Genomic DNA, 54,850 nt, shown 5'->3' with positions numbered 1-54,850 from the left:
ACCTCGAACTCGCGGGCTGTGACACCGATCACCCGCAGCGGCTCGGGAATCAGCCCGACACCGGACCGGCGCTGCATGACCGTGACACCGGCGTCGCGCAGCAGCCGCCGGCACGCGCCGGCCGGCGCCGCCACACCCTGATCGTGGAAGTACCTCTCCGCGGTACGCAGCCAGGACACCGGATCACCCCACCCGTCGGCGAGCGCGGCCTCGGCGGTCAGCCGGATCCCGAGATGCCAGGCCATCGGGAAGTCCGCGCCCACGACACGGGCCTCGGCCACGGCGGCCGCCGCCTCGCCGGCGTGCCCGGCCCGGCCGTCCAGGACCGCCCCGGCCAGCAGCAGGAACTGCCGGTTCCAGCGCAGCCGGCCACCGACCCCGGCCAGCACCGGACGCAGGTGAGCCCAGCCGATCCGGCCGTCCAGGGCGCCGAGGAGCAGGCCCAGCCCGGTACTGCCGGAGAGGTGGAACAGCGTGCTCGGGTTCTCCACCTCGGTCGCGATCGCCTGGGCCAGATCCTGTTCGGCCTGGGCCCGGTCCTCCTCGAGCAGCGCGCAGAAGGTCCGGGCCAGCCCGTACGTCATGGTCCGGGTATAGGGGGCGCTCAGGTTGCGGCGGCGCAGCTCGGCCACGGCGCTGTCGAGACCGTCCCGGTCACCCCGGTGCCCGGCCAGGATGACCCGGGTGACGAGCAGATAGGGCACCGCCCGGCCGAATCCCAGCCGATCGGCGATCCGCAGGCCCTCGGTGATCGCGGGCCCGGCCGTCGCGAACTCGCCCCGCAGCACGCTCTGCTGGACGAGGATCGCGTCCACCTCGTGCGCGACCGGCAGCATGCCCATGTCACGTGCCTGATCACGGAGCCGCTCGAACTCGCCGACCGTACCGTCTCGAAGGCATGTCAGGCCGGCCTGCAGCACCTGGGAGTAGATCTGCAGGATCGGCAGCCGATGCCGGTCGGCGTGCAGGCGGGCCTTCTCGAAGTACCCGTCGGCCTCGCTGAAGTCCCGGGAGCGGGCCAGCACACCGAGCAGTTGCCAGGCGTCACAGGCGATCGCCGGCAGCCCGGCCCGCTCGGCCGCCGCGGCGGCGGTGACGGCCAGCGCGGTGGCGTCGCCGAGCCGGTCCGGCCCCGGCTGCTGCAGGCAGAGGTGCGCGGCGATCGCATCGACCGGCGCGATGTCCCGGTCGTCCGGATGCTCGCCGAGCAGGTCCCGGGCCGTGGCGATCTGCCCGTACGCACGTTCCCACTCGCCGGCCAGGCAGGCGATCTCGGCGAACTGGGTGTGCAGGGCGGCCCGGCGGCGGCGGGACAGGCCCGCGCTGAAGAGGTGGCCGGGCAGATCGGTCAGCTCGGCGGTCCGCTCGAACGACCCGCTCTCGCCGAGGGCGGTCAGCAGGGTGCTCAGCGCCTCGGCCCGGACGTCGGCCGGGGCCGAGGCCAGCAGCCCGTGCGCCTGCTCGCAGAGTTCCACCGCGGACCGGACCGCCCCGTCACCGAGCGCACGACGCCCGGCCTCGGCGAACAACTGCCCTGATCGATGGTCGTCACCGGCGACGCGGTGCAGGGCGGCGGCTGTCGCACACCACTCACCGGGCAGGTCCGGGTATCGGTCCTCGACCGCGGCGGCGGCCTGCCCGGCCAGCTCGGACCGTTCGGTCGCGCTGAGGCTGTCCAGCAGCACTTCGACGGTGAGCGGGTGCCGGAACGCGTACCAGTCCGGGGCCGGCTCGTCCGGGCCGACCAGGTGATCGGCGACCGCGGTCTGCAGCAGCGACAGCACGGTCAGCTCGTCCAGGCCGGCGGCCTGCCGGACGACCTGCAGCGGGAACCGTCGCCCGGCCACCGCGGCCAGCGACAGCAGCCGCCTGGCCTGCGGGCCGAGCCGGTCGATCCGGGCGACGACGTGATGGCTGATCGCGGCCGGAACACCGGTCCGCAGGTCGGCGACGATCAGCCGGCCGTCACCGGATCGGGTCAGCCGTCCGCTGTGGACGAGATCGTGCAGCAGTTCCTCGACGACGAACGGGTGCCCGGCGCTGTCCGCCCACAACCTGTCGGTGACCAGGTCCGGCAGCTCCGGCTCGGGTACGCCGAGCCCGGCGGCGGCCAGCGCGGCCACCTCGGACCGGGTGAGCCGGGGCAGGTCCAGCAGCGCCGCCACGCCCCGCTGGGCGGCCGCACGGGCGAGATCGAGCGCCATCGACGGCGTGTCACGCAGCGCCACCACGATCACGATCGGCAGGCCGGCGACGTTGTCCAGCAGGTAGTCGGTGATCGCCAGGGTCTCCGCGTCGGTGTCCTGCAGGTCGTCCAGGATCAGCACGCAGCCGCCGTCCCGGCCGGCCAGCGCGAGGAACCGTACCAGCGCCTCGGCCAGCACCACCGGTGACGCCGCGGCCGTCCCGGTGTCCCAGTCCGGGACCAGCCGCCCGAGGATGTCCCGATAGGGACCCAGGTCGGCCAAGCCGGCCGGTACGGTACGCCGTAGAAAGGCCAGCAGCGCCTGGCTCAAGGGCCGGTACGGCACCAGCGGCCCGATCGTGCTGCCACGCCCCTGCAGCACCGCCATGCCGCGGTCCAGGGCCGTCCCGGCGATCTCGGCGGCCAGCCGGGTCTTACCGATACCCGCTTCACCGAGCAGGATCACGCCGGTCCCCCGGCCGTCGGCGGCGGCGGACACGGCGGCGGCGAGCACATCCCGGTGCCGGTCACGACCGACCAGAGGGCCAGAGTGCGTCCACATGGACGCCAGGGTGACAGATCAGCCCAAGGGGTGCGCTTCCCGCTCGGGCGGAAGTTCCTGGAATCGCGGTGTGACACCGGCGATCAGAGCGGCGACCAGGCAGGCGCCGGCCAGCAGCAGCAGCGTGAGCGTCGGCCCCAGCCGCTGATGGAGCAGCCCACCGAGCACCGGGCCGATCGGCTGTGCCGCCATCGAGACGACCGTCGCCGCCGCTTGGACACGGCCGACGAGCTGCTCCGGGGCGTCCCGCAGCAGCAGCGTGGCGAAGGCGACGTTGCCCAGCGCGGCGACCGCCAGGCAGCCTCCGAGCAGCACACCCGTCAACGCCGGCGGGGTGATCGCGAGCGCCGCCACCGTGCCGGTCGTGACCCAGCAGGTGAGGATGATCAGCGTCCGCAGATGCCGCTGCACCGGAAGCCGGGTGGCCAGCAACCCACCGAGCAGGGTGCCACCCGCGGTCGTGGCGGACACCAGCCCGGCCAGGCGACCGGTCGGGTCGGCGTGCGCAGCCGTCGTGAGGGTCACCAGGGTCACCGCTCCGAAGGCCACGTTCAGAAGGCATCCGAAGACCAGGAGCGGCGTACGCAACTCGGGCCGCCGCCAGACGAGGGCGAACCCGGCGAAGAGAGCACGCCACGGACCGGCCCCGGTGTGCCCGGTCTCGGGCGGGGTGGATCGGGTACGCAACGCGATGACGCACAGCAACGCGACGAGGTGTCCGGCCGCCTGCACGAGAAACGGCCAGAGTGGATCCACGGCGTAGAGAAGCCCGCCCAGCAGCGGACCGGCCAGCCGGGCAGCGGACGTCCGGGTCTGCAACTGTGCGATGGCACGTCCCAGCCGACCGGCGGGCACCACCGCGCGCACCAGCGCCGCGGCGGCTGGAGCGTGGACACTCGCCGCCGCGGCGCTGACGGCGGCGAGCACCAGCACGAGGGGCAGGATCACCGCCCCCCGGGCGATCAGCCAGCTCAGGAGCAGACTGCCGACCAGCCCGGCGGTGTCGCAGGCGAGCATGAGCGAACGCCGTTCCCGGCGGTCGGCCAGTGCCCCACCGGGAACAGCGGCCAGCACCATGGCCGCCACCGTCACCGAGGCGACGAGTCCGGCGCTGGTGGCCGATCCGGTCGTGGCCAGCACGGCCAGCGGCAGCGCGAGGCCGGCGAACTGCCCGCCGAGTCCGGTCGCGAGTCCCGCCGTCCACAGCAGGCGGAAGTCGTTCATCTGTGGTCCCCCTTCGATGCGGTGCTCACGGAACACGAGGGAATCCCGTGAGCACCGCGCCCGAATTCATGACTGGGTCATGGATCTGATCAGGCCCGCGTCACCACGGGACCATGGAGCTGATCAGGCTGATGCAAACGCAGCTACCGGGTTCCATCTGCTCCTCGGAGCTGATGGTCTGCAGGGCAAGGACGTTCGTCATGTGTCTCACCCCCTCTCGTTCGTCGACGTGGCCGGGAAGAGCCCGGGCAGCAGGGGGCTTCCGCCGCCGTGGGCACAGTGGAGGGCCATCAGCACGCCGGCCGAGCCGGTGGCCAGGTCGGCGCTGAGACGCCGGGACAGCCGCCCGGCCATCAGCAGATGGCCACGATGGGTCACCGCCTGCGCCGACAGGCCCCGGATGTGGGCGGCGATGTCGGCGGCCGGGGCCCGGCACCCGTACAGCACGGTCAGCAGCCCGGCCCGGCCCTCGAACAGGCCGGCCTCCAGCACGTAGTCGGCGGTGAGCCCGTGGAGGATGCGGTCCAGGAGGGCTGACCGGGCCGGGTCCGGACGATGCCGCAGCAGGGCGTGCAGGACCAGGCCCACACCACCGCTGCCGGCCGCGAGGTGGGCGATGTTCTTGGTGCCGACCGGCGCGTAGACGGCGCCGTTGGCGTGCGGCACCAGCCGGTCCACGTCGTGCCGGAGTGCGCGCTCGGCCCGGTCGAGCCACCGGACGTCACCGGTCCGCTCGTACAGCCGCAGGTGCATCAGCGCGATGCCGCTCATGCCGTGCAGCAGGCCGATCCGGCCGACCGGCTCCGCCGCCGCCGACTCCTCGGCGAGGCGGAGGGCGGTGTCCAGACATCGGTCACTGTCGGCGCGCCCGGTCGCGGCCAGGGCGGCGAGTACGGCCCCGGCGACTCCGGTGGCCACTCCCGGCCCCGCCGGGACGGTGTCGAGCGCGGTGGTTCGCAACTCCACCGCCTCGTCGTGCCGGCCGAGTTGGTCGAGCACCGCGGCCACCCCCAGTGGACCGTGGAACAGCCCGCCGATCGGGCCGGCGGGCGCCGTGAGCGCGGCCCGGACCAGCCAGTCCACCAGTTCGGGCGGAACCTCGGTGACGGCGTTCAGCGCGTGCAGGACCCCGGCCGCGCCGTACGCGAGAGCCGCCCCGCCGTCCCGGAACTGCTCCGGATCGCCGGGGAAGAGCCGGTCGCTGCGGTCCGGGGTGGCCGTGCTGAGGATGCCGGCAACCAGCGCGTCCCGCAGCCGCGGCCAGTCCGGCTCGGCGAACAGGTCCTCGGCGGGATCCGGCGGCACGTCTGCCGGGCGGCACCGGCGCAGACGTTCGCGAACCGACGCGGCCAGCGGCAGGTCCGCCTCGGCCCGGTGCACCACGCCGGCCACCTTGGCCGGGGCCAGCACCGACATGTTGACCGCGTGCGGCGCCACCGCGAACAGGGCGATCCGGTCCAGGGCGTGCAGGTCGCGGGCCGTACCCGAGATGTGCGGCGGAGCGCCGAACCCGGGCGCGCCCAGCGCTCCCGCGCCACCGCCGTCGTCGGGCGATCCGGCTGCCTCGAAGTCGATCAATGCGACCGAGCCGTCCGTGTCGACGAGGACGTTGCCGGGGTGCGCGTCATCCCAGACCAGGCCGCGATCGTGGACCTCGGCCAGCGCGGCGGCGACCCGGTCGAGCACGGCGGCCAGCCAGTCCGCGTACCGGGCCCGGTCCGCGGCGCTCGCCCGCGGATGGGACAGCGGGTGCCGTTCCAGGATCTCGACGGCCAGCGGACGGCCCGGCAGGTACTCCTCGACCAGGAACTCGTGCTCCCAGACCCGGAACCGGTCCAGCACCTTCGGCACACAGCTCAGCCCGGCCAGCTGCCGTTGGGCCCGTTCCGCAGCCGACAGACGCTCGACGGCGTCGCGCCCGAGCCGGTCCAGCCCGGCGTGCGGGCGGGCCTCGCGCAGGACGACCCGCTCCGGTTCGGCGCCGGGCGGCTCGGCCAGGTAGACGCCGCCGCTGTTGGAGTAGCCGAGCACCGACAGCACCCGGTACGGAAGCTCGTCGCCGCCGGCCGCCGGCTGCACGGCACGGACGGGCTCGGGCACGGTGACCCAGGGCGGCGGGGTGAACGCCGGCCGGCGGGGATCCGGCACCAGCGTGCCGTCGGGGGCACGCAGGGCCGGGGTGGCCCGCCCGTCCGGTCCGGCACACAGCCGGGCTTCGAAGGCGCCGTACCGGACGTACAGCGGGCCGGTGTAGCGCAGGTCGCTGAGCACGTACGGGCCGTCCACCCCGGGCAGCGCCGCGGCCAGTCCGGCCAGGGTCCGGGTCAGTTCGTCGGCATCGGCCGGATAGACGGCGAGCACCTTGCCGCTGGCCGCCCGCGGAGCCGCCTTGCCGTTCAGCAGGGTGACGGCCGACCGGCTCCGCAGGAACTTGAACGCCACCCCCTGCCGGAAGCAGTAGCCGGCGACGATCCCGATCACCTTCTCGGCGTCGACTGCGGTCGCCGACACGTGGATCTTCCAACCCTGTTCGGGCAGCTCAAGGGCGGGTCGCATGATCACCCACAGCCCGGCGTCCGCACACCGCCACCCGGCCGGCAGTGGCTCGCCGGCGATCGGGAAACGGTCCTGCTCGTCGTCGAGCCGATCGAGGCGGTCGAAGAAGACCCGGTCGGCCACGGCGTGCAACTCCAGTTCCGGACGGTTCACCCGCTGCCTCCCCCATCAGTCGCCGACGGCCGTTCCGCCGGGCTGGGAACAGCAAACGGCGCGCGGCCGCCGTACACATCGGTCAGTGGCACGACCGTTCGGCGCCGCCGCGGCGGCGCACAGCGCGGAGCGAATATGGGGGATCAGTACCCATGTCCGGCTTGAGATCCATTGACACAATCGCTGCGTGTCCGCCGTCACAGCGTTTCCGCCCGGGTGGTGGGCTCCCGCGGTGCTTCCCGGTGAGCCCGCCGGTCGGCCCCCGGCGTGGGCGGTGTTCGTCGCCGACGCGCTGCGCCGGCCGACCGGCCCGCGCACCCCGGCCGCGACCTGGCACGCGGCCTTCACCGGTGTGCTGCGACCGCTGCTCGCCGAGGTCGACTCGCGTCTTCTGGTGCCCGCCGGGTTGCCCGTCGACCGGGCTGCGGTGTCCGCCGACGTTCTCGGGCAGCTCGCCGAGAACCTGGTCCGCCAGGTGGCCCGGACCTTCGTCGCCGAGATGCACCGCGCCGCCGACCGGCTCGGCGGGGCCACCCCCGGCGAGCGTTTCGACGACTTCGTCCGAGGCCTCGACCTGACCCGGACACTCACCGCGTATCCGGTTCTCGCCCGGATCCTGGGTGACGCCTGCCGACACCGGGTCGACGCGGTGAACGAGACGCTCGTACACCTGGCCCGGGACCGTCCGGCGATCACCGCGAAACTGCTCGGGACGGACCCGGGGCTCCTGACCGGTCTCCGGTTCGGCGGCGACCTGCACCATCGCGGCCGCGGGGTGAGCCTGCTGCGGTTCGGTGACGGCTCCCGGATCGTCCACCGGCCCCGGCCGGTGGACCTCTACCGCCGGTTCGCCGACACCGTGGCCTGGCTGAACCAGCGGATGCCCGGCCCGGCCCTGCGGACCGTGCAGGTGCTGGAACGCGACGGCTACGGCTGGATCGAGTACGTGACCCACCAGCCATGCGCCGACGACGAGGCGGTCCGCCGGTTCTACCTGCGCCAGGGCGCCCTGCTCGCGCTGCTGTACGCGCTCGACGGCACCGACGTGCACTGCGAGAACCTGATCGCCGCCGCCGACCAGCCGGTGCTGTGCGATGTGGAGACGCTGCTGCATCCGCGGGTGAGCGGCCCGGATCCGGCCCACGCCGACCCGGCGGCCGAGGTGATCGCCCGATCGGTGTGCCGGACGGCGCTGTTGCCGATGCGGATGTGGGGTGACGACAGTTCGGTCGATCTGTCCGGGCTGGGCGGCGAGGCCGGCGCTCCGATGGCTCTACAGATCGCCGACTGGTCGGACCCGGGCACCGACCGGATGCGGCTGATCCGCCGGCCGGCCACTGCCCCCGGCGGCCGTAACCGCCCCTACCTGCACGGGCGGGCGGCCGAGCCGCGGGATCACGCCTCCGCCCTGCGTGCCGGGTTCGCCGCGGCCTACGACACGATCGTCGCGTACCGGGACCAGTGGTGCGCCCCGGACGGGCCGCTGCATGGACTGGCCACCGCCCGGACCCGGGTGGTGGTCCGGGCGACCGCCCAGTACGGCGTGCTGCTCGACGAGTCGACCCACCCCGAACTGCTCCGGCGGGCCGTCGATCGCGACGCGTACCTGGGTGGCCTGTGTGACGACACCGTCGACGGCCTGCGGCCCCTGCTCCGCCACGAGGTCGACGACCTGTGGCGGGGTGACGTACCGATCTTCACCGCCCGGGCCGGTGACCGCGCGCTCTGGACCGCGGACGGCGTCCGGGTCCCGGAGGTCCTCCCGGTCACCCCCTGGGAGTCGGTGGCCGCGAAGGCGGCGGCTCTCGGCGGCCCGGACCGGCGCACCCAGGACTGGCTGATCACCGCCGCCCTGGCGAGCCGTGCGCCGGGCGGCCCACACCGGCCGTCCCGCCCGCACCCCAGTCCGGCCGCGTCGATGACCCCGGATCCGGAACTGCTGCTCGCCGCCGCCTGCGGCCTCGCCGACGACATCGTCAGCCGGGCCGCCACCGGTTTCGGGCGGAACAACTGGATCGCCCTGGAACTCGTCGACGACGCGCGCTGGGCCGTGCTGCCGATGGGGGCCGGGCTGCCGTACGGATACTGCGGGGTGGCTCTGGCGCTGGCCCAGCTGGGCCGGCTGACCGGGACCGCCCGCTACACCGAGACCGCGGTCGGGGCACTGGCGGGCCTGCCCGCGCTGCTCGACTCGATCGCCGCTGAGCCGGAACACGTGGCCGCCGTCGGCGTCGGCCTGGCCGGTCTGGGCGGGATCTGCTACGCCCTGGCCCGGCTCGACGCCCTCGCCGGGCCGGTCCCGGAGTGGCGGACCAGCCTGGACATCGCGCTGCACGCGATGGCCGGGGCCGCCGATCGGGGCGGGCTGCCGTGGTCGTACCACGACGGGCTGGCCGGCGGGCTGACCGCGGTGCTGGCGGTCGAGCAGGAGACCGGGCACCCGGTCGCCGCCGGCCTGGCCGACGGTTTCGCGGCGCACCTGCGGGACGCGGCCCGGCGAGACGCGCCCGGGATCACCGGACCGGGGTTCGCCCACGGTGCGCACGGTGCCGGGTTCGCCCTTCTCCGGTACGGCGTACGACGGTCCGACCCACTCGCCACCGAGACCGGGCGCCGTCTGGTCGCGCCGGCGGGCTCCGGCACGGATCAGGACCAGGGCTGGTGCCGCGGTACCGCCGGGTGGGAACTCGCCGGCCAGGCGGCCGGGCTCACCCCGCCCGCCGACACGCGGGTCCGCCGCCGGCCGCTGGCCGATCTCAGCCTCTGTCACGGTGAGCTGGGCGCCGTCGAGCCGGCCCTGCAGGCCCGTGCCGCCGGGGAGCCCGGCGCCGCCGCGGAGGTCGAACGATGTGCCCGGCAGGTGCTGGGCGGCCTGGATCGCTACGGGCCGCGCGGCGCGTCCCCGGGCGAGGTGACGACCACCGGCCTGTTCGACGGGCTGGCGGGTATCTCATACGGCCTGGTGCGGCTGGCGTTTCCGGACGAGGTTCCGGCGGTGCTCCGGCTCGAACCCGGCCATTCGATGTCGACGAAAAGGAGGCAGAAGTGAAGAACCAGGAAGTGAAGAACCAGAACGACGACGACGCGCGGCAGCCGGACCCGATCGGCCCGGTGGCGACTCCCGGCCGGCCGCAGTCCGGCCTGCGTACTCTCGTGCTGGCCGGGGTGCTGCTGAGCGGAACCGCGGCCGGTGGGCTGCAGAAGCTGGGGCACGGCGTGATGGACACCGGAACATTTCCGTCGATTTCCCTCTGACCCGCACCGCGCGGAGTGGGTGCTTCCGCCGACGAACGATTCGTTTACACGGAAAATGTTGCTGTTGGCGATCGTGAACGGCATGCTGCGCTGACGGGTCTGTGATCGGGACCACGTGCTGCTGACAGCGAATTGAGGCATCGATGGACGACGAGAGCGCGGGCGGCATGTCGGCCGGCGCGCGGGCCCGGCTGATCGGCGCCGGGTACGCCGCGCAGGGCCTCGGCTATGCCGCTGTGGTGACCGCGTTGCCGACGTTCAAGGACCGGCAGCACATCGATGACACGTTCGTGTCCGCGGTGCTGCTCCTGGTGGTGGTCGCGGCGGCCGGCGGGTCGATCCTGGCCGACCAGGTGGCCGCCCGCTGGGGTAGCCGGTACGCCCTCGCCTCGGGCCTGCTGCTGGCCGGCGCGGGCCTCGCCGGGACGACCGTCTGGTCCCCGAACCCGGTCTTCGCCGGCATCTTCTTCGTGTACGGGATCGGCCTCGGCGCAGTCGACGCGTCACTCAGCATGCAGGGGGTGCTGGTGCAGGCCCGGCTGGGTCGCAGTGTGATGAGCCGCCTGTTCGCGGCGTACACGGCCGCTGCCATCGCCGCCGCCCTGATCATGTCGGGTTCGCTGGAGTCGGGCGCCGGTGCGGCCGTGGCGGTCGGTGTGGCCGCGGTGTATGCGGTGCTGGTCGGTCTGGTCGGCTGGCGGTTGTTCGAGCCGGGCCGGACACTGCGATCGAGCGTGGCGCACGCGGAGAGCGGGCGGAGCGTACGCCCGATCGTGATGGTCTGCGGGATGTTGATCTTCACGGCTTTCCTGGTGGACTCGGCGGTCAGCACGTGGAGTTCGGTCTACCTCCAGGACTCGCTGGCGGCCGCCGCGTCGGTGGCCCCGCTGGGTTACGCCGCCTATCAGGCCGCAGTCCTGGTCAGCCGCCTGGTGGCCGATCATCTGGTGCCGCGGGCCGGGCGGACGCCGATCGCGATCGGCTCGCTCATCGTGTGCGGGATCGGGTGCGGCCTGGTGGTGGTGCTGCCGGCGATCGGCGCCGCGGTGGCCGGGTTCGCGATCGCCGGCATCGGTGTCGGTGTGCTGGTGCCGCTGGCGTTCAGCGCGGCCGGCGAGGCGGCGATGGAGAGCAGCGACGAGGTCATCGCCAAGGTGAACCTGTTCAACTACGGTGGCGCACTGCTCGGCGCGGTGCTGCTGGGTGCCCTGTCCGAGCCGATCGGCCTCCAGTGGGCGTTCCTGATCCCGGTGGTCGCCGTGGTGGCGACCCTCCCGCTGGCCCGCCGCGTGGGCCACCTGACCGCCCGCGAGCCCGCCGTCAGCTGAAAGCCCCGGCCGGACGGGCCGGCGACGGTGGCTAAGCTGTGCGCGTGCCGAAGCTGGTGGACCACGATCTCCGACGCGCGGAGTTGCTGGCCGCCGCCTGGCGCGTGGTCAGGGCGCGGGGTGTCGAGGGCACCACGACCCGGGCGATCGCCGACGAGGCGGGCTGTTCGCTGAGCGTGCTGGCGCATTTCCTGGGCGGCAAGGACGACATCCTGGTGGCCGCGCAGAAGGCGATCTACGACCGGATCGTGGAGCGCGCCTTCGAGATAGGCGGTGACCTGTTCGGGCTGGACGGTCTGCGCGCGGCCCTGGAGGCGGTGCTGCCGCTGGACGAGGAGCGGGCCGCGGACGCGCATGTGAACGTGGCGTTCGCCGGGGCGGCCCTGTCGCATCCGAGGCTGGCCGAGTCGCGGCGTGATTCACACCGGGCGATCCGCGTGCACCTGATCAACTGCCTGCGTGAGGCGCGGGAGCTGGGCGAGCTACGGGCCGGGGTGGACGACGAGGCGGTGATCGACGACTTCATCATCCTGGTCGAGGGCAGCACCCTGCTCAGCCTGGTGGACGGCTGGGCCGAGGAGGGACGCGCCGACCGGCTGTCCCGCCTCGCCAACCAGTTCGTGGATCAGCTGCGCGCCTAAGACGGCAAACGCGGCTGGGCGGCGATCAGATCCCGGTACCAGTAGTAGGAGTCCTTCGGCGTCCGCGACAGGTCGTCGAAGTCGACGTAGATCAGACCGAAACGCTCGTCGTACCCGGCTGCCCACTCGAAGTTGTCGAGAGCCGACCAGCAGTAGTAGCCGTCCACCCGTACCCCCGCGGAAATGGCGTCGGCCACCGCGGAGAGGTGAGCGTCGAGATAAGCGATGCGCCGCTCGTCGTGGACCCGGCCGTCCGGCCCGGGCGCGGCGTCGTGGAACGACGCCCCGTTCTCGGTGATGATCACCGGCGGCAACGCCGGGTAGCGCTCATGCAGGGTGACCAGGATCTCGGTGAGTCCGGACGGCACGATCGCCCACCCGAAATCAGTGCGTTCGTCGCTCTTGACCGGCACCGGCGAGAACGGCATCCCTTCCGGAATGTCCACTTCGAGGACCCCGCTGTAGTCCTTCCCGGCCCGCGGCGCCTCGATCATCGTCGGCTCGTAGTAGTTGACCCCGTAGAAGTCGAGCCGCGCCTTGATCAGTTCGAGGTCCCGGTCGAGCTGCGCGTCGGGCACACCGACCCCGGCCCGGATCAGCTCGCTCGGGTAGTCGCCGAGCAGGATCGGGTCAGAGAAGGTCCAGTTGGTGAGGTCGGAGAAGAGCGTCGCTGCCGCGACATCCTCCGGCGAGTCGGTGGCCGGCGTCACCGGGAAGTGCTGGTTGGCGATCCCCACACTGCCGGCTCCATGGGTACGCAGAACCTGCACCGCCAGCCCATGCGCGAGCAGCTGGTGATGCCCGGCCGGAAGTGCCCCGAGTCCGAGCCCGCGCGCCGGAGCGTGATCGCCGAGCGCGTACCCGTAAAGGGTGTGCACGTTCATCTCGTTCATGGTGATCCAGTCCCGGACCCGGTCGCCGAACCGCAGCACGAGGGTGCTGGCGTAGTCGGCGAGCCGGTGTGCGGTGTCCCGGTTCATCCAGCCGCCGGCGTCCTCGAACTCCTGCGGCAGGTCCCAGTGGTAGAGCGTCGGGACCGGGCGCACCCCGGCGGCGAGCAGCGTGTCCACGAGCCGGTCGTAGAAGTCGAGGTCACCGGCGAGCACCCGGGGCCAGGAGAAGGAGAACCGGTAGTCCTGCACTCCGGCCGCCGCGATCAGCGCGACGTCGTCGGCGTACCGGTGGTAGTGATCGATCGCCACCCGGCCGTCCTGGCCGTTCCGGACGGTTCCGCCCTGTGCCGTGAAGGTGTCCCAGATGCTCGGGCCCTTGCCGCCCGCGTCGGCCGCGCCCTCGATCTGGTAGGCCGAGGTGGACATGCCGAACCGGAATCCGGGTGGGAACTGGGGGTACAAGGTGGTTCCTTTCAGTGGATCGCCCGGAGGCGGGGTAGCAGGGCCAGCGCCAGCAGTGCGAAACCGGCCGTGACCAGGTAGAGCGTGCGGTAGCCGCCGAGCGCGGTGACGATCGGCGCGGCCAGCACCGGGGCGAGCATCTGTGGCAGGGTTCCGGCCACGTTGGCGACGCCGAGCATGGTGGCCCGGGTGTCCGGGTCGGGCAGCACATGGGTGAGCACGGCCATGTCGACCGCGATGTAGGCGCCCCAGCCGACGCCGACCAGCACCGATGCGGCCAGCACCACGGGCACGACCGGGACGAGGGCCATCAGCGCGGTGCCGGCCGCGAGGATGACCGCCCCGGCCGCGACGAAGACCTTCCGTTTCTCCCAGCGGTCGGAGAGCACTCCCCCGGCGAAGCCGAAGACGCCGGCGAACAGCACGTTCACCACGGTCACGATGAGCACCCAGGTGGCCGCGTCGTCGACGCCGACCTCGTCCGACAGGTAGTAGAGCAGGTAGACCAGGACGAGGGCGTTGACCAGGTTGAGCAGGAAGCGGATCACCCAGGCCCAGGCGAACTGGCCACCCGGCCAGTGCCACTTCCGCTTCTCCGGGGCGCGGAGCGGCTGCTCGCGGTTGATGATCAGCAGACTGGCGCCGAGGGCGGGGACCGCGACGGCCACCGCGAGGTAGCCGAGCGCCGTGGATCCGGCGACGACCGCCACCGCGGTGCCGAGGATGACACCGATGATCTGGGCGACGCCGAAGAGTGCGCCGACCGTGCCGCGCTGGCCCTCCGGCACCCGGTCGCCGATCATGGCGGCCAGTGCGGCCATCGGCCCGTTGAGGCCGACCTGCACCAGGATCCAGCCGGTGACCATGAGCGCCGTGGTGTCGGCCGCGGAGAGCACCACGAGGCCGACGACGCCGATCGCGGTGCCGGCCACGAAGATCGGCCGGCGTCGGCCGAGCCGGTCGGAGACGATTCCCCACAGTGGATTGGCCACCATGGACGCTGCCGCGCCCCAGGCCGTGACCAGGGCGAGCAGCGCCTCCTTGCCGCTGTCGCCGGCGAGGTGGGCCGCCTGCTCGGGGAGCAGGATCTGGATCGGCCCGAACCAGCCGGCGGCCACGCCGATCATGGCGAGCGCGTAAGCGACCATCCATGACCGGCGGACCGGTGTTTCAACAAGCGTCACGCACGGGACCTTTCCCACATCACCGTGTACGCCTCGGCGCCGCTGAGCAGCTGGGACTTGAGCAGCGGGCCGTCGGATCCGGCCTGGTTGATCAGGTCGGTGACCCAGTCGGCGTAGAGCCCGTACTGGGCGACGCCGTCGGTGTTGATGTTGAAGGTGCGGGTGCCCATCACCTGCTTGTTCACCGTGGTGCCGTTGGTCGCGGTGAACGGGTAGTTGAGCGGGCTGGACGCCGCGTCCAGGCGGGGCGCCGCCTGCGGGCCCAGGCCGTTCACGTCGGTGCCGACGCCGTATCCGGTGATCTTCGAGCCGTTGGCGAGCGCCCGGTGGGTGCGCCATTCGTCGAGGAAGGTCGGGGTGCCCTGGCCGTCGTCGTGGGCCGCGAAGGCGTAGCTGGCGACGAAGCCGCCGACCCCGAGCGTCCGGTTGATCAGGGCCGGGTCGGCCCAGGTGTGCACGGAGGCGACACCGGGGTAGTTCGCCGCCTCGGCCAGGTCGAGGACCGCTGACGCGGTCTTCACTCCCATGTGGTCGATGTGGATGATCATGCCGCGGTCCATCATCTGATTGATGAGGTACGTGCCGAGCGTGGTCAGTCCGCGCGTGTTGCAGATCTTCCCGCTCGGGTAGACCGGGAGAACCGTGCCGGCCGGCAGGCCGACGCCGAGTTCGAGCAGTTTGGCGATGTCGTCGCTGACCAGCGGCTGCTCGTTGTCGGACGGGCCGGTGCAGCTGGTCGCCTGCCACCAGTGGCCGGTGGAGATGAGGTTGCCGACGTTGATCGCGGCGCCGGTGACGCCCTCGTCGAACCGGGTGCCGCCGAACGCGTTGTCGAACTTGTGCACCGGGTACAGGCCGCTGACGCCCAGGCTCTGCAGCTCGTTCAGCCCGGCGTCGATGTCGGCGGTCGTGCACTGCGGGACGTCCTTGATCTCCCGGCAGTTGAAGATCTCGGAGTTCTCCACGCCGATCGTGACGGCGAGTTTGCCCTGGGCGGCGATGCTCCGTACCTCAGCCGGGGTCTTCGCCAACCGGAACCAGCCCTTGCCCGGACCGCCGCTTCGGGCGTCCACATAGTCCTGCATCTTCTGGAGATAGAGCGCTTGCGCTCGGATCTGGTCCATCTCGTTGCAGGAGGTGTGCTCGGGGGTGAGCTCGCAGATCACCCGGTTGGCCACCAGCAGCACGTTGAGCACGCGCTGCCCGGACTTCCAGGTCCGTTCCAGGCTGCGGAAGTAGGAGGCCTCGTGCAGCAGCGTGTCGTACTGCGGCCAGTCGCCGAAGGTGGGCCAGCCGTCCTCGGCCGAGTTGATCGGGTCGGTGCCGGCGATGATCGCCTCGAGCAGGGCGCCCCAGCCGAGGGTGCCGTGCGAGGCGCAGCCCTTGAGGGCGACCGTGACACCGCCCGGCGCGTACGCGTCCCCGCAGTGCAGCGCACCGCCGAACGCCTCACCGGCGGTGATGTGCGCGTGCGCGTCGATCCAGCCGACGAGCTTGCCGTTGGCGTCGACTCCGGCCGCCGGGGTGCCGCTGACTCCGGTGGTGATGTCCGGGGTGGCGGCGCAGCCGCTGGCCGGGGCGAGTTTGAAGGTCAGGCTGCCGGAGCCGAGCCCGCCCCAGTAGGAGCCCATCTGCTGGCCGGTGTCGGTGTTCACGAACTTGTAGGTGCTGCCGTCGGTGGTGACGGTCCAGTCGGCGCGGGAGCCGTAGTCGCCGCCGGCCCACACCCAGTTGGTCACGGCCATGTAGGGCGGAGCGCCGTCCTGGTCCCGCAGGACGTAGCGCCCCAGCTGGGTGGCTTCGAACCGGAACGGCTCGGCACTGGCGACCGCGCTCTTGAAGCCGTACCCGACCGAGTCCTTCCAGACGTAGCCGGCCGAGGTCGAACCGTTGAAGGCCTGGAGGGTGACGCAAGCGCCCTCCAGGTCATAGGCGGGCGTCCAGCTCGCGGCGCTGGCAGGCGTGGGCAGCCCACCGACGAGGCCGAGCACCAAGACGCCCGCGACCAGCTTACGAGTCACGCAGCACCCCCTTGGTCGATCACTTGATCCAACAAAGCGGAGTGTAGGAAGGATCACACCTTCAGGGCCAGAGGGAGACGTGAATATTTTCCCTGAGAGACGGACTAGCGTGAGAGCGTGGCGCTTTCTCTCGCTGTCTCGCCGTGCCCCAACGACACCTTCGTCTTCCACGCGCTAGTGCACGGTCTCGTCCCCGGCGCCCCGCCGATCGACCTGACCTTCGCCGACGTCGACGTCACCAACATGGCCGCCCTCGACGGAGCGTTCGACCTGGTCAAGGTCAGTTATGCGGCGCTGCCCTGGCTGCTCGGCGACTACGAGTTGCTGCACTGCGGCGGGGCGCTCGGCCGGGGCTGCGGCCCGCTCGTGCTGACCAACGGCCGCTCCGACCTCGACGGCGCGACAGTCGCCGTCCCCGGTGACCGCACCACGGCGTACCTTCTGTTCCGCCTGTGGGCCGCCGACCAGCGCCCGGCCCGTATCGAGGTGGTCCCGTTCCACCAGATCATGCCCGGGGTCGCCGACGGCCGCTTCGACGCCGGCCTGGTCATCCACGAGGCCCGGTTCACCTACCAGCGATACGGTTTGACCGCCCTGGTCGACCTCGGCGAGTGGTGGGAGAGCGACACCGGCCTGCCGATCCCGCTCGGCGCCATCCTGGCCAAGCGCGGCGCCGTCGACCCGGCCGAGGCGACCGGCTGGATCCGCGAATCCCTGCGGTACGGCTGGCGCGATCCGTCCGCCAGCCACGACTTCATCCTCGCCAACGCGCAGGAGATGGAGCCGGCCGTGGTCCGGCAGCACATCGAGCTCTACGTCAACGAATTCACCCTGGACCTGGGCAAAGACGGACTCGCCGCCGCCGACGCCCTGCTCGGGCGCGCGGCGGCGGCGGGTCTCACGCCTGCTGTGCCGTCGTTTCTCTGATACCTAGAACTCTGATCCCTAGATCTCGAACTCGCGGGCGACCGCGTGCACCAGCTGCGCGATCTTCAGCGAGGTCTTCTTGTCCGGGTAGCGACCCCGCTGCAACGACGGCTGCACCGAGCTCTCCAGGACCTTGATCATGTCTTCGATCATGCTGGCCAGCTCGTCCGCCGGGCGGCGGCGCAACTCGGCCAGGGACGGCGGGGCGTCCAGGAGCTTCACACCCATGGCCTGCGAGCCCTTCCGGCTGTCGACGACGCCGAACTCGATCCGCTGACCGGTTTTCAGTTCCGTGACCCCCGCCGGCAGCGCACCCTTGGGAAGGAACACGTCTCCGCCCTCATCACTGGTGACGAAACCGAACCCCTTCGTAGCGTCGTACCACTTCACTCGACCCGTGGGCACCGCTGACCTCAACTTCACTCAATGGACACAACCGCTCACGCCAAGGCTATCTAGCGTAGGGCTCCGGCCCAACTGCAATCTCACTGAGTAACGTCGGGAACACGGTCAGATCGGACAAGACGTACGAGGCGCCGGCCGCCCGCAACTCGGACTCCGAGCACGGACCGGTGGTCACGCCGACACCCGGGACACCCGCGGTCCGGGCTGCCACCATGTCCGCGACGTGATCACCCACATACCACCGCACACCGTGCTCCACCAGCGCGGACGCCTTGCCCTCGGCGAACAGGCCACCGGCCAGTTCGTCGGCCCGCAGGCCCAGGTGATCGAGGTGCAGACCGGCCAGCCGGCCGAGTTTCGAGGTCACCACCACGACCCGCAGACCTGCTGCCCGGACCGCGTCGAGAGCCTCGGCAGCACCGGGCGTGGGCAGGCTGGGCGCGATCGCGAACTCCGGATAGAGCCCCCGATAGGTGGTGACCGCCGCCTCGACCTCGTCCTCCGGGAACCAGTGCCGCAACTCGGTCCGCAACGGCGGGCCGAGCCGCGACACCGCGAGATCCGCGTCGACGAAGACCCCGGTCCGGGCGGTGAGCTCCTGATATGCCGCCCGGATCCCCGGACGGGAATCGATCAGCGTCATGTCCAGGTCGAAACCGACCGCGGGCGTCACTGAGAGCGGCGCGCCTTGTAGGTGATGCTCTCCACCGGAAGGGGGAATGTCTGGTCGTCACCGAAAGGGGACGGAGCAGCGGCGCGGTCCGAGATGAGCTCGGAGACGTGCATCTGGCCCTTCATGTCCACACCACGCGGCCCGGAGTGCTCGGTAGCCGGCACCGCGCCGGTCGCCGTCTTGGGCTTCGCCACTTTCGGTCCTCCTCAGATAGAGGTCCGGCCACGCCCGGACCCACCACCATCGTCCCATGAACGTTAGCGTTGAAGACGATGGCCACCACATTCGCCGATCAACTCCGGTCGCTGCCCGACGAGGCTCTGGGCGCGCTCATACAACTGCGCCCTGATCTCGTCATCCCGGTGCCGGCTGACATCTCGGCCCTCGCCGTACGCGCACAGTCCCGCAACTCGGTCGCCCGCTGTCTGGACGGCCTCGACGAGTTCACCCTCGCCGTACTCGACGCGGCCCGCCTCACCCGGGCCGCCGACACCGCTCTGACCTCGGTCGCCGCCATTCTCGAACTGACCACCGGCGTTCCGGAGGACGAGGCCCGGCTGGCGATCGACAGGCTCCGGGTCCGGTTCCTGCTGCACGGGCCGGAGGACGGGCTGCAGATCGTCGGCGCCGTCGACGAGGTCACCTCGCCGTACCCGGCCGGGCTCGGCCGCCCCGCCGACTTCCTCGACCCGCAGGCCGCCGCCCTGGTCACCGACCGCGCCAAGCTGCGCCGCACGGTGCTCGCCGCGCCACCCGGCGCCCGCGCGGTGCTCGACCGCCTCGCCGCCGGCCCGCCGATCGGGGCGCTCACCCGCGACGCCGTCGCCGAACCGGTCCGCTGGCTCGTCGACCAGCACGTGCTGGTCCCGGTCTCGGAGTCCGGCCGGGCCCCGCGCCCGGACGGCGAGCTCGTCGAGTTGCCCCGCGAGATCGGCATGCTGCTGCGCCGCGACACCGGCCCGCTCGGCGTGCTGCGCCCGGCCGCGCCCACGCCCGACGGCCCGGCCCGCAACCCGCAGGCCGCCGACTCGGCCGGCGCCGGGCAGACCATGGAGGCGGTCCGGGCCACCGAGGCGATCCTGGAATCGCTCGCCACCGAGCCGGCGCCCGTGCTGCGCGCCGGCGGGCTCGGCGTCCGCGACCTCAAACGCGTCGCCAAGGCGGCCGGCGTCGACGAGGCCGGGGCCGCGCTGCTCGTCGAGATCAGCTACGCGGCCGGCCTGCTCGGCGAGTCCGAGAACGGGCAGAACCAAGACAACTTCCTTCCCACCGGGGCGTACGACCTGTGGCGCGCCACCGGAATCGCACACCGCTGGGCCGCCCTGGCCCGGGCCTGGCTCACCATGACCAGGCAGCCCGGACTCGTCGGCCGCCGCGACGAACGGGACCGGCCGATCAACGCCCTCGCCCCCGACGCCGAACGGGCCGGAGCGCCCCAGGCCCGCCGGGAGGCGCTCGTCGCCCTGGCCGAGCTCGACCCGGGCGCCGCGCCGGTGCCCGACGACCTGCTCGCGCTGCTCACCTGGCAGGCGCCACGACGGGCCCGGGGCCGGGAGACGGCACACCGGGACGCGTTCGCCGGGGCGGCCCTGCTCGGCATCACCGGGTTGGGGGCGCTCACGTCGTACGCCCGCCTGCTCCTGACCGACAACGGACCGGATGACGGTGACCCGCTCGGAGTGCATCCGGAGGATGCCCACGCCGACGCCGTGCGTGCCCTCGACCAGCTGCTGCCCGCGCCGGTCGACCACATCCTGGTCCAGGCCGACCTCACCGTGATCGTGCCCGGACCGCCCGAACCGGACCTCGCCACCGAACTCGACGTGCTCGCCGAACCCGAATCAGCAGGCGGCGCCAGCGTCTTCCGGGTCACCCCGGCCAGCGTGCGACGCGCCTTGGACGTCGGCTACCAGGCCGCCGACCTGCACGCGCTGTTCCGCCGCCGGTCCCGCACCCCGGTGCCGCAGACCCTGACCTACCTGATCGACGACGCGGCACGGCGGCACGGCGGCCTGCGCAGCGGCTCGGCCGGCTCCTACCTGCGCAGCGACGACGAGGCACTGCTGGCCGAAGTGATCGCCGACCGGCGGCTCAGCACCCTCGACCTGCGGCAGATCGCGCCGACCGTGCTGGTCAGCCCACGCCCGGTCGCGAGACTGCTCGGGGCGCTACGCGAGTACGGGTACGCCCCGGTCGCCGAGGACGCCGGCGGCGCCACGGTGCTGACCAGGCCGAAGGCTCGGCGGGCACCCTCACGCACCCCGCGGGTCGCCGAGCCGTCGAGCCCGGTACTGATCGGCCCGCGTCTGGCCGGCGTCGTCGAGCAGCTCCGTCGAGGAGACATCGCCACCAGGGCCGCCAGGCGTGCGCCGGTCACCGTCCGGGCCGCCCACGGCCAGGCGATCCCCGGCCTGACCGCGGTCCAGCAGCACACCCAGGCGATGGCGGTGCTACAGCAGGCGGTCCGCGACAAGGCCCGGGTGTGGGTCGGTTACGTCGACTCGCACGGCGCAACCCTGTCCCGCCTGGTCCGCCCGGTGTCACTGTCCGCCGGTTACCTACGCGCCGAGGACGAACGAGGCGAGAGCCTGCACACCTTCGCCCTGCATCGAATCACGGCGGCGGTGACCGAGGAATAGTCCCTGACCTAGTAGCTTGCCGTCGAGGAAGCCTTAAGGGAGGCCGGTATGGCGAACCTGATCGCCGAGACGCTGATCAGGCAATCGCCTCTCACCGTGGCCAAGCGTGCGGCCTTCGATGGGCTGGACGAGCTCGGAGCGCTGGCCGCTGAGGGGTAGGGCTATTGCCGGGTCGTGCGCCCCCGATTTACAGCGCACGACCCGGCCGTAAGTACCGACGCGCGAGCGGGGCGAAAGGTTGTAAACGAATTTCGTGGCACACTTGAGGGTCGTCTTTTTCGGCCTTCGGAGGGTGTACGCGTGAGTGGCGGACCACTGATCGTGCAGTCGGACAAGACTCTGCTTCTGGAGGTGGATCACCCGGATGCCCAAGCCTGCCGGATGGCGATCGCGCCGTTCGCTGAGCTGGAGCGGTCACCTGAGCATGTGCACACCTACCGGCTGACGCCGCTCGGATTGTGGAACTCGCGGGCCGCCGGCCATGACGCGGAGAGCGTCGTCGACGCGCTGATCAAATTCTCTCGCTATCCGGTGCCGCACGCGCTGCTGGTGGACGTCGCCGAGACGATGGACCGCTACGGGCGGCTGCAGCTGCTGAACGATCCGGTGCACGGGCTGGTGCTGCGCGGTCTCGACAAGATCGTGCTGATCGAGGTGGCGAAGTCGAAGAAGCTGGCCGGCATGCTCGGTGCGCGCCTCGACGACGAGACCATCGCAGTGCACGGTTCAGAGCGCGGCCGGCTCAAGCAGGCGCTGCTCAAGCTGGGCTGGCCGGCCGAGGACCTGGCCGGTTACGTCGATGGTGAAGCGCACGAGATCGGCCTCGCTGAGGACGGGTGGACGCTCCGGTCGTACCAGCAAGAGGCGGTTGACGGTTTTTGGGCGGGTGGTTCCGGGGTTGTCGTGCTGCCGTGCGGGGCGGGTAAGACGCTCGTCGGCGCGGCGGCGATGGCGACCGCCAAGGCGACCACGTTGATCCTGGTCACCAACACGGTCGCGGGCCGGCAGTGGAAACGGGAACTGCTGGCCCGGACCACGCTGACCGAGGACGAGATCGGGGAGTACAGCGGCGAGCGCAAGGAGATCCGGCCGGTCACCATCGCGACGTACCAGGTGCTGACGTCGCGGCGTGGGGGCGCGTTCACGCATCTGGATCTGTTCGGCGCCCGTGACTGGGGTCTGGTCATCTACGACGAGGTGCACCTGCTGCCGGCGCCGATCTTCCGGTTCACCGCGGACCTGCAGGCCCGTCGGCGGCTCGGCCTGACCGCGACCCTGGTCCGGGAGGACGGCCGGGAGGGTGACGTCTTCTCACTGATCGGGCCGAAACGTTACGACGCCCCGTGGAAGGACATCGAGGCTCAGGGCTGGATCGCGCCGGCCGAGTGCGTCGAGGTCCGGGTCACCCTGACCGATGCGGAGCGCATGTCGTACGCGGTGACCGAGGCCGAGGAACGCTATCGGGTGGCGGCGACCGCGCGTACCAAACTGCCCGTCGTGAAGGCCCTGGTGGAGCGCCATCCCGGTGAGCAGGTGCTGGTGATCGGCGGTTTCCTGGACCAGTTGCACGAGCTGGGCGAGTTCCTGGACGCGCCGATCGTGCAGGGTTCCACGACGAACAAGGAGCGGGAGCGCCTGTTCGACGCGTTCCGCGACGGTTCGATCCGGACTCTGGTGCTGTCGAAGGTCGGCAACTTCTCGATCGACCTGCCGGAGGCGGCGGTGGCGATCCAGGTGTCCGGCACATTCGGTTCGCGGCAGGAGGAGGCGCAGCGTCTGGGCCGGGTGCTGCGGCCGAAAGGCGACGGACGGCAGGCGCATTTCTACACGGTGGTCTCCCGCGACACGATCGACACCGAGTATGCGGCGCATCGTCAGAGATTCCTGGCCGAGCAGGGGTACGCCTACAAGATCATCGATGCTGACGACGTCCTCGGCCCACCCCTGCCCAAGATCGACTGAGTGACATACTCCCCTGCATGAATATCGCGGGGGACCATCACTTCACCTATCGAACGTTTCGGCGTATCGGCATCGAGGCCTTCCCCAAGCGGCGCCTACTCCAAGGAATAGGCGCCGCCGGTCTGGTCCTGGTCCTGGTGACCGGCGTCGACAGGGACAACCTGATTCCCCTGTTCGGCTCCGCCTTCTGCCTGGTCTTCCCCGAGCTGGTCGCGCTGGCCCTCTGGTACCCCCAGCGGAAACAGGCCGCTCAGACAACGCATTACACGCTCGACGACGACGGCATCCGGGTCCGCACGGCCACCAGCGACGTGCACCTGACCTGGGCCGGCGTGACAGGGGTCAAGTCGCAACCGCAGGCCTGGCTGCTCCGGCACGGTGCGACCCAGTTGGCGGTCCCCCGGGCGGCTTTCCGTCCGGAGGACCGGGTCACGATCGACGCCTTCCTTGCCGCCCACCCGGCAGTGGCCACGAAATAGCTCGAGAAAGGTGACTGCGGGGGCGATCAGGGCTGCCGGTCGGTGATTGCTCCCCATTGGACTGACAGGCGGGTGGCGGCCCGCTCGGCCCGGATCTCCATCAGATCGCCGAGGATCACCGCCCGGTCGACGACCACCACCTGCTCGTCCATGGCATAGGTGGTGCGCTCGCTGACGAACACCGCCTCACCGGCCGGCCGCCGCAGATGTCCGGCGACCGGTTCGGTGAGCAGTCCCGGCACGATCCGCTCGGAGGCCCGCACGATGGTCACCCCGGCCTCGGCCAGCGCCACGTAGAGCGACACCCGCCGGAAGTCCTCGCCGGCGATCGCGGCCGCCCAGGGCGCCGGGACCGACGACGTCTGGTGGATCACCGGCCGGTCGCCGAGCAACCGCACCCGTTCCAGGCGAAGGCCGTTGTCCAACCCGACCGACACCACCTCGGTGGTCACCCGGTGGCCCTGTTCGCGCAGGTCCTCGACGAAGCTGCGCAGCGTGTCGACCCGGTAGGCGGCCTGCACCGGCGCGACGAAGGTCCCCCGCCCGGCCTGCTGGACGATCAGACCCTCGTCGCGCAACTCCTGCAACGCCTGCCGCAGGGTCATCAGGGTGACCCCGTAGCTGGCGCTGAGCTCCCGCTGAGCCGGCAGCGCGTCACCCGGCCGGTACTGCCCCGCCCGGATCCGGTCGGCGAGGTCGGTGGCGATGCGCCGGTATGCGGGAATTTTCACGGAACACAGTCTGGCCCATCCTCGTCGAGTGCCCGGCGGAACCCGGCCAGCACCGCGCCGAGCTCGGCCGGGGTGCCGCCGTCGAGGATGCGCCGCATCAGCGCGGCCCCGATCACGACACCGTCGGCGGACTGCGCCGCGGTCACCGCCTCGGGGTGGCTGGCGATTCCGAAGGCGAGCAGGACCGGTAGTTCGGTGAGTGTCCGCAGCTCGGCGGCGAGGCGCCCACCCGATGCGGCGAACGCCGAGCCGGTGGTGCCCATCGTCGAGACCGCGTAGACGAACCCGCGGGACGCCGCCGCGATCTCGGCGAGCCGCCCGGAAGGTGTGGTCGGCGCGGCCAGCAGGGTCAGGTCGATTCCGGCGGCCGCTGCGGCGGCGGCGAGCCCGGCGGACTCGTCGACCGGTACGTCCGGAACGATCAGCCCACCGATCCCGGCGGCGGCCAGGTCCCGGCAGAACGTCGCGGCGTCCCGGTGCGCCACGAGGTTGTAGTAGGTCATCGCGATCAACGGGACACCGACGTCGATCCCGGTGACGTCGTCGAGGATGCTCCGGACCGTCACGCCACGGCGCAGGGCGGTGTCGGAGGCCTCCTGAATCGTCGGCCCGTCCAGGATCGGGTCGGAGAAGGGCAGCCCGATCTCGATCGCGTCGGCACCGTTGCGGGCGTATTCGTGCAGGTAGTCGGTCCAGTCCGGCCGGATCCCACCGGTGACGTAGGGCACCAGCAACGGCCGTCCGGTGCGCAGCAGGGTGGTCATGACGCCGCCATCAGGGTCGCCATGTCCTTGTCGCCGCGCCCGGAGAGCGTCACCAGCACCGTCGACCACGGCGGGAGTTCGCCCGACTCGGCGGCCCGGATCACCCACGCGATGGCATGGGCGGATTCAAGGGCGGGAAGAATTCCTTCGGTACGGGCGAGCCGGTGCACAGCCGGGACGATCTCCTCGTCGCGAACCGTGACATACCGCGCCCGCCCACTGTCCTTGAGGTGGGCGTGCTCCGGTCCTATGCCCGGGTAGTCGAGTCCGGCCGCGATCGAGTGCGCCTCGGTGACCTGCCCGTTCTCGTCCTGCATCAGGTAGGACCGGAACCCGTGGAGCACACCGATCTGCCCGAACGCGATAGCCGCCCCACCTTCGGCCTCGACCCCGACGAGCCGGGCCGGGGTGTCGACGAATCCGGCGAACGTGCCGGCCGCGTTGGATCCGCCGCCGATGCAGGCGACCACGTAGTCGGGCACCCCGGTGCTGAGTTCGGCCGCGCACTGCTGCCGGGACTCGTCACCGACGACTCGTTGAAATTCCCGGACCATCCATGGGTACGGGTGCGGCCCCATCACCGATCCGAGGCAGTAGTGGGCTTCGTCCACACAGGTCACCCACTGTCGCAGCGCCTCACTCGTGGAGTCCTTGAGGGTGCGGGTGCCACTGGTGACCGGGACGACCTCGGCGCCGAGCATCTTCATCCGGAACACGTTGAGGGCCTGCCGCTCGATGTCGACCTCACCCATGTAGACGGTGGCGTCGAGGCCGAGCAGCGCGGCGGCGGTGGCGGTGGCGACCCCGTGCTGTCCGGCACCGGTCTCGGCGAGGAGCCGGGTCTTGCCCATCCGCTTGGCGAGCAGCGCCTGCCCCAGCACATTATTGATCTTGTGGGAGCCGGTGTGCGCCAGATCCTCGCGCTTGAGCAGCACGTTCACGCCCAGCTCCTCGGACAGCCGCCAGGCCGGCGTGAGGGCGGTGGGCCGTCCGGCGTGCACGGCGAGCAGCCGGTCGAGGTCGCGGCGGAACCGCGGGTCGGCCCAGGCCTCACGGAACGCCTCCTCCAGCGCGGCACACGCCGGAATCAGCGACTCGGGCACGTAGCGCCCGCCGTACTCCCCGAACCGGCCGATCGAGCCGGGGTCGCTCATGACGCTGGCGGCCGGTCGCGGCAGCGCGATCTCGGTCATGACACACCTCCACTGTTCTAGAACTGAGTTCTAGAACAGTTATACACCCCTGCGGCGCTACGAGGGAACCACCGGCCCCGGCGTCAGGAGACCGGCGAGCAGATCACCGTGGGCGTCGATCCGGGACAGGACCTCGTCGGGACCGAACTGGCGGGCCGGCATCTCCCCGGTGGCCATGGCGACCACCTCGTCCCAGGTCAGCGGCGTCGAAGCAGTGGGCGACGAGCCGGCTCGCAGGGAATACGGCGTGACCGTGGTCTTGGCCGCCACGTTCTGACTCCAGTCGATGAAGACCTTTCCGGGCCGCAGCTGCTTGGCCATCTTCGCGGTGATCGAACCGGGCACCATGGCGGCCAGCTCCTCGGCGACCGCATGGGCGAACCCGGCGACCACGTCGGCCGGCTGCGTTCCCGAGATCGGGCAGCACAGTTGCATGCCCTTCTTGCCGGAGGTCTTCGGGTAGGCGGCGATCCCCGAGTCGGCCAGCCGGTCACGCATCAGCACCGCCACCGCACAGCACTCCCGCAGGCCGGCCGGCGCGCCCGGATCGAGGTCGACGACCAGCAGATCCGGGTCGGCGCCGACCCGCCACTGCGGGGTGTGCAGCTCGATCGCCGCCAGGTTGGCCAGCCAGACGAGCGTGGCCAGCTCGTCGACGACCACGAAGTCGATGGTCTCCCGGCTCCTGGTGGAACCGGGCACCGGCAGCCTCTCCAGGCGGACCCAGTCCGGCGTACCGCCAGGCTTGTTCTTCTCGAAGAAATGCGCCTCGTCGACGCCGTTGGGGTAGCGGATCCGGGTGACCACCCGGCCCCGCAGGTGCGGCAGCAGGATCGGCGCGATCCGCGTGTAGTAGTCGATCACTTCGCCCTTGGTGAATCCGGCGGCCGGATACAGGACCTTGTCCAGGTTGGAGAGTTCGAGGTCACGGCCCTCGATGGTCACCGGGATCCGGTCACGGGGCATCGTCGGCACACTCCGATGGCTTCTTGTCGTCACGTAGCCGCAGGAAACGGGGGAACCGCAGACGACGGTCGGGTGTCTGGTTGCCGTAGCGGATCTCGGCGACCAACTCCGGCCGTACCCAATGTGCTCCTTTGGAATCCTCGCGCGGCACCGCGCCGGGAGCGAACGGCGAATCCGGTGTGGCGAGCGGCGCCAGCCGCGAGAGCAGGTCGCGCTCGGCCGCCGCGCCGATGCCACCGCCGACCCGGCCCCGGAAGGCCAGGCCGTCCGCGGTCGGCACACCGATCAGGAGGCCGCCGAGTTTGCGCGCGCCGGGCCGCCAGCCGCCGATGACGTAGTCGCCGGTCTGATCAAATTTGATCTTTACCCAGTCCGGTGAGCGGAGTCCGGGCAGGTAGACCGAGTCGGAACGCTTGGCCATCACGCCTTCGAGCCGATTCTCGCGGGCGGCCGCCTCGGTGGCCGGCCCGTCGCCGAACGACGGCGGCACCATCCAGTGCGGCCCGGCCAGGTCGAGCTCCTCCAGGCGCTCGCGCCGGGCCAGGTAGGGCAGGCCGGTGTAGTCCATGCCGTCGAGGTAGAGCAGGTCGAAGATCAGGTAGCTGACCGGGAGCGTGGCCGCCAGCCGGGCCGCCTTGTTCTTGTCACGGACGTGCATCCGCTCGGCCAGCGCCGTGAACGAGGGCCGCCCGTCCGCGTCGAAGACCACCATCTCGCCGTCCAGGAGCGTGCCCTCGGGCAGATGCAGGTCGGCGATCTCCGGATAGGCGGCGGTGACCAGCGCGCCGGAGCGGGCGTAGAGGGCGGGCGGCCCGTCACCGAAGAGCGCCAGGACGCGAACCCCGTCCCACTTGAACTCGAAGCTCCAGTCCGGGCCCACCGGCAACCCGCCCGCGGTCGCGAGCATCGGGGTGAGCGGTGATCCGGCCACCCGATCACCATAAGCAGAAGCATTCACCTTACGCAGGCGTCCCAGTGATGCCATTCTGAGGACATGCGAGCGATCTGGAAGGGCGCTGTCTCATTCGGTCTGGTGTCGATCGCCGTCAAGCTCTACTCGGCGACCGAGGAGAAGGACATCCGCTTCCACCAGGTGCATCGCACCGACGGTGGCCGGATCAAATACCAGCGCACCTGCTCGGTGGACGGCGAGGCGGTCAGCTTCGACGACATCGCCAAGGGTTATGACATCGGCGGCGGTGAAATGGTGATCTTGACTGATGAGGATTTCGCCGATCTCCCGCTGAGCACCTCGCGCGCCATCGACGTGCTCGAATTCGTACCCGCTGAGCAGATCGACCCGATTCTTTTCGCGAAGGCCTACTATCTGGAACCCGAGGGCCAGGCCGCGAAACCCTACGTGCTCCTGCGTGACGCGCTGCGGGATGCCGAGCGGGTGGCCATCGTCAAGATCGCGATCCGGCAGCGTGAACAGCTCGCCACCCTCCGGGTCCGCGACGACGTGCTGGTCCTCAACACGATGATGTGGCCGGACGAGGTCCGTACCCCCGAATTCGGTTTCCTCGACGACGACATCGAGACCCGCCCGGCCGAGCTCGCGATGGCCGCCTCCCTGATCGATTCGATGGCCGGCAGCTTCAAGCCCGACGAGTTCACCGACAACTACCGGGCCGCGTTGCAGGAGGTCATCGATGCCAAGATCGAGGGACGCGAAGTGGTCCAGCCGGAAGAGGCCGAGGAGGCGCCGGCCGCGGCCATCGACCTGATGGCGGCCCTGAAGGCCTCCGTCGAAAGAGCCAAACAAGCCCGCGGCGAGGGTACGGACGAAGCGCCCCCACCAGCGAAGAAGGCGTCCAGGGCGCCCCGGGCCGCAGCGCCGAGGAAAACGACCACTCCGCGGAAGGCCGCCAAGAAGTCGGCGTGACTAATCTTCTCCTATGGGAGTTGCATGGGCGGAGTCCTACCTCGGCAGGGTGCGCGCGAGTATCGGCGACACCGACACGATCTTCTTCGTCGGCGCCCGCACCGTGGTGTTCGACGAGCAGGGCCGGCTGCTGCTGATCCAGCGGTCCGACAACCACCGCTGGGCGATCCCGGCCGGCGCCATGGAGCTCGGCGAGAGCATGGAGGAGTGCGCCGTCCGCGAGCTGTGGGAGGAGACCGGCCTACGCGCCACGTCCCTGACGCCGTACGTCTTCCACACCGCCCACACCTACACCAATGAGTACGCGCACACGTACCAGCAGGTGCTCATGACGTTCGTGGTGCACTCGTGGGAGGGCGAGCTGCTCCGGCAGACCGACGAGAGTGTGGACGCCGGTTTCTTCCCGCTGGACGCGTTGCCCGTCCAGCATTCGTTCATCATCGACGAGGCGCTCGCCGACCTGGCCAGCTTCCGCGAGACCGGCGTGCTCATCATGAAGTAAGGGTGTCCTAAATCGCGGTGCGGAGTGCCGTCCACTGGGGCAGGATGGCCCTTCGTGACCTCGAAGCGCCGCCTGAGCCTGGACCTGTCCCCGTTACGCACCTCCCGGGACTTCCGGCTCGTCTTCATCGCCGGGCTCGTCACGGCGTTCGGGTCGTTCATCAGTTACGTCACCATCCCGTACCAGGTGGCGAAGCTGACCGACGACCCGCTGATGGTCGGCCTGATCGGCGTCTGCGAACTGTTGCCGCTGATCTTCATGTCGTTCGTCGGCGGGGCGCTGGCCGACTACATCGACAGGCGTCTGCTGGTCTGGGGCAGCGAGGCCGCGCTCGCGGTGATCTGCGGCATCCTGCTGGTCAACTCACTCTCCGACGAGCCGCATCTGTGGCTGCTCTACGTGGCCGCGTTCCTGACCGCCGCGGTCGCCGGCCTGCAACGCCCGGCCCTCCAGGCGATGGTCCCCCGGCTGGTGAAGCCGGAGGAGCTGCCGGCCACCATGTCGCTCCAGTCGCTCAGCATGCAGTTCGCCCAGCTCGCCGGCATGCCGCTGGCCGGCATCCTGCTCGCCACCTTCGACCTGGCCTGGGTGTACGCGTTCGACCTGCTGACCTTCGCCGTCTCGCTGGTCTGCCTGTTCCTGGTCAAGGCGGTCCCGCCGCCGGTGGCCGCCGACCGCCCGTCGGTGAAGAGCGTGGTCATCGGCCTGAAGTACGCCAAGTCCCGCCCCGAGCTGCTCGGCACCTACCTGGTCGACATCAACGCGATGTTCTTCGGCATGCCGGCCGCCCTGTACCCGTTCCTGGCCGAGGACCTCGGCGGCCCGAAGGTGCTGGGCCTGCTCTACGCCGCGCCGGCGATCGGCTCGCTGCTGGCCACGATCGGCTCCGGCTGGACCGCCCGGGTGCACCGGCACGGTCTGATGGTGCTGATCGCGGCGGCGCTGTGGGGTGTCGGCATCATCGGTGTTGGCCTCTCCGACACCCTGTGGCTCACCCTGTTCTGCCTGGCCTTCGCGGGTGCGGCCGACATGGTGTCCGGCCTGTTCCGCATGATCATCTGGAACCAGACCATCCCCGACCACCTGCGCGGGCGTCTGGCCGGGATCGAGATGCTGTCGTACACCACGGGTCCGCTGCTCGGTCAGCTCCGGGCCGGCGCGATGGCCCGGACCGGGCTGGGTGTGGCCGGCGCCATCTGGGTGGGCGGGGTGCTCTGTGTGGCGGGCAGCTTGGCCCTGGCCGCGGCCCTGCCGAAGTTCCTCCGTTACGACGGCGAACACGGCATGGCCCTGAAGAAGGCGGCCGACGACGAGTGGAACGCCACCGCCGCCTCCCGCACCGACCGCTAGGTGACGCCGTTCAGTAGTTGCGGTTTCCCACGGCGGCCCGAGCGAACGCCGGTGGGCGCCCGTTGGCGATCTCGCCACCGAACCAGGCACCGAACCCGGCCAGCGCGAGGGCCAGCAACTCGACGGCGAACAGCCCGCCGCCGATGACCCGGTCTGCGGCCTGCACCCGGAGCATCGCGATGACCGCGAAGACCACCAGCACACCCACGTTGATCAGGCTGCGCAGCGCGCCGAGCCGGCGGTCCTGCGAGCGGCGCGCGAACATCACGTCGGCGGCGCTCGCCACGGTGGCGAGTGCTCCACCGACCAGGCCGGCCACGATGTTCCAGTAGGCGAGGGCACCGAGGATGTTAGGCCCACCCAACAAATCCGCCATATCGAACATTACGGCCATCGCGAACAGCCCCAACGGGAACATCACCAGAATCGGCTGCACCGCCTGACCGGCGACGCTCAATCGGCTCTCCATTCGGTTTCGCCCTTCCTACCTGCACAAACGCAGGTTCGTAATGGCATCCGAGCTTGGCCTACCCGGTCGCTTCCGGAAGCAAACACGTAGGCGTCCGCCGATGGACCGCATAGTCGAACGTCGCACAGCTTGTACGCAATCTGCAACATGGCAGATTGAGTGATGGCGGACTGCGGGGTGGCGTGCTTCACTTCTTACAGGGCAACAAGGGCGGAGTTGGAGGGAGAGACAAGCAACGGCACCCGGCGGCAAACGGGTGCCGTTGTCTGCCTCTGAGGCTCACTCCTCAGCGGCAGGGTTCCCAGCGACTGCGCTCGTTGCGACTCGAGCGAGGCGGGAATGGGTCTCTCGCGCCAATGGTGGCTCCACTCCTTCCCTTCTCGCAAGAATCCGTGAAGAGGAGTTCGCCATGCGCACACGGATCTACTATCGCGGGCCGGACGCCCTGGTGTCCGACGATCGGTTCGTCTGGCACCCCACCACCACGCCGTTGATCTTCACCATTCCGGACCTTCGTAACGTCGGCCTCGTTCAGGCGCCGGCCCGGGTCCGGCCCTACGCTCCCGCCTTCGCCGCGGTGGCCATCGCCATGGCGGCCGCCGGCTGGATCCTGCTACCGGATCCGGCGGTCTACGTTCTCGTCTTCCTCGCCCTGGCCATACCCGGAGTAGCCATGATGTGGCGCGAACCCGGTCGCTGGGAGTTGCACGCGCAGTACCGCGGAACCGCCGTGGTGCTCTATTCGTCCGCCGACCCGCGAGTCTTCAATCAGGTGAGCAGAGCACTACGGCGCGCCATGGAGGATCGTCGCCGAACCTCCTGGGGTTACGGACTGGCAGCCGCCTGACCTGGGAATTCGTGAAGACCTCTCGGGTGAGATTGCGAATTGATCAAAACCGCACCTTGCACCTGTCGTTCTGATAGGACAGTAATAGGATGTCCGCGACCTCGCTGGTTGCCACCTGGCAGTCAGCGAGGTGGCTTAACGAAGCTTAGTCGTTACTGGGCGTCACCAAACACTTCGACGATGAAGGACTCATGACCGAGGGTGACTCGCCGACGATCGCGCGCCGGCGCGTACGTCTCGCGCTCCGTGAAGCGCGCGAGCGAGCCGGACTCACCCAAAATCAGGTCGCCGAGGCGATGGAGTGGTCCCACAGCAAGGTCATCCGGATCGAGAACGGGGATGTCAGCATCTCCCAGAACGATCTGCGGCCACTGCTTGCACTTCTCGGCGTGAAGGACAAGACGGTCGTCTCCGATCTGGTCGCCGCCGCACGCATCTCCCGGACCCGCCAGCAGGCGTGGTATCAGGCCGCGGAATTCCGCGACACCCTCACCGATGGCATGCGTAAACTGATCGAGTACGAGAGCGAAGCCTCGGAGATTCGTTCGTACTCGATTTATTACATCCCGGGTCACCTACAGACGCCCGCCTACGCGGAAGCGCTGATGTCCCGGTTCGAGGACGAGCTCACCGAGGAAAAGCGTACGAGGCGCATCGAGGCGAGGAACAAACGTCGCGAGGTCCTGGAGACCCGGCCCGTGACCTTCCTGCTGATGGTGGACGAGTCGGTGCTACGCCGCACGATCGGCGGGCCGGAAGTCTTCGCGGAGCAGCTCCGTCACCTGAAGCAGAACGCCGAGAACGGTTACGTCCGCATCCGGATGGTGCCGTTCTCCCTCGATGCGTCACTGACCAACAATGCCAGCTTCGACCTGCTCCAGCTGGGTCAGGGCGAGGTGCTCTACCGGGAAACCGGTCTTAATGACGAAATGATCGAAGACCGGGAGGCGATCGCGAAACATCGCGCTCGTTACGACCGGGTCTGGCGTGAAGCCGCCGGTGAGGAAGACACGATCCAATTCATCGAACGGCAGATCAAAGAACTGGAACGCGGGAATACAGGTACCGCGTCGCCAGAGAAGACATAAACCACCGAGAAACATTTCCGAGAGGTCCCCGATGGAAGAGATGAACGTGCCCGCTTGGCGGAAGAGCAGCCGCTGCGGAACGTCGACGTGTGTCGAGGTCGCGAAGGTCGAAGACCAGTACCTGATCCGCGACTCGAAGAACCCCGAGGCCCCTGCTCTGAGCTTCACGCAGGCTGAGTGGGACGCCTTCGTGGAGGGTGTGGCCGCGGGCGAGTTCCGCTTCTGAAGTCGTTCGGTCGCGCCCGCTCTGACCGCAGGAGAAATCAGAGCGGGCCGGTCCAAAAAATTCACAAACCAGATTAATAGTAATAAATTGGCGGCGCATAACTCCCATTGATGGAGGAAAGCGTCGTTTTTCATTTTCACTCATGTGACCTTCCGCAGAGTAACGAGTCCCTCGCTTAACGTGGATTCCGAACCGTCACGGAGGTGCACAAAATGATCAAACCGACGGAAGAGCCCCGTTGGCGCCGAAGCGGTCGATGTTCCCACGGCGCCTGCGTCGAGGTGGCGAGGACGGCGGACCGGTTCCTGGTCCGCGACTCGAAGAACCCCGGCACGCTCCCGCTCAGCTTCGCCGAGGAGCAGTGGGACGCGTTCGTGGCAGGAGTCAAGGCGGGAACCTTCGGTTTCTGATGACTCACCTTCCTCCAGTGGAACCCGGCGCCGCGGGCCGAGCGCGGCATACTGCATTGGTGGACGGCAAACCGGGTGCCACCGAGACCGACCGCTTCGCCACTCTGCACGAGGCGGCCGAAATCCTGCTGGACGAACTCTCCGAGCGTTACCTGGTGGAGCGCCGGGAGAGCAAGGAACCGCTCGGGCTCGACGACGCGCTCGTGCGGACCGTCCGGCTCATCCCCCGCATGCCGACCGCCGCTCCTCTGGCGGTCCACTTCACCGAGCCCGGGCTGGCGCTCCGGCTCGGCCGATGGTGGGCGGAGTCACTTCCGGCATGCGCCTGCGAGACCTGCGACGAGGATCCGAAAGTCCTGGCCGACCGGCTGCGCATCCACACCGACGCGCTCATCGAGGGCGGGCTGTGGGAACGCGTACGCCGTGGACTGAGTGGGTCCTGGTTCGAGACCAGGCTGATCGGCACGGGCGTCAAATCCGACCGGGAGGGGCCGCTGTCCGCGGCCGGGGCCCGGGACGCCCGCCGCGGTGGTTTCGCCGCGGCGATCCAGTGGGCGCCCTGGCAGCGTCGTTCCCTCTAACCGCCACCATCTGAGGGGCGGGTGGCCGAGCCGGCCACCCGCCCCTCACCATGAACTCGGATTTCTCGATACCGTGAGCAGAGAAAACGCTCTCACGTTATCTAACACGTTACACGGAGTCATCGTTTGAGTACGGTTGAGACAGCCGACCTGCGGGCCACGACCCGATCGGTCTACATCACCTTCATCTTCCTCGGCGTAGCCATGGCCAGCTTCGCCGCCCGGATCCCGCAGATCCGCGACCACCTCGGGCTCACCCCGTCCGGGATCGGTCTCGTGCTGCTCGCCATCGCCGCCGGGTCGATCACCTCGCTGCCGCTGGCCGGGCACCTGGTCCACCGGTTCGGTTCCCGCACCATGGTCGGCACGATGGCCGTGCTGCTCGGCACGGCGCTGGCCGGCGCCGCCATCGGCTACCAGTACGGCGTGGTCCCGGTGGTCATCGCGCTCTACGTCTACGGCTTCTCCACAGGCGCCTGGGACGTCGCCATGAACGTGCAGGCCGCCGTGGTGGAACGCCGTCTCGGGCGCTCGATCATGTCCCGGTTCCACGCCGGCTACAGCGTCGGCACCGTCGCCGGCGCCCTGGCCGGAGCAGGCGCGGTCAAGGCCGGGCTCCCGGTCACCCAGCACGTGATCATCGCGTGCGTCCTGGTGGTGATCGCGGTGGTGATCGCGGTCCGCGGGTTCATCCCCGACGAGACCACCCCCGAGGACGGGGCCGGGAAGTCGGGCGGCGCCCTGGCCGCCTGGCGGGAACCCCGCACCCTGCTGATCGGCCTGTTCGTGCTGGCGTTCGCGCTGACCGAGGGCGCCGGCATCGACTGGATCAACATCGCGCTCATCGACGACCACGGCACCGACGCCTCCACCGGCACCCTCGGCTTCGCGGTGTTCCTGGCCGCGATGACCGTCGGCCGCTGGTTCGGGCCCAACCTGCTGGACCGCTACGGGCGGGTGCCGGTGCTCCGGCTGCTCGCCGTCACCGGCCTGGCCGGGCTGCTCATCTTCGTCTTCGGCCCGCACCCGGCGATCGCCTTCGGCGGGGCCCTGCTCTGGGGACTGGGCGCCTCACTCGGCTTCCCGGTCGGCATGAGCGCGGCCGCCGACGAACCCGCGAAGGCCCCGGCCCGGGTCGGTGTGGTGGCGTCGATCGGGTACTGCGCGTTCCTCGGCGGGCCGCCCCTGATCGGCTTCCTCGGCGACCACTTCACGGTCTCCCGTGGCCTGCTCGCGGTGGCGATGCTGCTGGTGCTGTCACTCGCGCTCACCCCGGCGCTGCGCGAGCCGGCCGGAGCCCGGTAGGCACTCCCTCTAGGGATCAAGCCTATTGACGGTAGTATCTGCGGGCTTTGGCTTCAACGGGGAGGAAGACACACATGCGAAGGAAGATCACCGCTGGCGCCGTACTGACGCTGGCTCTTTTGATTCCGGCGGCGCCGGCGGTGGCTCAGGCCGCCGCACCGGGGCTTGACGCGTCCTGCCAGACGGTCGAGCGCAAGGTCTTCACGGACATCCGGACGCTCATCACCATCGACCTGGACACCGCCGACGCGGGACAGGTTCGGGTTCTGGCCTACCGGATCCTGGACGCGGTGAAGGCCGACTCGCTGGCCTTTCTGCCCGGCCTGATCGAGGAGAAGCTGGGCGCCCCTGAGGCGGACCTGCGGGCATTCCTCAAAAAGGACGTGGTGACGACCTGGATGCATTCCCTGCGGGTCGCGGTGGGCAACACGATGCAGAATGCCGGCACCAACGTGCGTGCGGCCGCGAACAAGACGCTCGACGACGGGGGCTACGACGCGCTGCTGGCCTACCTGAACGAGGGTCTGTACGCCGCGCGTGAGCTCGACTGCAAGGCGACGTCGCCCTCGCCGTCACCGAGCGTCACGCCCAGCGCCACCCCGACCGCCACCGCTTCGGCCACTCCGGGCACCACGCCCGACGGCGAGGACGAGGGTGACGGCGAGGGCGGCGGGCTGCCGGTGACCGGTTCCAACACCGGGATCGTGGTCGGCGTCGGTGGCGCGCTCCTGGTGCTGGGTGCCGGTGGTTACCTGGTCGGCCGTCGGCGCCGCGCCCGCTTCGAGGCGTAGCCGACGGAACCCCGGCAATAGAAGAACCCCAGGTCGCTGACCTGGGGTTTCTCTTTGAGCCGCCTGACGGAATCGAACCGTCGACCTACGCATTACGAGTGCGTCGCTCTAGCCGACTGAGCTAAGGCGGCAACGATTGCCAAGTGTACTGCATAGACGGACACGCCCTCACCGGGGAGGATCGTTCGGTGACCACCGTTCCCCGACAGCGTCTCGCCGAGTCCGAAAACAGCGTGCCGAATCGGCCTCGGAGCCTTGATCCGCAGGAACTCGGGTTCACCCGGAAGGGCCCGATCGGCTGGCTCGCGCCGCTGCTGCTGCTCAGCACCGGGCTGCGGACGCTGTTGCACATCTTCTTCGGGGCCTACCTGGACAAGCGGGAACTCCAGAACGCGCTCGACGGGGACGTCTTCGACCACTCCGCCACCGCCACCGGCGAACTGTGGCTCGACTACGTGGCCGACCTCGGAGACGGGTTCGACGCCACCTACTCGGTGGCCTACCTGCTGGCGCAGGAGGAACTGGAGGTCGACGGCGAACGGCTGCCCCGCGGACGGCTGCTGCTGATGGGCGGCGACCAGGTGTATCCGCTGGCCAGCGGGGACGGCTACGAGAACCGGATGAAGGGGCCGTACCGCGCGGCCCTGCCCGAGGCCCCGGCCGGCGCGCCGCGGCCCACCCTGTTCGCCCTGCCCGGCAACCACGACTGGTACGACGGGCTGACCGCGTTCCTGCGACTGTTCGCGCGGCGCAAGGACGGGCACATCGGCGGGTGGCGGACCGAGCAGCGGCGGTCGTACTTCGCGGTCAAACTGCCCGCGAACTGGTGGCTGTTCGCGGTGGACGAGCAGTTCGGCGCGTACATCGACGACCCGCAGCTGCTCTACTTCGAGCGGGCCGCCGAGCACGTCGGGCCGGAGGACCGGGTCATCCTGATGACGCCGTCACCGACGTGGGTCAAGGCACGGCAGGATCCGGACGCGTACGACGCCGTCGACTACTTCATCCGGACCATCCTCGCGCCCACCCAGGCCCAGGTCCGGGTACTGGTCTCCGGGGATCTGCACCACTACGCGCGCTACTCCGGCGAGGACCGGGAGCTGATCACCTGCGGTGGCGGTGGGGCATACACGCTCGGCACGCAGAACCTGCCGGACCATCTGATGGTGCCGCCGAAGGAGACGCTGGCCCGCAGTAAGAGCCGCAGCCGACGGTACGAGCGGAAGGCGACCTTCCCGGATCCGAAGGCGTCGTGGCGGCTGGGACTGGGCGTCTTCCACCGGGTGCCGCATCGCAACGCCGGATTCGCCACGATGCTCGGCATCATCCACACCCTGACCATGCTGGCCATGGCCGGCGCGGTCAGCCAGGGCGGCAACATCCAGCGGCTGTTCAGCATCCCGCTGGTTCTGATGCTGTTCCTGATCATGGCGGGGACGGTGTTGTTCGCGAAGCCGGACGGGCACGCACGCCATTGGGTCCTCGGTGCGGCGCACGGCCTGAGTCAGATCGGGCTCGCGGTCGGCGGCACCTGGGTGTGGGAGCAGTTCCCGTTCCGCAACTGGCAGTGGCCGGGCCCGCTGGCCGTCGCCGCGATCGGCTACGGACCACTGATCGCCATCGTCTCGACCCAGCTCCTGGCGCTGTATCTGCTGATCGCTGCACGTTTCGACGTCAACCTCAACGAGTTGTACGCCGGACAGGGCATCGAGCACGCGAAGAGTTTCCTGCGCCTGCACATCAGCGCCGACGGCAACCTGACCGTCCACCCGCTGGGCGTTCAGCGGATCTGCAAGGACTGGGCGGCCGACCCGGACGGCGATCCGCACGCCTCGTGGCTACGGCCACAGACGCCGCTCACCGTGCACCGGATCGAGCCACCGATCACTGTCGCCTGAATCCGACGATCAGGGCGTGACCGATCCCGATCATCCACAGCATGGTGCAGGCGATGATCGTCGGGTTCTTCAGCGCGACCAGCCAGGCCGTCACGAGATCCCGCGACGGCTCCGGCACGACGGTGGCGATCAACGCGTTGGGCAGGACGTCGAAGATCAGGAACGCGACGGCGAGCAGCGCCCACTGGCCCCAGAACGCGACCGGGTCTGCGTCGATGCCGGCTTTCAGCCGGGCCCAGGCGGTGGCGGCGCCGAGCCCGGTGGAGGAGATCATGAGGCGTACGGCCACGACCACCAGCAGCACGCGGGCGACAGCGACCAGCACTTCCGTGGTGACGGAGACGGCCGGCGGCGGGTCCCAGCGGACCACAGCGAACCGCTGCACTGTCGGGATCAGGGACAGACCGAAGACGAGTGTGAAGTGGTGGAGATAGAAGCCACCGGCCCAGGTGGCGGCGGCATGAGCGAGCTCTTTCATGGCAACCTCCATTTACTCCACTACGATGGACTATCCATATGCATGAAGTAAAGAGGGTGCGCCATGGCACGTGACTACGGCTGGGAACTGAGCACCGCGATCGTGCTCTTCCATGAGGCGGTCGCACGCCGGCTCGGGCTCAACGCGGCCGAGCACAAGGCGCTGGGTGCCATCCTGCGCAGCGGCCCGATGCCGATCGGCGCGCTGGCGCCCGAGCTCGGGGTGGGGGTCACCGCGCTGACCGGGATCGTCGACCGGCTCGAGCGGGCGGGGTATGTACTACGCCGCCCCGATCCGTCCGATCGGCGGCGCACCCTGCTCGTGGCCAACCCGGACAAGACTCCGGACCTCGGCGGCATCTTCGCCGACCTGGGGCAGGCGATGGCCGAGTTCCAGAGCCGCTACGACGAGCACGAGATGGCGGTCATCACCGACTACCTCGACAACACCATCCGGGTGCTGCGCGACCAGGTCACCCGGCTCGCGTCCTAGGTGACCTCGGCTAACCCGCGTTGTACCGCTCGTCGTGCGACTGCCGGGGGCCACACACCGATGCCCGCGAGCAGGAGCACCGGGAACCGTCGGCATCCATCCGGACCACCACCGAGTCCTTCGGGACACTGTGCGCCACGACCCGGCCGTCACCCTCCGGAGTCGTCACACGCGTGCCGATGGCCGGCGCCGACGCCTGAAACGCCTGGTAGAGAGGATGCCCTCACTTTGCGAGAAGCAGTTCTAACGTAGCATAGACCCATGACGCCGCCACAGATCAAGTCTCTTGCCCGTCGTCGTGCGATGCAGATGCGGAACACTGGCACGGACGCTGCCGCCCAGCCTCGCGCCATCATCTACCTGCGGATGAGCCTCGACAAGAGCGGCGAGGGTGCAGGTCTGGAGCGGCAAGAGCAGGCGTGCCGGGCGCTCGCGCTGGCCCGTGGCTGGGACGTGGTCGCCGTGATCGACGACACGATCTCGGCGACGGACTGGCGGCTCGACGACCGGCCCGGGTGGCAGCGGGTGGTCAAGACCATTGAGGCCGGCGAAGCCGATCTCGTGGTGGCCTGGCACCTGGACCGCGTGACCCGCTCGATGAAGGACCTGGAAGTCCTGATCGAGATGGCGATCGAGCGCAACATCGGCCTGGCGACCGCGACCGGCGACATCGACCTGACCACCGACGTGGGCCGGATGGTCGCGCGCATTCTGGCTGCGGTGGCGACGGCCGAGGGCGAGCGCAAGGCGGCCCGGCAGATCCTGGCGTCCGACCAGCGCATCGCCAAGGGCAAGCCGAACTGGATCAGGGTGCCGTTCGGCTTCAACAAGGACGGCTCGCACAACGAGGAGCAGGCCGCCGCGATCAAGAAGGCGTACCAGGATGTCGCCGCCGGCAAGACGCTGTCGGCGGTCGCGCGGGAGTGGAACGAGGCCGGCTTCCGGACCAGCGCGCCGTCGCAGGAGGAGACCCGGCCGCGTCAGCCTCGCCGCCGAGCGTACGACCCGACCGGACAGTGGAGCATCGTCGCCCTACGCTTCCTGCTGAGGCAGCCGCGCAACATGGGAATGATCACGCTCTATGGCGAGGTGATGGGGCCGGCGGCCTGGGAGCCCATCATCGACGAGGCGACGTGGCGGAAGGTGGACCAGATGCTGGCCGATCGGGAGCGCCCCGACTGGGTGGGCGGCAAGCTGGCGAACCTGCTGTCGGCCATCGCGCACTGCGGAGTGTGCGGCGGCCCGGTCCGGGCGACGAAGAAGAAGGGCGAGCCGTTTTACATGTGCGCCGGGGTGGCCCGGGAGCCGGAGCTGGGTCGCGGCCACACGCAGCTCCCGATCGACTACGCGGACGGCCAGGTGGTGCACCGGCTGATCTCGCAGATGAAGCTGCTGGGTCGGGTGTCGTTCCGGCCGATGCCGAGCACTGCCGACCTCCAGCCGTTGCGTGACCGGGAGACGCAGCTCGAGGGCGCGATCAAGGAGTTGGTCGAGGACCGGTCGTTGGGCTTGATCACCAGGCTCGAGCTGCACGAGGGCACGACCAAGGCGCGCAAGGAGTTGGAGGCGATCCAGCGGGAGATCGCCAAGGCGGCCGGGCGCGGGCCGGCGAAGGTCGTCGACATCGAGGCCGCGTACGAGGAGTTCGAGGCGCTGGACCTGGGCGAACAGCGGAGCACCTTGCTCGACGCGTTCAGCATCATCAGGTTCGTGCAGCGCGGGAAGGGTCGGCCGAGGGCCGGCGAGGCGGTGTGGCGGGCGGAACACCTGATGACGGAGTTCACGCCCGCCTGGACACCGGTCTTAGGGGTGGAGCAGGATGCCGACCGCGATGCCGCCGGCAGCGGCTCCGATCAGAGCGAGGATGGCGACCGCGACCAGGGCGGCGCGTAGCGCTACCCGGACCCAGATCACAGCACGTCCTCGACGGGCAGGGCGGTGACGTTGAAGGCGTTGATCCACGAGTTGCGGGGCTTCGCCACATCGCCGTCCTCGGCCGTCTTCAGCGTGCGGACCATGACACCGACCTGCCAGTAGGTGTAGGTGTCCTTGGTCCAGGACTTGCCGTTGGCCTCGTGACTGACGACGTCGCCCTCGCCGGCCTCGCGGTAGGTCCAGCCGGTGCACTGCTCGGCCTGGATGCGCTCGACGACGCCGAGGGCGGTCGTGGCCCGGCCGGAGGAGAAGACGCAGTAGAGCACCTTCTCCCCCTCGGTGAAACGCTGGCCGAGCCAGTCGACCGCGCTGACGCACCGACCGTCCTCGAAGCCCGGGTCGCTGGGCACGTGCCGCCTCACAGGTCGTCCGCTAGGAGTACGCGCGGGACGCCGGTCTGCTTGGCGATCTCGGTGACGGTGTCGCTGACGACCTGCTCCAGTTCGGCCAGGGCCGCCTGCTCGGCGACCGCCTTGTCGTGCTCGAGCCAGTTGCCGTAGGTGTCGAGGTGGTGGATCTCGCCGCCGAACATCCGGATGACGCGGGTCAGCTCGACCATGAAGGGCACGAACCGCGCTCCCTCGTGGGAGGTGGGCGCGAGCCAGGCCCGGCGGATCTTGCGGCCCCGCAGTCGCTCGATCGCGTTGGTGCTGATGACCTGGCGCGGCTCGAACCACGGATACTCGGCGGCGTCGCGGAGCACGGCCACGACCAGGATGTCGTCGGGGTGGGCCGGCGGAAACTGGACGCGATCTGTCACTGGAACACCTCGGGCAGGTAGGCGGCGGTCACGTCGTCCGGAACGGCGGTGATGGTCTCGACCTTGAAGCCGTTCGGCCGGAACTCGCCCCACGCCTTGAGCTGGCGCTGCAGGGCCGCCTCGTCGGCGAAGTAGGCCGTGACCGGGCCGATGCCGGCACGCCAGGTGGCGCGGAAGATCGTGGTGGTGGCCGGCTCGACCGGCTCGGTGGGCTGGGTCACTTGGTGTACGCCTCCGTGACGTCGATGGGTGCGGCTGCGATGAGGTCGATGCGGACGATGCAGTCCATGCCGTGGTAGCCCTTGAAGCGACTGAGGGCGCGCTGCATGTGGCCCTCGTCGTCGTAGTCCCGGTAGTCCTCGACGCGCTTGCCGCCGTAGCTGCGGCGCAGGAAGGTGACGCGCCAGATCGGGATGGGCATGCGGCCGGGCGAGCTGGTGCTCGGGAAGCTCTTGGTCACGGGGCGACCCGCCCGTGCTCGACAAATTTGGCGTGGGTGATCGGCATGATCTGCGCGAACTGGTCCTCGACGAGCTGGGCGGCGCGGTCGATCTCCCAGAGCGGGAAGGTCGGCACCTTGGCCTCGGTGAAGGTCGAGCGCAGCGAGAGGAAGTTCATCGCGCTGCGGGCGTTGACGGTCCAGAAGAAGCTGGTGAAGACGTTGACCGGGAGCACGTCGCGGGCGACCTCGCGGGCGGTGCCGGCTGCGAGCAGGCCCTGGTAGCGGGCGTAGGTCTCGATGCTGTTCTGCCGGATCTCGTCGCGGACGACCTGGTAGTGCTCGTCGGTGCCCTGCTCGAACTGGTACGCGCCCGGCTTGCCGATCTGCTTGAGCGGACGCTCGCGGGGCGGCACGTAGAAGCGCGGGGCGAGCACCTTGTACCGGCCGCTCTCCTCGTTGAAGGACGAGATGCGGTGGCGGAACCACTCGCGGGCCACGAACAGCGGCGTCTCCACGTAGAAGCGGAAGGCGTTGTGCTCGAACGGCGAGCCATGGCGGTCGCGGGACAGGAAGCCGATGAAGCGCTCCTTGTCGGTGACCGGGACGTCCTTCTCGGCCGCGAGCGCGACGTAGTCGGCCTTGGTGCTGACCTTGGCCGCTCGGATCACGTCGTCGTCGGAGGCCATGAAGCCGTCGAGGATGACGCTCGAGTGGGTGCGGAACTCGATGCTCACTTAGAAGGACTCCAGGTTGTCGTGCGTGTCGGGAGTGGCGGGGACCGGCTCGGCCTTCTTGACCCAGGGCAGCCGGACGGCGGTGTACTTGCGCTCGACGCTGGCGGAGCGATAGCCGGACTCGATCAGGCCGGCGTCGGCGAGGGCGTCGAGCAGCCGCTTGTACGTGGGCCAGGTCATCGGCTTGTCGATGAACAGGTGGTGGTGGCCCGGTGTGCTGGACGGCAGGACGGTGACCGGCAGGTCGATGTCCAGGACGACCTTGTGCAGCGCGCCCGTGACGGCCTCGATCTCGGGCTCGAGCGCCACCTTGGAGGTGATCAGGTTGGCGGTGTCGAGCTTGGCCTCGGTGTCGGGGCGCTCGTAGTTGCCGTCGGTCGGCGCGTCGAAGTCGACGCGGGCCAGCACCTGATTGGCGAGGGGCAGCTCGGTCACTGGATCACCCGGCCGCCGAAGGTGACGCTGACCGGGCCGGGGACGACGCGGTTGGGCGGCACCTCGGTGAGGGCGACCTGCTGGAGCCGGCGGACGATCTCGCGGTACCGGTCGCGCTCGGCCTGGATGCCCTGGATGGCGGCCATCACGCGCTGCACGCCCAGGACGCGGTACGGGTCGGCCTCGGCTTCGGCGGAGCCGCCCAGGTCGATGCCGACCAGCTCGGCGATGTCGCGGAACTGCTGGCGCAGCGTGGTGATCCGGCCCTTCTGGGTGTGCACCACCTCCTGCGCTGCCAACTCGACGGCGTCCGCGCGCTCGCGCAGGTTGCGGAGCTGCTGGAACAGTTCGGTGTTGGGCTGTGTCACTGCTGGGCTCCCAGGAGGTTGCGGGCGTAGTCGGTGAGGCGTGCGGTGCCTCGGCTGCCGGTGATCACCCCGCGTTTGCGGGCCTCGCTGACGCGGTTCGACCAGCGGGTGGCGGTCGAGCCGTACTCGGCGACGAGGCCGCGCAGCGGGTGCTCGCCCTGCTTGACCAGGTCGACGTACTCGCGCGCGAGGCGGGCGTAGTCGATGTCGCGGCGTCCGTTGCGACCCGGGTGGTGGTCGAACGTGCGGCCGAGGTCGAGAGGCGGGATGGTCACAGGCGCACCTTTCGGCGGGACATGCTGGTCAGGTGGAAGAAGCCGGCCGGGCACTCGTAGAACCGGTTCTCGCGGTGCTGGCCGCGCCGGCTCGCGCCCTGCTTGTCGGCGAGGCGGTTGCGGTGCGAGACCGCGCGGCCGAGGGCCTTGTCGGCGAGGTGTTCGTCCTCGAAGGCGCGCTTCTGGCAGGAGCCGCACCAGACGTGCGGCACGGTGTGCTTAGCCACGGTGTGGCTCCCTTCACTTCGTGAATTGGCTGCAGGGGCAGGTCTCGAGCCCGCACTTCGCGCGGGAGTTGCCGTTGACCAGGTGGACCCAGTCGGCGTGGCCGCAGCCGGCGGTCTGGCACCAGCCCTTGCGCTTGGAGCTGGTCACGTTCGCCAGGAGGGTGCCGGGGCTGTAGAGCTTGACCGTGGCGAAGCTGCCGTTGAGGGCGATCTTCTCGGCGGCGGCGCGGGCTTCGATCTCGGAGCCGAACGGCCCCCAGTTGATGCCGAGTTGGCCGGCGCTGAAGCGGTGCGTGAGTGCCACCCAGTCCCGCATGGCGAGGATGTCGCCGATGGCCTTGATCAGGGCCTTCGCCATGTCGTCGCCGGACTTGTACTTGTCCGACTCCAGGATGTCGACGACCTGCTGGACCTCGTCCTTGCGGGGCGTGATGCGCACGGGGTGGCTCCTCTATGAAGTTGTGGCCGGACGCGATCTGTCAGACGGTGATGACCTGCAGCGCGCTCTCCGGGTAGATCCAGCCCTGGACGTGGCCGAACCAGGGGCTGTCGCCCTCGACCCGGACGACCCAGCTCGGCTCGACGTACGCGCCGACGGCCTTGCCGAGCACGATGCCTTCCGCGCCGGGGCCGAGCGGCCCGTGGGCGAAGCCGGCCTCGCGGGCGACGCGCACCCGGGCGTACTGCTTGACGTCGCCGGCCAGCTCGACCGGCTCGACCTCTTCGGGCTTGACCGCCGTGACCATGCCGCCCTTGAACCGGACGTACAGGAACTCGCCGACGATGCGCTCGACGACGCCGTTCTGGCCGGCCCCGACGATGCGGGCGTACTCGTTGCCAGTGATGCGGACCAGGTCGCCGAGGTGGATGCCGTCCAGCTCGAAGCCGACGATCTCATCGTGGTTGACGAAGGTGGCCGGCAGGTACTGGGCCAGCTCCTCGTCGGTGAGGCGGTGGGCCAGCGCGTTGGAGCGCCACATGCCGAGGGCCAGGCGCTCGTGCTGGTCGCCCTGGGCGTCGCGGATGACGGCTCCGACCGGCGCGGCGGCCAGCTCGGAGACGGACGTGATCTGACGAACGACCAGATTGGTGGCGACGCGGGCGGTGCCGGTGACCGTGCTGCGGTGCTTGCTCATGGGGCGAAACTCCAGTTCAGGTGGGGTGGGCCGGTAGGTCCAGGCTAGCTCGGACGTGATCTGTCAACCAGCCTGGACGCTATCGCGTGGATCACAAAGACGGGACGAGGGCCGATCGCTCGCCGGGCTCCGGGAAGTTGACGGCGGCGAACTCGCCGAACGCGTCGCGGGCGGCCTTGTCGTAGGCCAGGGCAGCCTCGACCGGGGTGGCGTAGCGGCCGACCTTGCGCAGTTTGCCGGCGACCCCGATGCGCACCTGCCAGGGCAGCGTGGCCCGGGTGCGGTCGAGGCTGACGCCCTTGAAGCCGGAGGCGTTGCGCCGCGACAGCCGGGCGTTGCCACCGTTCTGCGAGGTGGTCGCGCCGCGCAGGTTGGCCTTGCGGTTGTCCAGGCCGACCCCGTTGCGGTGGTCAACGCACGCGAAGCCGGGCAGGATCAGGCGGTGCATCAGGCCGGCCTTGCTCTTGGCGTAGGTGTTCCAGCCGTCGACCACCAGCGACCACGAGCCGGCGGCGACCAGCATGTCGTAGTCGGCGGCGTCCACGATGGCGACATGGCCCCGGCTCAGCGGGATCTCCCGGTAGATCGAGTCGACTCGGATCAGCGTAGGCACGGTCACGAGATCACCCCCGTACGCGGGTCCTGGCGGTCGTCGAAGCGGGCCTTGAGCTGCGGGTGCCGGCCCCATTCGAGCAGGGCCATCGCGTGCCAGATGACGGCGACCAGGTGGGGCTGGCCGGTGTCGTCGTCCATGTCGTGGCCGCGCCAGAACTCCCAGGCGTGGCGCATCATCGCGGCGAACGACAGCGACCAGCGGTAGCCGAGCCGCCAGTTGTCGACCGTGCCGTCCGGTACCGGGTACTTGGCGGCCCCCAGCCCGTAGCGCTCGGCCAGCAGGCGGAGCGGGTACTCGGGGATCATGTCGAACCGGGCCAGGCCGGTCTCCTTCGCGCCGCCGGTCTCGCTGACCGGCCGCTCGCGGGCGTCACTCACTACGGCGTGCTCCTCTGGCAGGTGGTGCAGGAAGTGCCCGCGCGAGGGTCCGAGCCTCGCCCCGTCCATGCCGGGAGCGCGCGGGCGTTGATCACAGGTCGGCGTCGCGCAGGTCGGCGTCGTAGTGCACTCGGCCGTCGAGCTGCGCGGTGCGCTCGGTCGCCCGCCGGGCCATGATGCGCAGGGCCTGGGCGAGCAGGAACTCGCGGGAACGGGCGCGGTCGTAGACGTACCGGCCGTTCGTCCAATCGGCGTCGTCGAGCCGGCGGACCGTGCCGACCACGAGCTGGTCGCCGTACTCGACGGTCACGACGTAGCCGGCGATGGTGCCGGGCGCGTCGATGATGGGCAGGGCGGCGACCAGGGTCGCGCCGGACAGTGGGCGGGGCGTGGTCATCCGGTCACCGCCCCAGGGCGACGCGGGAGCCGGTGCGGACACCGTTGGAGCCGGTCGACAGGTTGGCGCGGTGGCCGGCGGCGCGGCCGGCGTTCCCGCCCGAGCCGGACAGTCGGCGGGTCAGGGTGGTCAGCTTGGGGTAGAAGACCTGGACGCGCTGGTCGACCAGCTTGGCCCGGTCGAACAGCACCAAGTCGGTGCCCGCCCCGGCCTCCCGAGTGTCCCGGGTGCGCTGGGCGTCGAGCCGGTCGCCGACCGCGTGGGCGAAGCCGGACATCCAGCTCCGGCGGTACGCCTTGATCGACTCGTTGGGGTTCCACGGCCGGGCGGTGTGCAGACCCTGGCTGGCCTGGACCAACAGACTGGTGAACAGCAGCTCGACGCGGACGATGTCGTTCGGCATGCCGAAGACGTGCACCTTGACGCCACCGGAGCCGGCGTTGTGGCCGCGCAGCTTGACGGTTCGCACGCCCAGGCCCTTGGCGACCCGGTAGAGCAGGACCGACTTCTCGGTCTGGTAGCTGCCCTCCATCGTCACGATCTTCTCGGTGACGTCGGGCCGGTCCTCGGCCCGCGCCTCGGCGATGGCCTCCTCCAGGCCCCACTGCGAGATCAGGGCGGCAGCCTTGGCGGTGTAAGCCTCGGCCTCGGCCGGGAAGGTGGTGGCCTCAGCCTTGGCGAGCAGGGCGCGGATCTTGGCGAGGCGGGACTCGTTTTGGTCGGACATGATCTGTCAATCCTCTCGGAATGCGGACGCGATGTGTCAGTTGAGATAGGGCCAAGCTACGCCGCCCGGACGCGATATGCCATCCGGGCGTGCGTGAGCTGGGTTACTTCAGGCGGGGATGACGCCCTTGCGCGCCGGCAGGGTGACATCGCCCAGGCTGGTGAACAGGGTGACCTCGCCCGTGCGCGGGCTCAGCGTGATGCCCCGGACGCTGGCCGGCGCGGTGCTGGCGGGCTCGTTGGCGACCCACCAGGCGGAGCCGGTGCCGACCCGGTTCTGGCGGTCCTGGCTGAGCAGGATGCGCGTGCCGAGCAGGTTCTCGGTGGGCAGCACCTTGGTCACCACGTCACCGATCGGGCCGTGCACGCGCGGCTGGATGCGCTTGCGGCCGGACCGGATCACGTGTGCCGGCCGGCCGACCTGGCGGGCGCAGTCGGCGGGGGTGATGCGGGCGGCCGGCGAGCCGGTGCCGACCAGCGCGGGCTCGAAGACCAGCACCTGCCAGTCAGTACCCTCGGGCAGCTTGTCCAGCGCGAAGTCGATGCCGACCTGGCGCGGGGTGTCGTCGGCGGCGTTGGCCTTGACGTCGACCGGATCGGCCTCGGGTCGCCAGACGTCATCGCCCACGTGCCGGACGATCTGCACGGCGTACGTGCGGCGTCCCACGTCCAGCCTCCGCAGCGGGGTGATGGTCATCGTGATCTCTCCTATCGTTCCAGGTCAGGCGGTGTGGTCGTGCACGTTCAGGCCGGCCAGGGTGTCGTCCTCGAACGCGGTGCGCCACCCGTCGGCGCGCAGGCGGATGAACTCGGCGTCGAGGTTCGCCCCGATCGCGGTGGTGTGCAGGATGACGGCGGCCGGGTCGTCGCCCCGGTAGACGTGCACCTCGTCGCCGAACGCAACCAGGCTCACGACCGGGGTGTCCTGGACGTCACCCCGGTTCACTTCGCCCGCCCGTCAATGACGGTCAGGGTCGCGCCGGTCTGCTCGGCGGTCTGGGCGATGCTTTCGGCCAGCGCGTCGTAGACCTCACCGACCAGGACCATCCGGCCGACCGCGCGGCCCTTCTGGACCTTGACCAGCACGGCGTCACGCACATCGAGCACGCGGCCGGACTTGTCGCAGAAGATCTTGGTCTGCACGGCGTGCAGCAGGTCGGCCTTGTCCAGGGCGGCGTCGATGTCGCCGCCGGTCATCAGGGCGCGAGTGATGGGGTTCACCGGGTCTCCTCGTATCGTTGGGACGTGAGATGTCATCGTCCATGTTTGGACGTGATATGTCAAGGAGTGCCCGCGCGAGGGTCCGAGCCTCGCCCCGTCCATGCCGGGAGCGCGCGGGCGCTGTGGTGCATCAGGACCAGTCCTGCGAGACCTCGGTCAGATCCTGGTCGATGCGGACCGGGCGGTCGCAGGCGGCGCACTGGTAGTGCGAGTGGTGGTAGTCACCGTCACCGGTCCCCCAGTACATCTCGGTGATCTTGCCGTCCTCGACCCGGACGTCACCGTCGTTGTTCCAGCGCTCAGCCTTGTCGACCTCGGTCAGCGCGTCGGTCGCCCCGCAGTGCGGGCATTCGATGCTGTCCTCGTGGATGATCAGCGGCTTGAGCTGCTCGGCGAGCCGGCGGTCGATCTCGGCCTGAAGGTCTTCGATGCTGAAGCCGGCCAGCGCCTTCGCCGTCGCCTCGGTGGCGTACTTGTCGACCACGATCCGGGCCTCGCGGGTGAGCTGGATGTCAGCCAGCGGGACCGTGCTGGCCGGCGGCGCGTCGATGCCGAACCACTGCACCTTGGCCTTGGTGTCGAGCACGGACACGATGTGCCCCAGGTTGTCCACGGCGTCGGTGTGCACCTCGACCAGGCACTCCAGGGCGATCTCGGCCTCGCGGCGGGTGATGCTCATGTCTTGCCTCTCTTTCGTCTTGCGGAGTGCCCCGGGCCGGACTCGAACCGGCCTACCTACCCTTCCGGGGCGAACCATCAGTAGCTCGGGTCGCTGTACTCCTCGGCCTTGCCGATGGCGAGGGACCAGCCACCGTCGCCGGCCTGGCGGTACTTGCCCGACTCGTTGCGCTTGAACGGCTGCCAGCCAACCGTGGCCTCGGGGTCGCTCTCGTACGTGTATCGGGCCGATCCGTCATGCGCGCTGCCCGACACCCGGGTCACCTTCAGCGGCTTGACCGTGACCTCCTTGACCTGGCCGGCCCGCTTGCCGGTCTTGAACCGGCGGACCTCGGCGATTTCGACCGCGCGCCGGTCCGACCACATGAGCACCGTGGCGTGGTCGCCGACCTCGGGATCGCGCTGCGGCGTGTTGCTCACCAGCAGGTTGACCAGTGATCCGTGACGCTGTCCCATGTTCCAATTCCTATCTCTTGAGGGGTATTGCCGAGTCCCCACCCCGGGCTCGCACCGGGTCGCCGCTATGTCGTGGGGGATCATGAGACGCGATATGTCACGCGGCCCGACCGTTGCGCGCAACGATCCAGGTGGTGGCCTGCACGGTCACCGGGTCGATACCGAGCCGCTGCGCGGCCACCTTGTACGCGTGCTCGACGGCGTCGTACACACCCTCGCGGGCGAGCAGCTTCTCGACGTCGTACTCCCGCCCGATCTTCGGACCGAAGGCGACCCGGGCCGCCCACACGTCGACCGTGACCGCCTCGCGGTCGCCGAGCAGGTTCGCGGCGAACCGCCGGGTCTTCGGGCCGTTCAGCGTGCCCATCGGGTTGCCGCCCTGGCCCGACACTGCGAGCGCGTGCCGTGCCCGGTCGACGTTGTCGCCGATGCACCCGGGCGCGCTGCCCATGGCGAGCAGGTTCACCGTGCCTTCCAGGTTGCGCTGCCAGGTCGTACGCGGGGACAGGTGTGCCACCACGGCGGCGACGGTCTCCCGGTCAAGGTCGTGCAACGCGGCCTGGCGGTCGATGAATGACTCGCCCTCTCCGTACCACTGCGCGCCGGCCACGATGTCGGCCGGCGTCGCCCGCCGGAACGTCTCGACGATGCGGTCGGCGGTCGCCCGGGTGGACGTCCCGCACACCTCGCGGAGCCGAGCGTCCGGCGTGCTGGCGATGCGCTTACCCATAGAGTCCTCCTGCGGACGTGATCTGTTAGAAAGTCCCCGCGCGAGGGTCCGAGCCTCGCCCCGTCCATGCCGGGAGCGCGCGGGGGAATCGCTGGACGTGATATGTCAGGCCAGCCGCATGTAAACCACGTCGGGACCGCCGGGAGTCCAGTTCGCCTCGCGCTTGTACTCAGCGAAGCCGTAATTCCGGTAGTACGTGGGCAGGAATCCATCGAAGCAGTCGAGACGCTCGACTCCGAGTCCGATGGCCCATCCCATCAGGTCGTTTCCGCGCCCCGGAATGAGCGAGAACAGGCCGATCAATTCGCCCTCGCGCGAGATTCCGAAGCCCGACTTACCGTCCCGCGTGATGAAGTAGCGCGCCGTGTCCGGCATTTCCTCCGGAGCGGAAGTAGCTTCCGCCACACGGTCGGACATGCGGCGAGCCGTGTCCAGCGCGCCCCGGTAGGTGGCCGGAAGAACGTTGAGCAGAGAGAGCATGGATGCCCCTTTGAAATGGGCGCGACCGCTTATCGGTCGCGCTTCGCAGGTAGCCGGGAATATGTCACCCGGAACGGCGTGCTAATAGCCGCGCGAACGTGCCTACCCGTTGCCGCGTACGTGGTCACCCCGGGAAGACCGCTCATGTCGTGAATCGCAGGGAGCCGTTTCCAGTACGCGCGCTTTTCAATTCTCAAAGAACAACCACGTGAGGGCCTTCCCGGCAGCCGGTTCCCGGGCGATGCCCCCGCGCTTACCGGCGGGATCTTTCTGGCCTCCGTTCGTGTGCGTTCCTCGCTGACATGGAGAACACTACCCCTTGGACGTGATTACACAAAACGCGATCTGTCACGTGGTATTTCCGCAGGTCACGGTCGCTTTACCATGCACGAGCGTCTCTGCGTCTGCCCACTGTGCCCGCCTATGTCCGATTCTCAGAGGCGGTTCTGTGGTCCAGGTCACACGATCGCGTTTAACCGGCTTGAGAGCGTCCCAATGGGACGCGATCCGTCAGACCCTGGCGCTACCCCTCACCCCGCCCCGTTCGCCAGGCAGCGGCCCGCACAGCGGGCGCGCGGGCTATGCTCGGCCAGGTGGCCCCATACGCGGGCGCATACGCGATTCCTTGTCTGGCCCGATGGGTGCCTGCCCGCGTGATAGTGCCCGCTGCGCGCCACGTCAAGGCCGCAACTCACCATGTGACGCATGCCTGCCACCCCTTGACAGGCGTGCTGTCACGCTGTATCACGCAAGCCGGCCTTGCCCTGTGCCTACTCGCCTCGCGTGCCTAGTCGCTCCACCCTAGTCGCTGCGCACCTGCCCCCATGACCCCTGGCGGCACGGGCAGGAGACCGGCGGGTGATAGCAGCTCAGATTCTGCCCGGGTTTCAAAGTCGATCACCAGCGCAAACGACGGGGGCCGCGCCCCCGGAATCCCAGGATGCGCGGCCCCAATCAGCCCCCCAGCAGGTACGTCAGCGTGCCTTCGACTGCTCGACCCCGTCCGCCGCCGCAGCCTCCAGGCCGGCGGCGACATGCTCCATGTGCAGCCGGTGGTTCATCTCGACCGCGCCGGCAGTCATGAAGCCCCGGTGCTTCTCCGCCGTGTCGGACATGCAGGTGGCGGTGTGCTGCTTGTGCGACCAGGCCATCGAGCGCCGAAGCTCGGCGGCCCACTCCTCGTCGCTGAGCGCCACGGTCAGGCTCCCATCACTCGCGCCATCGCGGCCCGGTACTCCTCGGCCGTGATCAGGTCCGCCTTCAGCGCCTCGGTCAGCTTCACCATCTGGCCGGCCGGCGACGACTCGTCGACCTCGTCGGTGATCTCCCAGCCGGTCATCTGCTCGACGAAGGTGAGGGTCTCGATCTGCGCGTCGGTGAAGGTTGCCAGCGTCTCAGGCTTCAAGCGAAGGACCATGTCGTCGAGGGTAGTCCCCGGTCTCCGTCGAGGCATCTCTCGGACGTGATCTCTCAGGTCTCCGCCGCTGGGGTTTCGCCGTTGATCTTGTGCGGAGCGCTCACCCGGGTTTCCTGGACGGTTCAAGGAAGGATCAAAGGATGGTTTGGGTGGTCTGCACGACACCCCGTTCCGTCGCACACGACACCCCGTTCCGTCCTGGACGACACCCCGGTGCGTCGTGGACGACACCCCGGTCGACACCGAGGTGGCGTAGAGGACACCCCGGCTGTGGATGAGCTGTGGAGAAACCGGGGTGTCGTGGAGTTCACCTCGGTTGACCAGGGCTTTCTTCACACCGCCGCTGCCTGCGAAGCAGTATCTGTGAAGCCAGTCACAAGTTACCTGACTTCTTGACTTCTGATCCCGGAGTATCTATGGAAGCAAGTTAAGCAGCTACGCCGGCACAGCAGGGAACCAGCTCAGCTTGATAGGCCCCGGAGGGGCCATGTCGCTCGAAGCTGGTCAGCGGCGTAACCAGTGCTTCCACCGAGCTGTCCCCGGGTCCACGGTCGTCCAGTGCTTGGCGACCCCACGTGGCCGGGGCTCAACGTAGGCGGTGGTCGAGTGGCCGGTTGGACAGGTTCTGACCGGAGAGACCGGCTACCGCCGAACTGGCCCGCGATCCGGCTCCGCATTCTGCGTAGGGACGCCCACCGCTGCACGGTGCGCAACCTCGACGGGGTGCGGTGCCCGGAGCCGGCGTCGGATGTCGACCACATCCGCGCTGGTGATGATCACAGCGACTCGAACCTCCGCGCCATCTGCGCCTACCACCACGACCGCAAGAGCGGCCGAGAGGGCGGGCTCGCTGCGGCCAAGGCTCGGGCCAGGCACCGCAAGAAGTTCAACCGCCAGGAAGCGCACCCCGGCGCACTGGCGTAGTCGGGGCGTGGGCCGCCCAATCCAGCGCATATGCAACCACACAAGGGTGCGCTGGGCCGAGGTCCCCCCGATCCCCGCCCCGCGACGTCGCCCCTCTCCCGGCGTCGCGGGGCGCTGACTTTCACCAGGAGGTGAGCTGCATGTTCGTACTCCGCATCCGCCTGTTCGGCCTGCGGTTCGCCCTGGACCTCGAGCCTGAGCCGTTCCATGACGACGGGCCGGAAGACGAGCACGAGCCGATGGGCTTCACCGCGCCAGCCGGCGACGACGACGAGGACGAGTAACGAGCTAGCGGTCGACCGCCCGGACGGTGCCCTCGTCGTCCCGAAGGATGACGGTCGTGCCTGCTTCCAGCCTGTCGAGCAGGCTTTCTATCTCTCTTTCCGCAGTGTCTTCGGAGACGGGGCCGAGAACGAAATTGCCATCCTCGGAGTCGCTGGCCTGGACTCCGAAGTGATTGCCTGCGGGGGACTTGCTGACCTCCAGCTCCCACCCGATGTCCGTTCCGATTCTGCCCGCGCGCTCATTGAGGCGGTCAAGGGCGTTCTGGTCCAGCGTCATGCCTATACGACTAGCACGGCGGTACGTGCAGTGAGGCCGAATCTCGGCAGCAGGAGGTGGTCGCCTTGGGATCTCGAGGACCCATCCCGAACCGGGAGGAAGACCTCGCTCGGCCCCGCGAGCGTCGCGGCTCCGAGGAGCAGTCAGTCACCAAGGGCGTGGCTCGCAAGGTGCGCTGGCCCAAGGCCGACGACGAGTGGCACCCGCTGGCGAAGGAGATCTACAACGGCTGCCGGCTCTCCGGCCAGGCCGACTTCTACCAGCAGAGCGATATCGCTCTGCTCCGCTCGCTGATGGATGACCTCACGGTCGCCAAGCGCAATCCGGCGGTGCGGTCCGGCCAGCTCCTACAGACCCTGTACTCCCAGCTCTCCAACCTGCTGGTCGCGGAAGGCGACCGACGGCGGGTGCGGATCGAGCTGACCGAGCC

General features: G+C 69.8%; 65 protein-coding genes, 1 tRNA gene and 1 pseudogene (2 of these 67 running past the window's edge). 24 read left to right on the top strand and 43 right to left on the bottom strand.

Going from position 1 to position 54,850, the window contains the following annotated elements; genetic code table 11:
• From AB0E94_RS04875 to lanKC, 3 genes are all read right to left on the bottom strand, one after another.
• A protein-coding gene (locus tag AB0E94_RS04875; protein ID WP_360322639.1) for an AAA family ATPase crosses the window boundary here: on the bottom strand, nt 1-2,747 show its 5' portion. 163 nt of this gene lie to the left of the window's left edge; 2,747 of the gene's 2,910 nt are visible here — the first part of the coding sequence; it begins with the start codon at nt 2,745-2,747; its stop codon lies beyond the left edge, outside the window.
• An 18-nt stretch (nt 2,748-2,765) separates the two neighbouring features.
• Nucleotides 2,766-3,971 carry an MFS transporter gene (locus AB0E94_RS04870; protein ID WP_360322637.1) on the bottom strand — a complete coding sequence of 402 codons (1,206 nt, stop codon included), beginning with the start codon at nt 3,969-3,971 and terminating at the stop codon, nt 2,766-2,768.
• Between the two features lie 207 nt (nt 3,972-4,178).
• Nucleotides 4,179-6,680, bottom strand: coding sequence for a class III lanthionine synthetase LanKC (lanKC, locus tag AB0E94_RS04865; RefSeq protein WP_360322635.1), 2,502 nt, complete (start codon nt 6,678-6,680; stop codon nt 4,179-4,181).
• 187 nt (nt 6,681-6,867) lie between these two features.
• Here lanKC and AB0E94_RS04860 point away from each other — a divergent pair, with 187 nt between their 5' ends.
• The 4 genes from AB0E94_RS04860 to AB0E94_RS04845 all read left to right on the top strand — a co-directional run bounded on the left by AB0E94_RS04860 (nt 6,868) and on the right by AB0E94_RS04845 (nt 11,904).
• Nucleotides 6,868-9,729, top strand: coding sequence for a type 2 lanthipeptide synthetase LanM family protein (locus tag AB0E94_RS04860; RefSeq protein ID WP_360322633.1), 2,862 nt, complete (start codon nt 6,868-6,870; stop codon nt 9,727-9,729).
• On the top strand, nt 9,726-9,935 hold the full coding sequence (locus AB0E94_RS04855) for a hypothetical protein (RefSeq protein WP_360322631.1): 210 nt from the start codon (nt 9,726-9,728) through the stop codon (nt 9,933-9,935). Before AB0E94_RS04860 ends, AB0E94_RS04855 begins: the two co-directional genes overlap by 4 nt.
• Before the next feature lie 143 nt (nt 9,936-10,078).
• Entirely contained in the window at nt 10,079-11,263 is a 1,185-nt protein-coding gene (locus AB0E94_RS04850; protein ID WP_360322629.1) for an MFS transporter, read from the top strand.
• A gap of 44 nt (nt 11,264-11,307) precedes the next feature.
• Nucleotides 11,308-11,904, top strand: a complete 597-nt coding sequence (locus AB0E94_RS04845) for a TetR/AcrR family transcriptional regulator (RefSeq protein ID WP_093620246.1) — start codon at nt 11,308-11,310, stop codon at nt 11,902-11,904.
• Here AB0E94_RS04845 and AB0E94_RS04840 read toward each other — a convergent pair.
• The 3 genes from AB0E94_RS04840 to AB0E94_RS04830 are packed head-to-tail and all read right to left on the bottom strand — an operon-like array spanning nt 11,901 to nt 16,464.
• Nucleotides 11,901-13,259 (bottom strand): GH1 family beta-glucosidase, encoded by a 1,359-nt coding sequence (locus tag AB0E94_RS04840; protein WP_360322627.1) that lies wholly within the window; start codon nt 13,257-13,259, stop codon nt 11,901-11,903. The genes AB0E94_RS04845 and AB0E94_RS04840 overlap by 4 nt on opposite strands.
• An 11-nt stretch (nt 13,260-13,270) precedes the next feature.
• Complete coding sequence (locus AB0E94_RS04835; RefSeq protein ID WP_360322625.1) at nt 13,271-14,443, bottom strand: MFS transporter; 1,173 nt, start codon at nt 14,441-14,443, stop codon at nt 13,271-13,273.
• The gene (locus tag AB0E94_RS04830) at nt 14,440-16,464 is read right to left on the bottom strand and encodes a hypothetical protein (protein ID WP_360322623.1); all 2,025 of its coding nucleotides are present in this window, start codon (nt 16,462-16,464) and stop codon (nt 14,440-14,442) included. Before AB0E94_RS04830 ends, AB0E94_RS04835 begins: the two co-directional genes overlap by 4 nt.
• Nucleotides 16,465-16,581: 117 nt before the next feature.
• Here AB0E94_RS04830 and AB0E94_RS04825 point away from each other — a divergent pair, with 117 nt between their 5' ends.
• A complete protein-coding gene (locus AB0E94_RS04825) occupies nt 16,582-17,391 on the top strand; it encodes a 1,4-dihydroxy-6-naphthoate synthase (protein WP_360322621.1) in 810 nt (269 codons plus the stop codon).
• 18 nt (nt 17,392-17,409) lie between these two features.
• Here AB0E94_RS04825 and AB0E94_RS04820 read toward each other — a convergent pair whose 3' ends face one another.
• From AB0E94_RS04820 to AB0E94_RS04810, 3 genes are read right to left on the bottom strand one after another with little or no spacing between them, the layout of a single operon-like run.
• A complete protein-coding gene (locus AB0E94_RS04820; RefSeq protein ID WP_360322619.1) occupies nt 17,410-17,796 on the bottom strand; it encodes a cold-shock protein in 387 nt (128 codons plus the stop codon).
• A 46-nt stretch (nt 17,797-17,842) separates the two neighbouring features.
• Nucleotides 17,843-18,469, bottom strand: coding sequence for an HAD family hydrolase (locus AB0E94_RS04815; RefSeq protein WP_360322616.1), 627 nt, complete (start codon nt 18,467-18,469; stop codon nt 17,843-17,845).
• Entirely contained in the window at nt 18,466-18,663 is a 198-nt protein-coding gene (locus AB0E94_RS04810; RefSeq protein ID WP_360322613.1) for a hypothetical protein, read from the bottom strand. The genes AB0E94_RS04815 and AB0E94_RS04810 overlap by 4 nt, the downstream gene beginning before the upstream one ends.
• Nucleotides 18,664-18,741: 78 nt before the next feature.
• On the opposite strand from AB0E94_RS04810, the gene AB0E94_RS04805 reads away from it, so the two are divergent.
• From AB0E94_RS04805 to AB0E94_RS04795, 3 genes are all read left to right on the top strand, one after another.
• Nucleotides 18,742-21,108, top strand: coding sequence for a helicase-associated domain-containing protein (locus AB0E94_RS04805; RefSeq protein ID WP_360322610.1), 2,367 nt, complete (start codon nt 18,742-18,744; stop codon nt 21,106-21,108).
• 300 nt (nt 21,109-21,408) lie between these two features.
• Nucleotides 21,409-23,070 (top strand): DNA repair helicase XPB, encoded by a 1,662-nt coding sequence (locus AB0E94_RS04800; RefSeq protein WP_360322607.1) that lies wholly within the window; start codon nt 21,409-21,411, stop codon nt 23,068-23,070.
• A 17-nt stretch (nt 23,071-23,087) separates the two neighbouring features.
• On the top strand, nt 23,088-23,549 hold the full coding sequence (locus tag AB0E94_RS04795) for a YcxB family protein (RefSeq protein WP_360322604.1): 462 nt from the start codon (nt 23,088-23,090) through the stop codon (nt 23,547-23,549).
• A 26-nt stretch (nt 23,550-23,575) separates the two neighbouring features.
• Here AB0E94_RS04795 and AB0E94_RS04790 read toward each other — a convergent pair whose 3' ends face one another.
• The 5 genes from AB0E94_RS04790 to AB0E94_RS04770 are packed head-to-tail and all read right to left on the bottom strand — an operon-like array spanning nt 23,576 to nt 28,110.
• Nucleotides 23,576-24,274: a GntR family transcriptional regulator gene (locus tag AB0E94_RS04790; protein WP_360322753.1), complete on the bottom strand. Its 699-nt coding sequence runs from the start codon at nt 24,272-24,274 to the stop codon at nt 23,576-23,578.
• Between the two features lie 2 nt (nt 24,275-24,276).
• The gene (trpA, locus tag AB0E94_RS04785; RefSeq protein WP_360322601.1) at nt 24,277-25,044 is read right to left on the bottom strand and encodes a tryptophan synthase subunit alpha; all 768 of its coding nucleotides are present in this window, start codon (nt 25,042-25,044) and stop codon (nt 24,277-24,279) included.
• Nucleotides 25,041-26,237 carry a tryptophan synthase subunit beta gene (trpB, locus tag AB0E94_RS04780; RefSeq protein WP_360322598.1) on the bottom strand — a complete coding sequence of 399 codons (1,197 nt, stop codon included), beginning with the start codon at nt 26,235-26,237 and terminating at the stop codon, nt 25,041-25,043. The genes trpA and trpB overlap by 4 nt, the downstream gene beginning before the upstream one ends.
• Before the next feature lie 57 nt (nt 26,238-26,294).
• Nucleotides 26,295-27,203 (bottom strand): non-homologous end-joining DNA ligase, encoded by a 909-nt coding sequence (ligD, locus tag AB0E94_RS04775; protein ID WP_360322595.1) that lies wholly within the window; start codon nt 27,201-27,203, stop codon nt 26,295-26,297.
• Nucleotides 27,193-28,110 carry a DNA ligase gene (locus tag AB0E94_RS04770; protein WP_360322751.1) on the bottom strand — a complete coding sequence of 306 codons (918 nt, stop codon included), beginning with the start codon at nt 28,108-28,110 and terminating at the stop codon, nt 27,193-27,195. Before AB0E94_RS04770 ends, ligD begins: the two co-directional genes overlap by 11 nt.
• A gap of 87 nt (nt 28,111-28,197) precedes the next feature.
• Between AB0E94_RS04770 and AB0E94_RS04765 the strand changes: the two genes are divergently transcribed.
• From AB0E94_RS04765 to AB0E94_RS04755, 3 genes are read left to right on the top strand one after another with little or no spacing between them, the layout of a single operon-like run.
• Nucleotides 28,198-29,088 carry a Ku protein gene (locus AB0E94_RS04765; protein ID WP_360322592.1) on the top strand — a complete coding sequence of 297 codons (891 nt, stop codon included), beginning with the start codon at nt 28,198-28,200 and terminating at the stop codon, nt 29,086-29,088.
• Between the two features lie 13 nt (nt 29,089-29,101).
• Nucleotides 29,102-29,590, top strand: a complete 489-nt coding sequence (locus AB0E94_RS04760; protein ID WP_360322589.1) for an NUDIX domain-containing protein — start codon at nt 29,102-29,104, stop codon at nt 29,588-29,590.
• A gap of 54 nt (nt 29,591-29,644) precedes the next feature.
• Complete coding sequence (locus AB0E94_RS04755) at nt 29,645-30,940, top strand: MFS transporter (RefSeq protein WP_360322586.1); 1,296 nt, start codon at nt 29,645-29,647, stop codon at nt 30,938-30,940.
• Nucleotides 30,941-30,950: 10 nt separating this feature from the next.
• Here AB0E94_RS04755 and AB0E94_RS04750 read toward each other — a convergent pair whose 3' ends face one another.
• Entirely contained in the window at nt 30,951-31,409 is a 459-nt protein-coding gene (locus AB0E94_RS04750; RefSeq protein WP_360322583.1) for a DUF2231 domain-containing protein, read from the bottom strand.
• 409 nt (nt 31,410-31,818) lie between these two features.
• Here AB0E94_RS04750 and AB0E94_RS04745 point away from each other — a divergent pair, with 409 nt between their 5' ends.
• The 7 genes from AB0E94_RS04745 to AB0E94_RS04715 all read left to right on the top strand — a co-directional run bounded on the left by AB0E94_RS04745 (nt 31,819) and on the right by AB0E94_RS04715 (nt 36,657).
• A complete protein-coding gene (locus AB0E94_RS04745) occupies nt 31,819-32,256 on the top strand; it encodes a DUF6232 family protein (protein ID WP_360322580.1) in 438 nt (145 codons plus the stop codon).
• Nucleotides 32,257-32,447: 191 nt separating this feature from the next.
• On the top strand, nt 32,448-33,344 hold the full coding sequence (locus AB0E94_RS04740; protein WP_360322577.1) for a helix-turn-helix transcriptional regulator: 897 nt from the start codon (nt 32,448-32,450) through the stop codon (nt 33,342-33,344).
• 31 nt (nt 33,345-33,375) lie between these two features.
• Entirely contained in the window at nt 33,376-33,570 is a 195-nt protein-coding gene (locus AB0E94_RS04735) for a DUF397 domain-containing protein (RefSeq protein WP_317788999.1), read from the top strand.
• Nucleotides 33,571-33,782: 212 nt separating this feature from the next.
• Nucleotides 33,783-33,980: a DUF397 domain-containing protein gene (locus AB0E94_RS04730; RefSeq protein ID WP_360322574.1), complete on the top strand. Its 198-nt coding sequence runs from the start codon at nt 33,783-33,785 to the stop codon at nt 33,978-33,980.
• Nucleotides 33,981-34,039: 59 nt separating this feature from the next.
• Nucleotides 34,040-34,561, top strand: a complete 522-nt coding sequence (locus tag AB0E94_RS04725) for a DUF6226 family protein (RefSeq protein ID WP_360322571.1) — start codon at nt 34,040-34,042, stop codon at nt 34,559-34,561.
• A 126-nt stretch (nt 34,562-34,687) separates the two neighbouring features.
• A complete protein-coding gene (locus AB0E94_RS04720; RefSeq protein ID WP_360322568.1) occupies nt 34,688-35,866 on the top strand; it encodes an MFS transporter in 1,179 nt (392 codons plus the stop codon).
• A gap of 74 nt (nt 35,867-35,940) precedes the next feature.
• A complete protein-coding gene (locus AB0E94_RS04715) occupies nt 35,941-36,657 on the top strand; it encodes an LPXTG cell wall anchor domain-containing protein (protein WP_360322565.1) in 717 nt (238 codons plus the stop codon).
• Between the two features lie 57 nt (nt 36,658-36,714).
• Here AB0E94_RS04715 and AB0E94_RS04710 read toward each other — a convergent pair.
• Nucleotides 36,715-36,788, bottom strand: a tRNA-Thr gene (locus AB0E94_RS04710).
• Nucleotides 36,789-36,845: 57 nt separating this feature from the next.
• Between AB0E94_RS04710 and AB0E94_RS04705 the strand changes: the two genes are divergently transcribed.
• Nucleotides 36,846-38,555, top strand: coding sequence for a metallophosphoesterase (locus AB0E94_RS04705; RefSeq protein ID WP_360322562.1), 1,710 nt, complete (start codon nt 36,846-36,848; stop codon nt 38,553-38,555).
• On the opposite strand, the gene AB0E94_RS04700 is transcribed toward AB0E94_RS04705, so the two are convergent.
• Nucleotides 38,542-39,033 carry a hypothetical protein gene (locus AB0E94_RS04700; RefSeq protein ID WP_360322559.1) on the bottom strand — a complete coding sequence of 164 codons (492 nt, stop codon included), beginning with the start codon at nt 39,031-39,033 and terminating at the stop codon, nt 38,542-38,544. The genes AB0E94_RS04705 and AB0E94_RS04700 overlap by 14 nt on opposite strands.
• Nucleotides 39,034-39,096: 63 nt before the next feature.
• On the opposite strand from AB0E94_RS04700, the gene AB0E94_RS04695 reads away from it, so the two are divergent.
• Entirely contained in the window at nt 39,097-39,525 is a 429-nt protein-coding gene (locus AB0E94_RS04695) for a MarR family transcriptional regulator (protein WP_360322556.1), read from the top strand.
• A gap of 10 nt (nt 39,526-39,535) precedes the next feature.
• On the opposite strand, the pseudogene AB0E94_RS04690 reads toward AB0E94_RS04695, so the two are convergent.
• Nucleotides 39,536-39,745, bottom strand: a pseudogene (locus tag AB0E94_RS04690) (regulatory iron-sulfur-containing complex subunit RicT); the annotation flags it as partial.
• Between the two features lie 41 nt (nt 39,746-39,786).
• Here AB0E94_RS04690 and AB0E94_RS04685 point away from each other — a divergent pair.
• A complete protein-coding gene (locus AB0E94_RS04685; protein WP_360322552.1) occupies nt 39,787-41,418 on the top strand; it encodes a recombinase family protein in 1,632 nt (543 codons plus the stop codon).
• Between the two features lie 17 nt (nt 41,419-41,435).
• Here AB0E94_RS04685 and AB0E94_RS04680 read toward each other — a convergent pair whose 3' ends face one another.
• The 24 genes from AB0E94_RS04680 to AB0E94_RS04565 all read right to left on the bottom strand — a co-directional run bounded on the left by AB0E94_RS04680 (nt 41,436) and on the right by AB0E94_RS04565 (nt 52,935).
• Nucleotides 41,436-41,810: a hypothetical protein gene (locus AB0E94_RS04680; protein ID WP_360322549.1), complete on the bottom strand. Its 375-nt coding sequence runs from the start codon at nt 41,808-41,810 to the stop codon at nt 41,436-41,438.
• Between the two features lie 8 nt (nt 41,811-41,818).
• Nucleotides 41,819-42,220: a hypothetical protein gene (locus AB0E94_RS04675; protein ID WP_360322546.1), complete on the bottom strand. Its 402-nt coding sequence runs from the start codon at nt 42,218-42,220 to the stop codon at nt 41,819-41,821.
• On the bottom strand, nt 42,217-42,441 hold the full coding sequence (locus AB0E94_RS04670) for a hypothetical protein (RefSeq protein ID WP_360322543.1): 225 nt from the start codon (nt 42,439-42,441) through the stop codon (nt 42,217-42,219). Before AB0E94_RS04670 ends, AB0E94_RS04675 begins: the two co-directional genes overlap by 4 nt.
• Entirely contained in the window at nt 42,438-42,680 is a 243-nt protein-coding gene (locus AB0E94_RS04665) for a hypothetical protein (RefSeq protein WP_360322540.1), read from the bottom strand. Before AB0E94_RS04665 ends, AB0E94_RS04670 begins: the two co-directional genes overlap by 4 nt.
• Nucleotides 42,677-43,396, bottom strand: a complete 720-nt coding sequence (gene thyX / locus AB0E94_RS04660) for an FAD-dependent thymidylate synthase (RefSeq protein WP_360322537.1) — start codon at nt 43,394-43,396, stop codon at nt 42,677-42,679. The genes AB0E94_RS04665 and thyX overlap by 4 nt, the downstream gene beginning before the upstream one ends.
• Complete coding sequence (locus tag AB0E94_RS04655) at nt 43,397-43,831, bottom strand: hypothetical protein (RefSeq protein WP_360322534.1); 435 nt, start codon at nt 43,829-43,831, stop codon at nt 43,397-43,399.
• On the bottom strand, nt 43,828-44,199 hold the full coding sequence (locus tag AB0E94_RS04650; protein ID WP_360322531.1) for a hypothetical protein: 372 nt from the start codon (nt 44,197-44,199) through the stop codon (nt 43,828-43,830). Before AB0E94_RS04650 ends, AB0E94_RS04655 begins: the two co-directional genes overlap by 4 nt.
• On the bottom strand, nt 44,196-44,474 hold the full coding sequence (locus AB0E94_RS04645) for a hypothetical protein (protein ID WP_360322528.1): 279 nt from the start codon (nt 44,472-44,474) through the stop codon (nt 44,196-44,198). Before AB0E94_RS04645 ends, AB0E94_RS04650 begins: the two co-directional genes overlap by 4 nt.
• Nucleotides 44,471-44,701, bottom strand: coding sequence for a hypothetical protein (locus AB0E94_RS04640; RefSeq protein ID WP_360322525.1), 231 nt, complete (start codon nt 44,699-44,701; stop codon nt 44,471-44,473). Before AB0E94_RS04640 ends, AB0E94_RS04645 begins: the two co-directional genes overlap by 4 nt.
• 13 nt (nt 44,702-44,714) lie before the next feature.
• Nucleotides 44,715-45,140 (bottom strand): hypothetical protein, encoded by a 426-nt coding sequence (locus tag AB0E94_RS04635; RefSeq protein WP_360322522.1) that lies wholly within the window; start codon nt 45,138-45,140, stop codon nt 44,715-44,717.
• A 40-nt stretch (nt 45,141-45,180) separates the two neighbouring features.
• Nucleotides 45,181-45,837, bottom strand: a complete 657-nt coding sequence (locus AB0E94_RS04630; RefSeq protein WP_360322519.1) for a hypothetical protein — start codon at nt 45,835-45,837, stop codon at nt 45,181-45,183.
• Nucleotides 45,838-45,928: 91 nt separating this feature from the next.
• The gene (locus tag AB0E94_RS04625) at nt 45,929-46,456 is read right to left on the bottom strand and encodes a hypothetical protein (RefSeq protein WP_360322516.1); all 528 of its coding nucleotides are present in this window, start codon (nt 46,454-46,456) and stop codon (nt 45,929-45,931) included.
• Nucleotides 46,453-46,830, bottom strand: a complete 378-nt coding sequence (locus AB0E94_RS04620) for a dATP/dGTP diphosphohydrolase domain-containing protein (protein WP_360322513.1) — start codon at nt 46,828-46,830, stop codon at nt 46,453-46,455. The genes AB0E94_RS04625 and AB0E94_RS04620 overlap by 4 nt, the downstream gene beginning before the upstream one ends.
• A gap of 91 nt (nt 46,831-46,921) precedes the next feature.
• Complete coding sequence (locus AB0E94_RS04615) at nt 46,922-47,227, bottom strand: hypothetical protein (protein ID WP_360322510.1); 306 nt, start codon at nt 47,225-47,227, stop codon at nt 46,922-46,924.
• A gap of 4 nt (nt 47,228-47,231) precedes the next feature.
• Nucleotides 47,232-47,954: a DUF2786 domain-containing protein gene (locus AB0E94_RS04610; RefSeq protein ID WP_360322507.1), complete on the bottom strand. Its 723-nt coding sequence runs from the start codon at nt 47,952-47,954 to the stop codon at nt 47,232-47,234.
• A 108-nt stretch (nt 47,955-48,062) separates the two neighbouring features.
• Entirely contained in the window at nt 48,063-48,650 is a 588-nt protein-coding gene (locus tag AB0E94_RS04605; protein ID WP_360322504.1) for a hypothetical protein, read from the bottom strand.
• A gap of 24 nt (nt 48,651-48,674) precedes the next feature.
• A complete protein-coding gene (locus AB0E94_RS04600; protein WP_360322501.1) occupies nt 48,675-48,866 on the bottom strand; it encodes a hypothetical protein in 192 nt (63 codons plus the stop codon).
• Nucleotides 48,867-48,895: 29 nt separating this feature from the next.
• The gene (locus AB0E94_RS04595; RefSeq protein WP_360322498.1) at nt 48,896-49,174 is read right to left on the bottom strand and encodes a hypothetical protein; all 279 of its coding nucleotides are present in this window, start codon (nt 49,172-49,174) and stop codon (nt 48,896-48,898) included.
• Between the two features lie 130 nt (nt 49,175-49,304).
• Entirely contained in the window at nt 49,305-49,853 is a 549-nt protein-coding gene (locus AB0E94_RS04590; protein ID WP_360322495.1) for a hypothetical protein, read from the bottom strand.
• Nucleotides 49,854-49,930: 77 nt separating this feature from the next.
• A complete protein-coding gene (locus AB0E94_RS04585) occupies nt 49,931-50,308 on the bottom strand; it encodes a hypothetical protein (RefSeq protein ID WP_360322492.1) in 378 nt (125 codons plus the stop codon).
• A gap of 97 nt (nt 50,309-50,405) precedes the next feature.
• Complete coding sequence (locus AB0E94_RS04580) at nt 50,406-51,038, bottom strand: hypothetical protein (protein ID WP_360322489.1); 633 nt, start codon at nt 51,036-51,038, stop codon at nt 50,406-50,408.
• A 105-nt stretch (nt 51,039-51,143) separates the two neighbouring features.
• The gene (locus AB0E94_RS04575; protein WP_360322486.1) at nt 51,144-51,518 is read right to left on the bottom strand and encodes a hypothetical protein; all 375 of its coding nucleotides are present in this window, start codon (nt 51,516-51,518) and stop codon (nt 51,144-51,146) included.
• 974 nt (nt 51,519-52,492) lie between these two features.
• Nucleotides 52,493-52,714: a hypothetical protein gene (locus tag AB0E94_RS04570; protein WP_360322483.1), complete on the bottom strand. Its 222-nt coding sequence runs from the start codon at nt 52,712-52,714 to the stop codon at nt 52,493-52,495.
• A gap of 2 nt (nt 52,715-52,716) precedes the next feature.
• Nucleotides 52,717-52,935, bottom strand: coding sequence for a hypothetical protein (locus tag AB0E94_RS04565; protein ID WP_360322480.1), 219 nt, complete (start codon nt 52,933-52,935; stop codon nt 52,717-52,719).
• Nucleotides 52,936-53,640: 705 nt separating this feature from the next.
• Between AB0E94_RS04565 and AB0E94_RS04560 the strand changes: the two genes are divergently transcribed.
• Nucleotides 53,641-53,859, top strand: coding sequence for a hypothetical protein (locus AB0E94_RS04560; protein WP_360322477.1), 219 nt, complete (start codon nt 53,641-53,643; stop codon nt 53,857-53,859).
• 140 nt (nt 53,860-53,999) lie between these two features.
• Complete coding sequence (locus AB0E94_RS04555) at nt 54,000-54,143, top strand: hypothetical protein (RefSeq protein WP_360322474.1); 144 nt, start codon at nt 54,000-54,002, stop codon at nt 54,141-54,143.
• Between the two features lie 4 nt (nt 54,144-54,147).
• On the opposite strand, the gene AB0E94_RS04550 is transcribed toward AB0E94_RS04555, so the two are convergent.
• Nucleotides 54,148-54,420 carry a hypothetical protein gene (locus tag AB0E94_RS04550; RefSeq protein WP_360322471.1) on the bottom strand — a complete coding sequence of 91 codons (273 nt, stop codon included), beginning with the start codon at nt 54,418-54,420 and terminating at the stop codon, nt 54,148-54,150.
• A 56-nt stretch (nt 54,421-54,476) separates the two neighbouring features.
• Between AB0E94_RS04550 and AB0E94_RS04545 the strand changes: the two genes are divergently transcribed.
• Nucleotides 54,477-54,850: the 5' portion of a hypothetical protein gene (locus tag AB0E94_RS04545; RefSeq protein WP_360322468.1), read on the top strand. The gene runs 73 nt beyond the window's last position; the window shows 374 of its 447 coding nt (coding positions 1-374); it begins with the start codon at nt 54,477-54,479; the stop codon falls past the right edge of the window.

Source organism: Actinoplanes sp. NPDC026670 (assembly GCF_040638175.1).
In the GTDB taxonomy this organism is placed as follows: domain Bacteria; phylum Actinomycetota; class Actinomycetes; order Mycobacteriales; family Micromonosporaceae; genus Actinoplanes.
Note: the sequence above shows the minus strand (reverse complement) of the source record. Positions and strands in the feature narration are given on the sequence as shown.

Excerpts from the sequence above, each read along its gene's own strand:
- AB0E94_RS04870 (WP_360322637.1), bottom strand. The coding sequence starts at position 3,971 with ATGAACGACTTCCGCCTGCTGTGGACGGCGGGACTCGCGACCGGACTC.
- AB0E94_RS04850 (WP_360322629.1), top strand. The coding sequence starts at position 10,079 with ATGGACGACGAGAGCGCGGGCGGCATGTCGGCCGGCGCGCGGGCCCGG.
- AB0E94_RS04805 (WP_360322610.1), top strand. The coding sequence starts at position 18,742 with ATGGCCACCACATTCGCCGATCAACTCCGGTCGCTGCCCGACGAGGCT.
- AB0E94_RS04795 (WP_360322604.1), top strand. The coding sequence starts at position 23,088 with ATGAATATCGCGGGGGACCATCACTTCACCTATCGAACGTTTCGGCGT.
- trpA (WP_360322601.1), bottom strand. The coding sequence starts at position 25,044 with ATGACCACCCTGCTGCGCACCGGACGGCCGTTGCTGGTGCCCTACGTC.
- trpB (WP_360322598.1), bottom strand. The coding sequence starts at position 26,237 with ATGACCGAGATCGCGCTGCCGCGACCGGCCGCCAGCGTCATGAGCGAC.
- ligD (WP_360322595.1), bottom strand. The coding sequence starts at position 27,203 with ATGCCCCGTGACCGGATCCCGGTGACCATCGAGGGCCGTGACCTCGAA.
- AB0E94_RS04770 (WP_360322751.1), bottom strand. The coding sequence starts at position 28,110 with ATGCTCGCGACCGCGGGCGGGTTGCCGGTGGGCCCGGACTGGAGCTTC.
- AB0E94_RS04765 (WP_360322592.1), top strand. The coding sequence starts at position 28,198 with ATGCGAGCGATCTGGAAGGGCGCTGTCTCATTCGGTCTGGTGTCGATC.
- AB0E94_RS04760 (WP_360322589.1), top strand. The coding sequence starts at position 29,102 with ATGGGAGTTGCATGGGCGGAGTCCTACCTCGGCAGGGTGCGCGCGAGT.
- AB0E94_RS04750 (WP_360322583.1), bottom strand. The coding sequence starts at position 31,409 with ATGGAGAGCCGATTGAGCGTCGCCGGTCAGGCGGTGCAGCCGATTCTG.
- AB0E94_RS04745 (WP_360322580.1), top strand. The coding sequence starts at position 31,819 with ATGCGCACACGGATCTACTATCGCGGGCCGGACGCCCTGGTGTCCGAC.
- AB0E94_RS04740 (WP_360322577.1), top strand. The coding sequence starts at position 32,448 with ATGACCGAGGGTGACTCGCCGACGATCGCGCGCCGGCGCGTACGTCTC.
- AB0E94_RS04735 (WP_317788999.1), top strand. The coding sequence starts at position 33,376 with ATGGAAGAGATGAACGTGCCCGCTTGGCGGAAGAGCAGCCGCTGCGGA.
- AB0E94_RS04730 (WP_360322574.1), top strand. The coding sequence starts at position 33,783 with ATGATCAAACCGACGGAAGAGCCCCGTTGGCGCCGAAGCGGTCGATGT.
- AB0E94_RS04715 (WP_360322565.1), top strand. The coding sequence starts at position 35,941 with ATGCGAAGGAAGATCACCGCTGGCGCCGTACTGACGCTGGCTCTTTTG.
- AB0E94_RS04700 (WP_360322559.1), bottom strand. The coding sequence starts at position 39,033 with ATGAAAGAGCTCGCTCATGCCGCCGCCACCTGGGCCGGTGGCTTCTAT.
- AB0E94_RS04695 (WP_360322556.1), top strand. The coding sequence starts at position 39,097 with ATGGCACGTGACTACGGCTGGGAACTGAGCACCGCGATCGTGCTCTTC.
- AB0E94_RS04685 (WP_360322552.1), top strand. The coding sequence starts at position 39,787 with ATGACGCCGCCACAGATCAAGTCTCTTGCCCGTCGTCGTGCGATGCAG.
- AB0E94_RS04630 (WP_360322519.1), bottom strand. The coding sequence starts at position 45,837 with ATGAGCAAGCACCGCAGCACGGTCACCGGCACCGCCCGCGTCGCCACC.
- AB0E94_RS04615 (WP_360322510.1), bottom strand. The coding sequence starts at position 47,227 with ATGACCACGCCCCGCCCACTGTCCGGCGCGACCCTGGTCGCCGCCCTG.
- AB0E94_RS04610 (WP_360322507.1), bottom strand. The coding sequence starts at position 47,954 with ATGTCCGACCAAAACGAGTCCCGCCTCGCCAAGATCCGCGCCCTGCTC.
- AB0E94_RS04605 (WP_360322504.1), bottom strand. The coding sequence starts at position 48,650 with ATGACCATCACCCCGCTGCGGAGGCTGGACGTGGGACGCCGCACGTAC.
- AB0E94_RS04590 (WP_360322495.1), bottom strand. The coding sequence starts at position 49,853 with ATGAGCATCACCCGCCGCGAGGCCGAGATCGCCCTGGAGTGCCTGGTC.
- AB0E94_RS04585 (WP_360322492.1), bottom strand. The coding sequence starts at position 50,308 with ATGGGACAGCGTCACGGATCACTGGTCAACCTGCTGGTGAGCAACACG.
- AB0E94_RS04580 (WP_360322489.1), bottom strand. The coding sequence starts at position 51,038 with ATGGGTAAGCGCATCGCCAGCACGCCGGACGCTCGGCTCCGCGAGGTG.
- AB0E94_RS04575 (WP_360322486.1), bottom strand. The coding sequence starts at position 51,518 with ATGCTCTCTCTGCTCAACGTTCTTCCGGCCACCTACCGGGGCGCGCTG.
- AB0E94_RS04565 (WP_360322480.1), bottom strand. The coding sequence starts at position 52,935 with ATGGTCCTTCGCTTGAAGCCTGAGACGCTGGCAACCTTCACCGACGCG.
- AB0E94_RS04555 (WP_360322474.1), top strand. The coding sequence starts at position 54,000 with ATGTTCGTACTCCGCATCCGCCTGTTCGGCCTGCGGTTCGCCCTGGAC.
- AB0E94_RS04550 (WP_360322471.1), bottom strand. The coding sequence starts at position 54,420 with ATGACGCTGGACCAGAACGCCCTTGACCGCCTCAATGAGCGCGCGGGC.